The sequence below is a fragment of the Pseudomonas sp. ARP3 genome, assembly GCF_001029595.1.
Taxonomy (GTDB): Bacteria; Pseudomonadota; Gammaproteobacteria; order Pseudomonadales; family Pseudomonadaceae; genus Aquipseudomonas; species Aquipseudomonas rhodesiae.
This window is the reverse complement of record NZ_LEKF01000003.1, coordinates 56179-113536: the sequence shown is the minus strand read 5'-3', so window position 1 is coordinate 113536 and position 57358 is coordinate 56179. Positions and strand designations below refer to the sequence as shown.

Below are 57358 nucleotides of genomic sequence, written 5' to 3'. Positions count from 1 at the left end.
CCGTCGACCACAAAGCTGACCAGCGCAACCTGCGGCGAACCCAGCACGCGCACGCCGTTGCGGGCCTTCAAGCCGCGCAGCAGGTAATCATGCAGAGCGGCTTCGTGGGCGAGAACCGCCTGTGGGTCCAGTGAACTGAGATAGTCCAGGGTCGCGCCCAGGCCGATCACTCCCGCGATCGGCGGCGTTCCCGCTTCGAAACCCAGGGGCGCCGGGCGGAAACTGGCGCTGTGATAGTCCGCGTGCTGCACCATCTCGCCGCCCAATTGCCAGTGGCGCAAGTGGTGCAGGGCGTCGTTGCGACCAAACAACACGCCAACGCCGTCGGGGCCGTACAGTTTGTGGCTGGAGAATGCATAGAAATCACAGCCCAGGGCCTGCACATCATGCCGACCATGGACGATGCCTTGGGCTCCATCCACCACGGTCAGGGCGCCATGGGTCCGGGCCATCGCCAGCAAGGTTTCCAGCGGTTGCCAGGCCCCCAGTACATTGGATAACTGGCTCACCGCCAGCAGGCGCGTGCGGGGGCCGATCAGTCCGACTGCGGCTTCAACATCGATCACGCCGTCGGCATTGAGCGGCAATACCACCAACTCCAAGCCGCGACGTTTGGCCAGTTGCTGCCACGGCAGCAGATTGGCGTGGTGTTCCAAGGCGCTGATGACGATCTCATCGCCCGTTGTGAATAAGTGCTCAAGGCCATAGGCCAAGAGGTTCAGCGCAGAGGTCGCGCCATGGGTAAACACTATTTGCCCGCTATCACCTGCGTTCAACCACTGTGCAACCTTGCTGCGGCTGTCTTCGAAAGCCTGGGTCGCATGGGCGCCGGGCAAGTGTTGGGCGCGGTGCACATTGGCTGCGCCATTGGCGTAGTAATGGCTGATCGCATCCAGCAGCGCCTGGGGTTTTTGAGTGGTGGCGGCGTTGTCCAGATAGGTCTGGTCCTGCCGTTGCAGGGTGGCGATGGCCGGGAAATCGGCGCGCCAGGGGGAGGGCACAAGCATGATGATCAAGACTCGTATAAGCGGGCCGCACCGCGAAGGCGCGGCCCACTAGTGGCATCGAGTGGCTGCTTAGTTGTGAGCGTGCAGCGCTTCGTTCAGTTCGATGGCCGATTTGTGGGTTTTGCACTCCACGGCACCGGTCTCGGAGTTGCGACGGAACAGCAGGTCCGGTTGGCCGGCCAGCTCGCGTGCTTTGACCACTTTGACCAGTTGGTTCTGCTCATCGAGCAGCGCGACTTTGGTTCCGGCGGTCACGTACAGGCCCGACTCCACGGTGTTGCGGTCGCCCAATGGGATACCGATACCGGCGTTGGCGCCGATCAGGCAGCCTTCGCCGACCTTGATCACAATGTTGCCGCCGCCCGACAGGGTGCCCATGGTGGAGCAACCGCCGCCCAGGTCCGAGCCCTTGCCGACGAATACGCCGGCCGACACACGGCCTTCGATCATGCCCGGGCCTTCGGTGCCGGCGTTGAAGTTGACGAAACCTTCGTGCATCACGGTGGTGCCTTCGCCCACGTAGGCGCCCAGGCGCAGGCGCGCGGCGTCAGCGATACGCACACCGGCTGGCACCACGTAGTCGGTCATTTTCGGGAACTTGTCCACCGAGAACACTTCCAGCAGCTCGCCACGCAGGCGCGCTTCCAGTTGGCGCTCGGCCAACTCGCTGATGTCGATCGCGCCCTGGCTGGTCCAGGCCACGTTCGGCAGTTGCGGGAACACGCCGGCCAGGCTCAGGCCGTGGGGCTTGACCAGGCGATGGGACAACAGGTGCAACTTGAGGTAGGCCTCAGGCGTGGAGGTCAGTGCGGCGTCTTCGGCTAGCAGGGTGGCGACCAGCGGCGTATGGCTTTCGGCCAGACGGCTGAGCAGCGCGGCCTGGGTCGCGTCGACGCCCTTGAGTGCGTCCGCCAGTTGCAGGGCCTGGGTGACGGTGAAGGTGATGGCTTGGTTGCCTTCGCTGTAACCGAGGATCGGTGCGATGGCCGCGACGATTTCAGCCGACGGGTTGAGCAAGGGGTGTGCGTAGAACACTTCCAGCCAAGCGCCTTGGCGGTTCTGAGTGCCGACGCCGAAGCCCAGGCTGAACAGGGAATGGGACATGCTGTTACCTCTACAAAAATAAAAGGGCTGGCTTACTTGAGGGCCGCCGAATAAATGTCTGGCTTGAAGCCAATCAGGGTTCTGTCTCCGAGATCCAGCACCGGGCGCTTGATCATCGAGGGTTGCGCGAGCATCAATTCAATGGCTTTCGACTGATCGAGATCGGCTTTGCGTTCGTCTTCGAGTTTGCGAAAGGTGGTGCCCGCGCGGTTCAACACCACTTGCCAACCGTGCTCGTTGCACCATTGGGTCAAGTGTTCACGGTCGATACCGGCCGTTTTGTAGTCATGGAACTCATAATTCACGGCGTGCTCATCGAGCCAGGTACGTGCCTTTTTCATGGTGTCGCAGGCTTTGATACCGAAAAGGTGCAACGTTTTGCTTGAAGCGGTCAAGGAATTGCCCCCCTCTGATCCGATGGAGTGTGCTGATGAAAGTCAAAGGTCTGGGATTATGCCACGCCCAGCGCATTTGGGTGCCGCTCGTCAGCACCGTGCGACTTTTGTGCAAAAGCCATCGCGCAGCATAGGCGGCTAATATGGCACTTCAACGGCGAGTTGTTGCCTGATGTGTGTCGTTGCGAGTCGATTGTCCGGGAACCCCGCCTTATGCAAACCGCCTACACCGTTCTTATCCTGCTGATGCTGGTCAGTGCTTCGCGCCTGGTCGGGCGTGTTATCCCCCTACCGTTGCCCTTGGTGCAGATTGCCGCCGGCGCTTTGCTGGCCTGGCCCACGTTGGGGCTGCATGTAGCCCTGGACCCGGAGTTGTTTCTGTTTCTGTTCCTGCCGCCACTGCTGTTTTCCGATGGTTGGCGCATGCCCAAACGTGAATTGTGGCGCCTGCGCGGCCCGATCCTGACGCTGGCAGTGGGGCTGGTGCTGTTTACCGTGGTCGGCGCCGGTTACTTCATCCACTGGATATTGCCTACGATCCCGCTGCCGGTGGCCTTCGCCCTGGCGGCCGTGTTGTCGCCGACGGACGCCGTGGCGGTGTCGGCCATTTCCCAGAATCGGTTGCCGACCCCGCTGATGCACATGCTGCAGGGCGAGGCCTTGATGAATGACGCGTCGGGCCTGGTGACCTTCAAGTTCGCCCTGGCAGCGGCATTGACCGGGATTTTTTCCCTGGCGGATGCCAGCCTGACCTTCGTGCTGGTCGCCCTTGGTGGCTTGGCGGTGGGCGTCGCTTTGAGCTGGGTGGTCGGTCGGTTGCGGGCTTGGATGATCGCGCGGGGCTGGGACGATCCGGCGACCCATGTGGTGTTTATGTTGCTGTTGCCATTTGCCGCCTATGTGCTGGCCGAACGCCTGGGGGCGTCGGGGATTTTGTCTGCGGTAGCGGCAGGGATGATGCAAAGCTGGCTCGATTTGCTGCCGCGCCAGACCAGCACACGCCTGCTCAATCGCAGTGTGTGGTCGTTGCTGGAATTCGCCTTCAATGGCCTGATTTTCCTGCTGCTGGGCCTTCAGTTACCCGACATCGTCAAGGCTGTGGTGAGTCATGAGTCGACGCTGTGGCCTACCTTGCTGTATCGCTGCCTGGACGTGATCGCGATCTTTCTGGTGCTGGTGGTTTTGCGCTTTATCTGGGTGCAAAGCATCTGGCGCCTGTCGGGCCTGTTGCGGCGCTTGCGTGGGAAAAGTGAGCTGACATTGGTACCGACTGCCCGGTCCTGCTGGTTGTTGACCGTCGGCGGTGTCCGCGGTGCCGTGACCTTGGCCGGTGTGATGTCGGTGCCGCTGCTGCTGGCGCCGGGCAAGGATTTCCCCGAGCGCGACCTGCTGATCTTCATTGCCGCCGGCGTGATTCTGCTGTCGCTGATCGCTGCCTGTATTGCGTTGCCGCTTTTATTAAAGGGCATCGAAAAAAGCCCGGACGAAAAACGCCACAAGGAAGTGCGCGAAGCGTGGAAAAAGACGGCCGTGGCTGCGATCCACGCCCTTGAGGCCGAGGAGCCGCCCGAGAGCGAGAGCCAGGACGCTGCGCAAGCCGCATTGGCCACCGAGCTTAAAGCGCGCCTGATGTCGGAATATCGTCATCAGTTGGAGGTATTCAATGATTCGGCCGAAGCTCAAGCGCTGGCGCAGCAGATGGACCTGCTGGAGCGAAAATTACGCCTCAAGGCCCTTCGAGCCCAGCGTCTGGAGTTATACAGTTTGAGCCGTCATCACCAAATTGGTGATGACGTTTTGAGGGAAGTGTTGGCGGAACTGGACATGAGTGAAGCGAACCTGGGGCCCGTGAAGTAAGTGCTATCACTGCCCATTGGCTTGGAATACTGAGCATTGGGTGCCCGAAGGATTACCATCCCTCGGGCTCTCGATGCGTCTGGCTTAACGACGGCGCTGAATGAAATCGCGAATTCGCTCCGCAGCCTCCACGCACTCGGCCAGCGGCGCAACCAGCGCCAGGCGCACTCGACCGGCCCCAGGGTTGACCCCGTCCACTTCTCGCGACAGGTACGAGCCCGGCACCACCGTCACATGTTCTTCCACGAACAGGTCGCGGCAGAACGCAGCGTCGTCACCCTGCACATTCGGCCATAGGTAGAACCCGCCGTCCGGCGCCTGCACGTCCAGTACCGGCTGGAGAATGGCTAACACGGCTTCGAACTTTTCGCGGTACAGGTCACGGTTGGCCAGCACATGGGCCTCGTCCTGCCACGCAGCGATGCTGGCGAGCTGGGTTTGCACTGGCATTGCGCAGCCATGATAGGTGCGATACAGCAGGAAACCTTTGAGGATATCGGCGTCACCGGCCACGAAGCCGGAGCGCAGCCCCGGCAGGTTGGAGCGCTTGGACAGGCTGTGGAACACCACGCAACGCTTGAAGTCCTGGCGACCCAGTTCCACGCAGGCACTGAGCAGGCCCGGCGGCGGGGTTTGCTCGTCGAAATACAGCTCGCTGTAGCACTCGTCGGCGGCGATCACGAAATCATATTCGTCGGCCAGGGCGATGAGTTTTTTCAGGGTCTGGACTGGAATCAGCGCGCCGGTCGGGTTGCCCGGGGAGCACAGAAACAGGATCTGGCAGCGTTTCCAGATATCCGGCGAAACCGCGTCGAAGTCTGGGTTGAAGCCATTGCTGTCCAGGCACGGCAGGTAGTGCGGCTTGGCCCCGGCGAGGAACGCGGCGCCTTCATAGATCTGGTAGAACGGGTTCGGGCTCACCACCAGTGCGTCGTCACTGCGATTGACCACGGTTTGGGTGAAGGCAAACAAGGCTTCCCGCGTACCGTTGACCGGCAAAATAGTGCGTGCCGGATCGAGCCACCCCTTGGGTACATTGAAGCGCCGCTCGCACCAGGCGCCGATGGCCTCGCGCAAGGCGGGAATGCCTAGGGTGGTCGGGTACACCGCCATCTGGTCGAGGTTATTAGCCAGGGCGTCGGCCACGAACTGCGGGGATTTGTGCTTGGGCTCGCCAATGGACAGCGCAATCGGGCGCTTCGCCGGGTTCGGTGTCACGCTGCCCAGCAGGGCGCGCAACTTTTCGAACGGGTAGGGTTGGAGCTGGTTCAGGGCGTTGTTCATCGGTGGATCTCGTGCAAGGCGTTAAAAACGGCGAAGGGGGCGGTGGGCCGCCCCTGGTATCAAATCGTCAGGCGCGTCAGTTCAACGCCCGGCTCCTGGGGCACGCTCAACTGTTGGACGATGGCTTCCTGCAAGCGTCGGCACAGCTCGGGGTCGGATAACGGTTGGTTGTCGGCATCGGTAATGAAGAACACGTCCTCCACGCGCTCGCCCAGGGTCGCAATCTTGGCGTTCTGCAACGACAGGTCGAACTCCAGGAAAATCCCGCCGATGCGCGCCAGCAGGCCCGGACGGTCCGGCGCGCTCAGTTCCAGCACGGTGACTGGGCGCTGGGCATCGTTGGAGATGGTGACCTGGGGCGCGAAGGCGAAGTGCTTGAGCTGGCGCGGGACCCGACGCTGGATGATGGTGGGGTAATCGTCGGGGTTGCGCAGGGCTTCGGTAAGGCCTTCGCGGATTTTCTTCACCCGCGCCGGATTGTCGCCGATCGAGTCGCCATCGGTGTCGAGCACGATGTAGGTGTCGAGGGTGAACTGGCTGCTGGAAGTGATCACCCGCGCGTCGTGGATGTTCAGGTTGAGCTGGTCCATGGCGGCCACGGTCACGGCGAAGAAGTCGTGCTGGTCCGGTGCATAGATGAAAATCTGCGTGCCGCCCTCGAACTCGCGCTGGGTGGTTTCCTTGATCAACACCAGCGGGCCGCCATCGGCAGGCTGCTGCAAAATGGCGTCGGTGTGCCAGGCGACATCGCCGGCGGTGTGGCGCAGGAAGTAATCGTCCCCCAACTGCGACCACAGCTGTTCGACATCGTCCGGGTCGTTGCCGCCGCGTACGAGGATATCCAGCGCCGCACTTTGGGTGCGGCGGATCTGCTCTTCGCGGTCCACTGGGTTTTCCAGGCCACGGCGCAGGGCGCGCTTGGTCTCGGTGTACAGCTGACGCAGCAGGCTGGCGCGCCATGAATTCCACAGAGTGGGGTTGGTGGCGTTGATATCGGAGACGGTGAGCACGTACAGGTAGTCGAGGCGGGTTTCATCGCCGACCACCTGGGCGAAATCATGGATCACCTGCGGATCGGACAAGTCCTTGCGCTGGGCAGTGGTCGACATCACCAAGTGGTTCTGCACCAGCCAGACAATCAGGCGGCTGTCCCACAACGGCAATTGGTGACGCTGGCAAAAAGCCTCGGCATCGACGGCGCCGATTTCCGAGTGATCGCCGTGCCGGCCCTTGCCGATGTCGTGGTACAGCCCGGCCAGGTAGATCAGCTCAGGCTTGGGCAGTTTGGCCATCAACTTACTGGCCAGCGGGAATTTTTCCGATACCTGGGTGTACTGCAACTTACGCAGATGTTTGATCAGGTTCAGGGTGTGCGCATCGACGGTATAGATATGAAACAGGTCGTGCTGCATTTGCCCGACGATAAAACCGAACTCCGGTAAATAGCGCCCGAGGATGCCGTAACGGTTCATGCGGCGCAGGTTGCGGTGGATGCCGATCTTGCATTTGAACAGCTCGATGAACAGGCTGGTGTTGCGGATATCGTTGCGGAAGTCTTCGTCGATCAGGTAGCGGTTTTCCCGCAGCAGGCGAATGGTGTCGGCGCGCACGCCTTTGATTTCCGGCTGCTGGGCCATCAGCACGAAGATTTCCAGCATCGCGAACGGCGTGCGGCGGAACACGTTGTCGCTGCGTGCTTCGATATAACCGTCGTGCAACTGGAAACGCGCATTGATCGGTTGCGGCGGCGCTTCGTCTTCGGGGGCCAGGATCACCTCTTCGAAGTGCTGAATGATCAGGTCGCTCAGCTGCGCAATGCTCATGACCACGCGGTAGTACTGCTGCATGAAGCTTTCGATACTGGTCTTGGCGTCTTCGCCTTCAAACCCCAGCAGCGAGGCGATGGAGCGCTGATGGTCGAACAGCAAACGATCTTCGGCGCGCCCGGCAAGCATGTGCAGGGCGTAGCGCACTTTCCACAGGAACTCCTGGGAGGAGGCCAGCAGCGCATTCTCGCTTTCCACCAGGAAGCCTTCGCCGGCCAGGGCGCGCAGGTTCAGGGTGCCGTATTCGCGACGGGCCACCCACAGAATGGTCTGGATGTCCCGCAGCCCTCCCGGTGAGCCCTTGACGTTGGGTTCCAGGTTGTACTCGGTGTCGTTGTACTTGTGATGCCGGGCTTTCTGTTCGGCGCGCTTGGCCAGGAAGAAATCCTTGCTCGGCCACATGTGCGCCGTGCTGGTGACGTCGAGCATGCGCTGGCGCAGGCGCTCGGGGCCGGCGATGGTGCGGCTTTCCATGAGGTTGGTGATCACGGTGAGGTCGGCACGGGCCTCTTCGGCGCATTCGTCCACCGACCGTACGCTCTGGCCGACTTCCAGGCCGATATCCCACAAAAGTGTGAGAAAACGCTCGATGGAGTCGCGAAAGATCTCATGGTCGGCGCTGTCCAGCAGGATCAGCAGGTCGATGTCGGAGTAGGGGTGCAATTCGCCGCGACCGTAGCCGCCGACCGCCACCAGGGCGATGTCGGCGTCAGTGCTCCAGGTGAACTGTTCCCAGGCCTTTTGCAGGATGTTATCGACGAACCAGGCGCGATCCTCGATCAGCCGGCGGATATCCCGGCCCTTGCGAAAGCGCTCATCGAGCACCTCGCGGGCCTGGCGAATGGCTTTTTTGAACGCGGCGATAGGGCTCGACTTCAGTGCCAGCTCGGCCTGGAACTGGCCACGGTCGAAGAGTTCGGGATCCACCTGGGGCATCGATCGGCTTTCCTTTCTATCTATGAGTCAGTCACAACACCGTTTGGGAAAACCAACGCAGCCTTGAATTACGCCGACACGCGCGGGATGGTGTCGTCCGAGCGCAGGGTGAAGATCTCGTAGCCGGTTTCGGTGACCAGTAGTGTGTGTTCCCACTGGGCCGAAAGCTTGCGGTCTTTGGTAATAGCGGTCCAGCCGTCGCCCAGCACCTTGGTGTCGGCCTTGCCCTGGTTGATCATCGGCTCGATGGTGAAGGTCATGCCGGCTTTGAGTTCCATGCCGGTGCCAGCGCGGCCGTAGTGCAGGATCTGCGGTTCTTCGTGGAACACCTTGCCGATGCCGTGGCCACAGAACTCGCGAACCACCGAAAAGCCGTTCTTTTCAGCGTGCTTCTGGATCACTTCGCCGATGTCGCCCAGGCGGCAGCCAGGTTTGACGATCTCGATAGCCTTGTACATGCATTCCTGAGTGACCTGGGACAGGCGTTCGGCCCAGACCGGCACGGTGCCGACGTGGAACATGCGGCTGGTATCGCCGTGATAGCCACCCTTGATCACGGTGACGTCGATGTTCAGCGTGTCGCCGTCCTTGAGCGGCTTGTCGCCTGGGATGCCGTGGCAGACCACATGGTTGATCGATGTGCAGATCGACTTGGGAAAGCCTTTGTAGTTGAGCGGGGCAGGGATAGCCTTTTGCACATTGACGATGTAGTCATGGCAGATTCGGTCGAGTTCTTCGGTGGTGACGCCGGGCTTGACGTGTTCGGCAATCATTTCCAGCACATCGGCCGCCAGTTTGCCGGCAACGCGCATGCCGGCGATGTCTTCGGCGGTTTTCAAAGTAACGGTCATACAGGCTCTCTCTAGCGCGAGGCGCTGAAATCAAAACGGTTTACGGGTGTGCGACAAAAGGTTACAGAATTCACACAAGCCCTGAAAAACGCGATTCTAACAGACGATGCTCTCAAGTCATGAGGGTCTGACGATCGCTTCTCTCTATAGGGTGAGGGTATCCGGACTCAATTCAAAGGGTTGCGCGAGTGGCCTTCAAGGCAGTTGTGATTGCAGGTTTCGTTTTCGCCCTTCGTGTGGTATAAAATGCGCCGCTTTCCGGGGATACCCCGAAAAGCTTAAATCCACACACGTGTCGACACGATGACCTGGGTGCCGGAGGCCTTGATGCCGCTGGTTGGTCATTGGGATACGTGGAGGCCAAACCCGACTTATTAAGGAACTATCATGTCCCAAGTCAACATGCGCGATATGCTGAAGGCCGGTGTGCACTTCGGTCACCAGACCCGTTACTGGAACCCGAAAATGGGTAAATACATTTTCGGCGCGCGTAACAAGATCCACATCATCAACCTTGAAAAAACCCTGCCAATGTTCAACGAAGCGCTGACTTTCGTAGAGCGTCTGGCCCAGGGCAAAAACAAGATTCTGTTCGTCGGTACCAAGCGTTCCGCTGGCAAGATCGTTGCTGAAGAAGCAGCACGTTGCGGTTCGCCGTACGTCGACCACCGCTGGTTGGGCGGCATGCTGACCAACTTCAAAACCATCCGTGCTTCCATCAAGCGTCTGCGTGACCTTGAAGTACAAGCCGAAGACGGTACTTTCGCCAAGCTGACCAAGAAAGAAGCGCTGATGCGCTCCCGTGACCTGGAAAAGCTCGATCGTTCCCTGGGTGGTATCAAGGACATGGGCGGTCTGCCTGACGCACTGTTCGTTATCGACGTTGATCACGAGCGCATCGCGATCACCGAAGCCAACAAGCTGGGCATCCCTGTTATCGGCGTAGTCGATACCAACAGCAGCCCGGAAGGCGTTGACTACATCATCCCAGGCAACGATGACGCAATCCGCGCTATCCAGCTGTACATGGGTTCGATGGCTGACGCTGTAATCCGTGGTCGCAACCACGTTGCTGGTGGTACCGAGCAGTTCGTTGAAGAAGCTCCGGTAGCTGCCGCTGAGTAATTGACGCCCTGGCGTTGACTCAGTAAGCAAAAAGGGGGCTTGGCCCCCTTTTTGCCCCCTCGAAAACCATTTGTCGGCAGCGCAGCTACATCATCTGTAACGTGCAGCGGCCTACAAGGGGTGGTTCGAGAAGAATTGATCGCCCGTTTAATCGGGTGGAATGGTTGAAAACCTATCCAAGAGGATTTTGAAATGGCAGAGATTACTGCAGCGTTGGTTAAAGAACTGCGCGAGCGTACCGGCGAAGGCATGATGGATTGCAAAAAAGCCTTGACCAAGGCTGGCGGCGACATCGAAAAAGCCATTGATGACATGCGTGCTTCCGGCGCCATCAAGGCTGCCAAGAAAGCAGGCAACGTTGCCGCTGAAGGCGCCATCGCTCTGAAAGAAGACGGCAAATCCGCCGTTCTGCTGGAAGTGAACTCCCAGACCGACTTCCTGGCTCTGCAGGACGACTTCAAAGCATTCGTTGCCGATAGCGTTGAAAAAGCGTTCGCTGACAAGCTGACCACTGTCGAGCCTCTGATCGAAGCTCAAGAAGCTGCCCGTCTGGTACTGGTCGGCAAGGTTGGCGAAAACGTCAACATCCGTCGCCTGGTCCGCGTTGAGGGTGATGTAGTGGGTGGTTACCTGCACGGCAACAAGATCGGTGTTGCGGTTGTCCTGAAGGGCGGCAACGTTGAGCTGGCCAAAGACATCGCGATGCACGTCGCAGCCAGCAACCCTGAGTTCCTGCTGCCTTCGGAAGTATCCGCCGAAGCCATCGAGCGTGAAAAAGCTGTGTTCCTGCAGCTGAACGAAGAAAAAATCAAAGGCAAGCCAGAAAACATTGTTGAGAATATGGTTAAAGGCCGTATCAGCAAGTTCCTGGCCGAAGCGAGCCTCGTTGAGCAGGCGTTCGTCAAGAACCCTGAAATCAAGGTTGGCGAGCTGGCTAAAAAAGCCGGCGCTGAAATCGTTTCCTTCACTTACTTCAAAGTAGGCGAAGGCATCGAGAAGCCGGTCGACAACTTCGCTGAAGAAGTTGCTGCCCAGCTGGCTGCCGCCAAGCAATAAGACAGTTTTAACTGTCGCCCGAAAGAGGCTGCCCGCTCACGCGCGCAGCCTCTTTTCAAATGGGAAGGCCAATTTTATTTGGTTTCCTTTCGGAACTGGCTTACAAAGCCGTGTTCCGATGGCGCTGTGATAGCGTCCAGCTAGAGTGAACGCAAGCCGTAAACGGCTCGCCAAGAATTTTTGAAAAATACGCCGCAGGAGAGATTCGCAATGGCTCAGCAGGGCAGTGGTTATCAGGCTCGCTATAAACGCATTCTACTCAAGCTCAGCGGCGAGGCCCTGATGGGCTCGGAAGAGTTTGGGATTGATCCCAAGGTGCTCGACCGCATGGCGCTGGAAGTTGGCCAACTGGTCGGCATTGGCGTGCAAGTGGGCCTGGTGATTGGCGGTGGCAATCTTTTCCGTGGCGCGGCACTTAGTGCTGCCGGTATGGATCGGGTCACCGGTGACCACATGGGGATGCTGGCCACTGTGATGAACGCTCTGGCCATGCGCGACGCTCTGGAGCGCGCCAACATCTCAGCCATCGTGATGTCGGCGATCTCCATGGTGGGCGTGACCGATCACTATGATCGTCGTAAAGCCATGCGCCACCTGAACTCCAAAGAAGTGGTGATCTTCGCCGCCGGAACAGGTAACCCATTCTTTACCACGGATTCGGCGGCTTGCCTGCGTGCTATCGAAATCGATGCAGACGTGGTGCTCAAGGCCACCAAAGTGGATGGTGTGTACACCGCAGATCCATTCAAAGACCCGCATGCCGAGAAGTTCGATCATCTGACCTACGATGAAGTGCTGGATCGCAAGCTGGGTGTGATGGACCTGACGGCTATTTGCCTGTGCCGCGACCACAAGATGCCGCTGCGCGTATTTAACATGAACAAGCCCGGCGCCCTGCTGAATATCGTACATGGCGGTGCGGAAGGGGCTCTGATCGAGGAAGGCCAACAATGATCAATGAAATCAAGAAAGACGCCCAAGCGCGTATGCAGAAATCCCTGGAGTCTCTGAGCCACGCATTCGGCCAGATTCGTACCGGCAAGGCTCACCCGAGCATCCTGGGCAGTGTGATGGTGCCGTATTACGGCGCAGATACGCCGCTGAGCAGCGTAGCCAACGTCACCGTCAAAGATTCGCGGACCCTGCAGGTCGTGGCCTTCGAGCGCAACATGCTTGCGGCCGTCGACAAGGCGATCCAGAGTGCCGGTTTGAATCTCAACCCGACCAACCTGGGCGAGTTGTTGCTGATCTCCATGCCTGCCTTGACCGAAGAAACCCGTAAGGGCTTCACCAAGCAGGCGCGCAGCGCGGCAGAAGACGCGCGCGTTGCTGTGCGTAACATTCGTCGTGATGCCTTGGGCGAACTGAAGAAGTTGGTCAAGGACAAGGAAATCAGCGAAGACGAAGAGCGTCGTGCCGTCGCCGATATCGACAAGCTGACCAAGGAAGCCGAGGCGAAGATCACTCAGGCAACCGAAGAAAAAGAAAAGGACCTGATGGCCGTATAAAGGGTCAGGACGCCTTCATGGAAAAGACCAAGCAGACTGTGCCCTCCGTGGTGCCGCGCCATGTCGCGATCATCATGGATGGGAATAATCGCTGGGCGAAGAAACGCTTTATGCCGGGTGTTGCCGGGCATAAAGCGGGTGTCGATGCGGTGCGGGCGGTGATTGAGGTGTGTGCCGAGGCCAAGGTGGAGGTGCTCACGTTGTTCGCGTTCTCCAGTGAGAACTGGCAGCGCCCCGCCGAAGAAGTCAGCGCGTTGATGGATCTGTTCTTCAAGGCCCTTCGTCGAGAGGCCAAGCGTCTCAACGACAACAAAATCAGCCTGCGCATTATTGGTGATCGCTCGCGGTTCCACCCGGAGCTGCAAGCGGCCATGCGCGAAGCTGAGGCCATCACCGCCGGAGCCGACCGTTTTGTGTTGCAGATTGCAGCTAACTACGGCGGCCAATGGGACATCGCCCAGGCTGCGCAGCGGTTGGCTCGCGAAGTCCAGGCCGGTCATCTGCGACCGGACGACATCACGCCCGAATTGCTGCAAACCTGCCTGGTCACCGGCGACCTGCCGTTGCCGGACTTGTGCATCCGCACCGGTGGCGAGCACCGCATCAGTAATTTCCTGTTGTGGCAGCTGGCTTACACCGAGTTGTACTTCTCCGACCTGTTCTGGCCGGACTTCAAACACGATGCCATGCGCACTGCACTGGCCGATTTCGCTTCTCGTCAGCGTCGCTTCGGTAAAACGAGCGAGCAGATCGAAGCTGGAGCCCGGGTTTAAATGCTAAAACAACGAATCATCACTGCTCTGATCCTGTTACCGATCGCCTTGTGTGGGTTTTTCCTGCTCGATGGTTCCGGTTTTGCGCTGTTTATTGGCCTGGTCGTGACCTTGGGTGCCTGGGAATGGGCGCGTCTGGCCGGTTTCACCGCTCAGTTGCCCCGCGTGGCCTACGCCGCGGTCGTGGCGCTGCTGTTGTTCCTGATGCATACCCTGTCGAGCATCGTGGTGCCATGGGTGTTGGGCGCTGCGGTACTGTGGTGGGCGCTGGCGACCTTTCTGGTGCTGACTTATCCGCGCACCAGCAGCCAGTGGTCCAGTGTCGCCAGCAAGCTGGTGATTGGCCTGTTGATTCTGTTGCCAGCCTGGCAGGGGTTGGTGGAAATCAAGAACTCGCCAATGGGTAACTGGCTGATCATGGCGGTGATGGTGTTGGTCTGGGGGGCTGATATTGGTGCCTACTTCTCGGGTCGAGCCTTTGGCAAGCGTAAGCTGGCCCCGGCCGTCAGTCCTGGCAAGAGCTGGGAAGGTGTGTACGGCGGCCTGGCATTGACCCTGGCCATCGCGCTGGTGGTCGGCGTGGTGCGTGGTTGGTCGGGAAAGGAAATTGTCCTAGCCTTGCTGGGCACCGCAATCGTGGTCTTCATCTCGGTGGTCGGAGACCTTACTGAAAGCATGTTCAAGCGCCAAGCCGGTATCAAGGACAGCAGTAATCTGCTGCCAGGGCATGGCGGCGTGCTTGATCGTATTGACAGTCTTACCGCCGCCATCCCGATCTTTGCCGTGTTGCTGTGGATGACCGCTTCGTGAGCCGCTTGCAGCAGGTCACCGTGCTGGGGGCGACCGGCTCGGTGGGATTGAGCACCTTGGATGTCATCGCGCGCCACCCGGATCGTTACCAGGTCTTCGCGCTTACAGGTTTTACGCGCCTCAGCGAGTTGCTGACGTTATGCGTACGCCATGCACCGCGCTATGCCGTGGTGCCTGAGCCCATCGCGGCGCGTGGTTTGCAGGCTGATCTGCGCGCGGCCGGGCTCGCCACTCAAGTGTTGGTGGGGGAGGAGGGGCTGTGCCAGGTTTCGGCGGATGCCGAGGTCGACACAGTGGTTGCGGCTATCGTCGGTGCGGCGGGCCTGCGACCGACTCTTGCGGCAGTGGATGCGGGCAAGAAAATCCTGCTGGCCAATAAAGAAGCGCTGGTAATGTCCGGTGCGCTTTTTATGCAGGCCGTGCGCAAAAGCGGTGCGGTGCTGCTGCCGCTCGACAGTGAGCACAACGCTATTTTCCAGTGTATGCCGGGTGATTTTGCGCGAGGTTTGAGTCAGGTCGGCGTGCGGCGGATTCTACTCACTGCCTCGGGCGGTCCGTTCCGGCAAACACCGCTGGTCGAATTGGAGCATGTGTCTCCCGACCAAGCCTGCGCCCATCCTAACTGGTCGATGGGGCGTAAGATTTCCGTAGATTCGGCCAGCATGATGAACAAAGGCCTGGAGCTGATCGAGGCATGCTGGCTGTTCGATGCGCGCCCTGATCAGGTCGAGGTGGTGATTCATCCGCAAAGTGTGATTCATTCTCTCGTCGATTATGTGGACGGTTCGGTATTGGCCCAATTGGGCAATCCCGATATGCGCACGCCGATTGCCAATGCCTTGGCGTGGCCGGAACGCATCGATTCCGGTGTGGCCCCACTGGACCTGTTTGCAGTGGCTCGCCTGGATTTCGAAGCGCCGGACGAGCAGCGCTTTCCTTGTCTGCGCCTGGCGCGGCAAGCGGCCGAGGCAGGTAACAGTGCGCCGGCGATGCTCAATGCGGCCAACGAAGTGGCCGTAGCAGCGTTTCTCGAACGGCGCATCCGCTTCCCGCAGATCGCGAGTATCATCGAGGACGTGCTGAGTCTGGAGCCTGTCGTGGCGGTCGGCGATCTGGGTGCGGTGTTCGAGGCGGATACCAAGGCTCGCGTCCTTGCGCAACACTGGCTGAGCCGCAACGCGAAATAGTCTGTCGGCGCGTTGAGCCTTCTGGCACTGGATTGGAATGCGGAGAAATTAGATGAGTGCGCTTTATATGATTGTCGGCACCCTGGTTGCTCTGGGTGTGCTGGTTACCTTCCACGAATTCGGCCACTTCTGGGTGGCGCGTCGTTGCGGCGTCAAGGTACTGCGCTTTTCCGTCGGTTTTGGCATGCCGCTGGTGCGCTGGCATGATCGCCATGGCACTGAGTTCGTGGTCGCAGCCATTCCGTTGGGTGGCTACGTCAAGATGCTCGATGAGCGTGAAGGCGAAGTGCCGGCCGACCAGTTGGACCAATCCTTCAATCGCAAAACCGTTCGTCAGCGTATCGCCATTGTGGCGGCCGGTCCGATCGCCAACTTCCTGTTGGCCATGCTGTTTTTCTGGGTGTTGGCCATGCTGGGTAGCCAACAGATCCGTCCGGTGATCGGTGCGGTCGAGCCGGATAGCATTGCAGCTAAAGCGGGTTTGGTCGCCGGGCAGGAAATTGTTTCCATTGATGGCGAACCCACAACAGGCTGGGGCGCGGTCAATCTCCAACTGGTGCGTCGCCTGGGTGAAAGCGGCACCGTCAGCGTCATCGTGCGTGAGCAGGATTCAACTGCCGAAACCGCCCGTTCACTGGCATTGGATCACTGGCTAAAAGGGGCTGATGAGCCCGATCCGATCAAATCCCTGGGGATTCGCCCATGGCGGCCGGTGTTGCCGCCAGTGCTCGCGGAGCTGGACCCTAAAGGCCCGGCCCAGGCCGCAGGTCTGAAAACCGGCGACCGCCTATTGGCGCTCGATGGACAGGCGCTTAATGACTGGCAGCAGGTGGTCGATCTGGTGCGTGTTCGCCCTGATACCAAAATTGTGCTGAAAGTTGAGCGCGATAATGCTCAAATCGACGTCCCTGTAACGTTGGCGGCACGCGGGGAAGCCAAGGCGGCCGGCGGTTATCTGGGTGCTGGGGTCAAGAGTCCCGAGTGGCCGCCTTCGATGATGAGGGAGGTCAGCTACGGGCCGTTGGCGGCAATCGGCGAGGGTGCCAAACGCACTTGGACCATGAGTGTGCTGACGCTCGAATCCCTCAAGAAAATGTTGTTCGGCGAGCTCTCGGTAAAAAACTTGAGTGGGCCGATAACCATTGCTAAAGTGGCGGGCGCTTCTGCCCAGTCGGGTGTCGCGGATTTCCTGAATTTCCTGGCTTATCTGAGTATCAGCCTGGGTGTTCTGAATTTGCTGCCCATTCCAGTATTGGATGGGGGGCATCTGCTGTTTTATCTGGTCGAGTGGGTGCGTGGTCGCCCCTTGTCGGATCGTGTGCAGGGTTGGGGGATACAGATTGGTATCAGTTTGGTGGTTGGGGTGATGTTGTTAGCCCTGGTCAACGATCTGGGTCGTCTGTAACGCTTCGCTGAATTGCGAATCTGCCGCATTTTGCGGCAGTTTGTTTATTGCCAGTTGGAATAAGAAAGGACTTCATGAAACGTCTGCTGCTAACTGCGGTTCTCACCGTATTGATGATCGCCGAAGTTCACGCCGAGTCCTTCACCATCTCCGATATTCGCGTCAACGGCCTCCAGCGGGTTTCCGCGGGTAGCGTCTTTGGTGCCTTGCCGTTGAACGTCGGGGAACAGGCTGATGATCGTCGCCTGGTGGAATCCACTCGTGCGCTGTTCAAAACCGGGTTCTTTCAAGACATCCAACTGGGTCGAGAAGGCAACGTCCTGGTCATCAACGTCGTTGAGCGACCTTCCGTCGCCAGTATCGAGATCGAGGGCAATAAAGCGATCTCCACTGAAGACCTGATGAAGGGCCTTAAGCAATCTGGCTTGGCCGAAGGCGAAATCTTCCAGCGTGCCACCCTCGAAGGTGTACGTAACGAGCTACAACGCCAGTACGTAGCCCAGGGCCGCTACTCGGCGACCGTGGAAACGGAAGTGATTCCGCAGCCGCGTAACCGTGTAGGCCTCAAGGTCAACATCAACGAAGGCACCGTGGCGGCCATTCAGCACATCAACGTGGTGGGCAACACCAAGTTTGCTGATGAAGACCTGGTTGACCTGTTCGAACTCAAGACCACCAACTGGTTGTCGTTCTTCAAGAACGATGACAAGTACGCTCGCGAAAAGCTCTCCGGTGACCTGGAGCGTCTGCGCTCCTACTATCTGGACCGCGGCTATATCAACATGGATATCGCTTCGACCCAGGTGTCCATCACGCCGGACAAGAAACACGTCTATATCACTGTCAACGTCAACGAAGGCGAGAAGTACAAGGTTCGTGACGTGAAACTCAGTGGTGACTTGAAAGTGCCTGAAGACCAGGTCAAGTCCCTGTTGTTGGTGCAGAAAGACCAAGTGTTCTCGCGCAAGCTGATGACCACCACTTCCGAACTGATCACGCGTCGTCTCGGTAACGAAGGCTATACCTTCGCCAACGTCAATGGCGTTCCGACACCTCATGACGAAGATCACACCGTCGACATCACCTTCGTGGTGGATCCAGGCAAGCGTGCTTACGTCAACCGCATCAACTTCCGCGGCAACACCAAGTCTGCCGACGAAGTGCTGCGTCGTGAAATGCGGCAGATGGAAGGTGGCTGGGCGTCGACTTACCTCATCGACCAATCCAAGACCCGTCTTGAGCGTCTGGGCTTCTTCAAGGAAGTAAACGTCGAAACACCAGCCGTGCCAGGTGTGGATGACCAGGTTGACGTGAACTACGCCGTTGAAGAGCAAGCATCGGGATCGATCACCGCTAGCGTCGGTTTCGCGCAGAGTGCCGGTCTGATTCTTGGTGGCTCGATCACCCAGAACAACTTCCTCGGTACCGGTAACAAGGTTTCCATCGGCCTGACCCGTAGCGAATACCAGAGCCGCTATAACTTCGGTTATGTCGACCCCTACTGGACCGCCGACGGTGTGAGCCTGGGCTACAACGCCTTCTACCGCACCACCGACTACAAAGATCTCGACGTAGACGTAGCTAGCTATGCGATCGACAGCCTGGGTGCTGGCGTGAACATCGGCTATCCGATCAGCGAAACCTCGCGCCTGACCTTCGGCCTGACTGCGCAGCAGGATGAGATCAAGACCGGTATCTATACCGTGGACGAGATTTTCGATTTCACCCGCCGTGAAGGCGACAAGTTTCTGAACTTCAAGGCGTCCGCCGGCTGGTCCGAGTCGACCCTGAACAAAGGCGTGCTGGCTACCCGTGGCCATTCCCAGAGCCTGACGGCGGAAGTCACCACGCCGGGCAGCGACCTGTCGTTCTTCAAACTCGACTACCGCGGTCAGTTGTTCCAGCCGTTGAGCGACAACTACACTATGCGCCTGCACACCGAGCTGGGCTATGGCGATGGTTACGGTTCGACCAATGGCTTGCCGTTCTATGAAAACTACTATGCAGGTGGTTTCAACTCGGTACGTGGCTTCAAGGACAGCACTCTCGGCCCTCGCGGTACCCCGAGCCGCGGTGTTGATAAAACCGGTAACATCGGCACTCAACCTGACAGTGACAATGATCCGCTGCCTTTCGGTGGTAACGTGTTGATCCAGGGTGGTGCTGAAATTCTGTTCCCACTGCCGTTCGTGAAAGATCAGCGTTCCCTGCGTACATCCGTATTCTGGGACGTGGGTAACGTGTTCGATTCCAAGTGCGAGCAGATCAAAAACCCAAGCGGTTTGAAGTCCAACACCCAGTGCAACGACGTGAGCCTCAGCAACATGGCGAGCTCCGTGGGTGTGGGTGTGACGTGGGTGACTGCGCTGGGCCCATTGAGCTTTGCGCTGGCCATGCCAATCAAGAAACCGGATAACGCTGAAACCCAGATTTTCCAATTCTCCCTCGGCCAGACGTTCTAATCGTCTGACCTAAGATAACGACAACGGATTCTGTAGGAGTGCATCGTGCGTAAGTTGACTCAATTGGTTCTGCTGGCAACCGTGCTGGTAGCCACCCCGGCCTTCGCCGAAATGAAAATCGCCGTTCTGAACTATCAGATGGCGCTGCTGGAATCCGATGCGGCCAAAAAATACGCCGTGGATGCCGAGAAGAAATTCGGTCCGCAACTGACCAAGCTCAAGACCCTGGAAAGCAGCGCGAAGGGTATCCAGGATCGTCTGGTGGCCGGTGGCGACAAGATGCAGCAAGGCGAGCGCGAGCGTCTGGAGTTGGAATTCAAGCAAAAAGCCCGTGACTACCAGTTCCAGTCCAAGGAGCTGAACGAAGCCAAAGCTGTCGCCGACCGCGAAATGCTCAAGCAGCTCAAGCCTAAGCTCGACAGCGCCGTGGAAGAAGTCATCAAGAAGGGTGCCTTTGACCTGGTGTTCGAGCGTGGCGCTGTGATCGACGTTAAACCTCAGTACGACATCACCCGTCAGGTGATCGAGCGCATGAATCAGCTGAAGTAAGCCATGACCGCGACTATCAAACTCGGCGAGTTGGCCGAGTTCCTGGGGGCCACCTTGCGTGGCTCCCCGGAGAAGGAAATCACTGGGCTAGCCACCTTACAGGAGGCTGGCCCAGCTCAGTTGAGCTTCCTCGCAAACCCTCAGTACCGTAAATACCTTGTCGACAGTCGTGCCGCAGCCGTGTTGCTCAAAGCTGCCGACGCTGAAGGGTTCGCGGGGGAGGCGTTGGTGGTAGCCGACCCGTACCTGGCGTATGCCAAGGTGTCGCACCTGTTCGATCCAAAACCCAAGGCGGCAGGCGGTATTCATCCTTCAGCTGTGATTGCCGATGACGCTCAGGTTGACCCAGCGGCCAGCATTGGTGCCTTTGCGGTGATCGAGAGTGGTGCGCGCATCGCCGCAGGCGTCACGGTCGGGGCTCATTGCTTTATCGGTGCGCGATGCGAGATCGGCGCCGATGGCTGGCTCGCGCCGCGGGTGACCCTGTACCACGATGTGCGGATCGGCCAGCGTGTGGTCATCCAGTCGGGTGCCGTGATCGGTGGCGAAGGCTTCGGCTTTGCCAACGCCAAAGGCGTCTGGAACAAAATTGCCCAGGTCGGTGGCGTTCTGATCGGCGACGATGTGGAAATTGGCGTGAACACGGCGGTGGATCGTGGGGCCTTGGCCGATACCGTGATCGGTAATGGCGTGAAGCTCGACAATCAGATCCAGATCGCCCACAACGTGCAGATTGGCGATCACACCGCTATGGCCGCATGCGTGGGGATTTCCGGCAGTACCCGAATTGGCAAGCATTGCATGCTCGCCGGGGGGGTCGGGCTGGTTGGGCATATCGATATCTGCGACAACGTCTTCATCACCGGTATGACCATGGTGACCCATTCGATTACCGAGCCGGGCGCCTATTCCTCCGGTACCGCCATGCAGCCGGCGGCCGAATGGCGCAAGAGTGCGGCGCGTTTGCGGCAGCTTGATGATATGGCTCGACGTCTCAAACAGCTGGAAAAGCGTGTTGGAGAAGTGACCCCTGGCAGTAATGCTTCATCAGAAGGCTGATACCATTTTCATATCAAGTGTGTACAGCCGCTAGGCTGCCTCCTTGATTTGCTAGCGGGGCGTGCTTTTAGTCCGCCCGCCCCCAATCTTTATTACAGGCTTCCCCCCGAAATGATGGACATCAACGAGATTCGCGAATACCTGCCTCACCGTTACCCGTTCCTGCTGGTGGATCGCGTAGTGGACCTCAATGTTGAGGAAAAGCGCATTCGCGCCTACAAGAATGTCAGCATCAACGAACCGTTCTTCAATGGTCACTTTCCCGCACACCCCATCATGCCGGGCGTGTTGATCATCGAAGCGATGGCCCAGGCTGCCGGTATCCTTGGTTTCAAAATGCTCGACCTCAAGCCCGCCGATGGCACGCTTTACTATTTTGTGGGCTCGGACAAGCTGCGTTTCCGCAACCCGGTCACTCCAGGTGACCAGTTGATCCTGGAAGCTAAGTTCATCAGCTGCAAGCGCCAAATCTGGAAATTCGAGTGCCAGGCCTCGGTGGATGGCAAGCCGGTGTGCTCCGCCGAGATCATCTGCGCGGAACGCAAACTATGAGTTTGATTGACCCTCGCGCAATCATCGATCCGTCGGCCGTACTGGCCGCCGACGTTGAGGTCGGCCCCTGGTCGATCATCGGCGCAGGTGTGGAAATCGGCGAGGGGACTGTCATCGGGCCGCATGTGATCCTCAAAGGTCCGACCCGCATTGGCAAACACAATCGCATCTACCAGTTCTCCTCGGTGGGCGAAGACACGCCGGACATGAAGTACAAGGGTGAAGAAACGCGCTTGGTCATCGGTGATCACAATATCATCCGAGAAGGCGTGACCATTCATCGCGGTACCGTGCAGGATCGCGCCGAAACCACCCTGGGTGATCACAACCTGGTTATGGCGTACGCCCATATCGGTCATGACAGCGTCATCGGCAACCACTGCATCCTGGTCAACAACACCGCGTTGGCTGGGCATGTTCATGTTGATGACTGGGCGATTCTGTCCGGTTTTACCCTGGTGCATCAGTATTGCCATATCGGCGCCCATAGCTTCTCGGGCATGGGGACCGCCATCGGTAAGGACGTTCCGGCGTATGTCACGGTATTCGGCAACCCGGCCGAAGCGCGTAGCATGAACTTCGAAGGCATGCGCCGTCGCGGGTTCAGCGATGATGCCATCCATGCTCTGCGCCGCGCCTATAAGGTGGTTTATCGCCAGGGGCTGACCGTAGAGCAGGCATTGACCCAACTGACCGAACCGGCTGCGTTGTTCCCGGAAGTTGCGGTGTTCCGTGACTCGATCCAGGCGTCGACGCGCGGCATCACCCGCTGACCATGGCCAATCTGCGTATAGCGCTGGTGGCCGGAGAAGCTTCCGGCGATATTTTGGGCGCAGGTCTTATGCGAGCCCTCAAGGCTCAGCATCCGGCGGTGGAGTTTATCGGTGTTGGCGGCCCGCTGATGCAGGCTGAAGGCCTGGCGTCCTACTTTCCCATGGAGCGCTTGTCGGTCATGGGGCTGGTGGAAGTATTGGGTCGTCTGCGCGAGTTGCTGGCGCGGCGCAAACTGCTGATCCAGACCTTGATCGAAGAAAAGCCTGACGTCTTTATCGGCATCGACGCACCGGATTTCACCCTCAATATCGAACTCAAGCTGCGTCAGGCCGGGATCAAGACCGTGCATTATGTCAGCCCGTCCGTGTGGGCCTGGCGGCAGAAGCGCGTGCTGAAGATTCGCGAGGGTTGCGACCTGATGCTGACCCTGTTGCCGTTCGAGGCCAAATTCTATGAAGAGAAGGGCGTGCCGGTGCGGTTTGTCGGGCACACCCTTGCCGACGCCATTCCCCTGCACGCCGACCGAGCCGCGGCCCGCGCCGAGTTGGGCTTGCCCGACGGCCCGCTGGTGGCGCTGATGCCGGGCAGCCGAGGCGGTGAAGTCGGACGTCTGGCCAGCGTCTTCTTCGATGCGGCCGAGCGCCTGATGGTCCTGAAGCCCGGCGTGCGGTTTGTATTGCCTTGTGCCAGCCCGCAACGTCGTGCGCAGATCGAAGCGCTGCTGCCAGGCCGCGACCTGCCGTTGACCTTGCTGGATGGCCAGTCCCATCTGGCTTTGGCGGCCTGCGATGCGGTCATGATCGCTTCGGGTACTGCCACGCTGGAGGCCTTGCTGTACAAGCGCCCTATGGTCGTGGCCTATCGTTTGGCGCCGCTGACCTTCTGGATTCTCAAGCGCATGGTCAAGAGCCCTTACATCTCCCTGCCCAACCTGTTGGCCCAACGCCTGTTGGTGCCGGAGTTGTTGCAGGACGATGCTACGCCGGACGCCCTGGCGCAAACCCTACTACCCTTGATCGACGGCGGCGAAGAACAGACCCGTGGGTTCGACGCCATTCACCGCACGTTGCGCCGTGATGCCTCGAATCAGGCGGCCGACGCCGTGCTTAACTTGATCGGCAAACAACAGGAAGCTTTATGAGTACGCAAATGGGCCTGGATTTCAGCCTGGTTGCCCAAGCCCATGAGCTGGTGGCCGGCGTCGATGAAGTAGGACGTGGCCCACTGTGCGGTGCGGTGGTCACGGCGGCGGTCATTCTGGATCCGAATCGACCGATCCTGGGACTGAACGATTCGAAAAAACTCACCGAAGCGCGCCGTGAAAAGCTGTATGACGAAATCTGTGAAAAAGCCTTGAGTTGGCATATCGCCCGGGCCGAAGTCGAAGAAATCGACACGCTCAATATTCTCCACGCCACAATGCTGGCGATGCAGCGTGCGGTCGAAGGCCTGCACATCACGCCGAAGATGGCGATGATCGACGGCAACCGTTGCCCGAAACTGAGCATGCCTTCGGAAGCGGTGGTCAAGGGTGATAGCAAGGTGCCGGCGATTGCCGCGGCCTCGATTCTGGCCAAAGTCAGTCGTGATCGGGAAATGGCTGCATTTGAACTCATCTACCCAGGTTATGGCATCGGCGGGCATAAAGGCTACCCGACGCCCGTTCATCTGGAAGCTCTCGCACGCCTCGGCCCGACGCCGATTCATCGCCGCTCCTTCGCCCCGGTGCGCCAGGCCTACGAGCTGCGCGAGAGCTTCAGCGAGGTTTAGTCGCGAGGCTGATGTTTTTGCCAAGGCCCGGTACAATCCGGGCCTTGTTGTCTCCATGTATTAGAACAGGATCACTATGCCGGCTTCATTCGTTCACCTGCGCCTGCACACTGAATACTCCCTGGTCGACGGCCTGGTACGGATCAAACCCCTGGTCAAAACCCTGGTGGGCATGAACATGCCTGCGGTGGCGGTGACTGATCAGAACAACATGTGTTCCCTGGTCAAGTTCTATAAAAATGCCATGGCCGCCGGCATCAAGCCGATCTGCGGCGCCGACCTGTGGCTGTCCAACAAAGACCCCGACAACCCCTTGAGCCGCATCAGCCTGTTGGCGATGAATGGCGTCGGCTATCGCAACCTCACCGAACTGATTTCCCGCGGTTTTATCGACGGTCAGCGCAATGGCTCGATCATCATCGAGCGCGAGTGGGTGGCCGAAGCCAGCGAAGGGCTGATCATGCTGTCCGCCGCTAAAGAGGGCGAGATCGGTATCGCGCTGCTGGGCGGCAATCCCCAGGAAGCCGAAGTGCTGGCCCGCGAGTGGATGCAGGTTTTTCCCGACCGTTTCTATTTGGAAGTGCAGCGCACCAATCGGCCCAACGATGAAGAGCACCTGCACGCCGCCGTAGCATTGGCCGACAAACTCGGTGCGCCGCTGGTGGCGACCAATGATGTGCGCTTTATCAAGAAGGAAGATTTCGAGGCCCACGAAACCCGAGTGTGCATCGGCGAAGGCCGAGCCCTGGATGACCCGCGCCGTTCGAAGAATTACAGCGAAGAGCAGTACCTTAAAAGCGCCGAAGAAATGGCCGAGCTGTTCAGCGACCTGCCTGAGGCCCTGGAAAACTCTGTCGAGATCGCCAAGCGCTGCAATATCGAAGTGAAGCTGGGCAAGCACTTCCTGCCTAACTTCCCGATTCCAGATGGCATGACCATCGATGAATATTTCCGCAAGGTCTCGTTCGATGGCCTTGAGGAGCGGCTGGCGGTCCTGCTGCCCAAGGAAACCACCGAAGACTATGAAGCCAAGCGCCAGGTCTATGTCGACCGGTTGAATTTCGAGCTGGATATCATTATCCAGATGGGGTTCCCCGGTTACTTCCTGATCGTGATGGACTTTATTCAGTGGGCCAAGAACAACGGCGTGCCGGTGGGCCCGGGCCGGGGGTCAGGTGCTGGCTCGCTGGTGGCCTATGTGCAGAAGATCACCGACCTTGACCCGCTGGAATACGACCTGCTGTTCGAGCGATTCCTGAACCCGGAGCGGGTTTCCATGCCCGACTTCGACGTCGACTTCTGCATGGACGGTCGCGACCGCGTGATCGAATACGTGGCCGAAAAATATGGCCGCAACGCCGTGAGCCAGATCATTACCTTCGGTTCCATGGCGGCCAAGGCGGTGATCCGCGACGTGGCGCGGGTGCAGGGCAAGTCCTACGGCCTGGCTGATCGTCTGTCGAAGATGATCCCGTTCGAAGTCGGCATGACCCTGGAGAAGGCTTACGAGCAGGAAGAGATCCTGCGCGATTTCATCAAAGTCGACGAAGAAGCCGCCGAAATCTGGGAGATGGCCCGCAAACTTGAGGGCGTAGTGCGTAACGTCGGTAAGCACGCCGGTGGCGTGGTGATCGCGCCTACCAAACTCACCGATTTTTCGCCGATCTATTGCGACGAAGAAGGCGACGGCCTGGTAACCCAGTTCGACAAGGATGACGTGGAGGCGGCCGGCCTGGTGAAGTTCGACTTCCTCGGCCTGCGTACCCTGACCATCATCGACTGGGCCCTCAAAACCATCAACCGCGACCGCGCCAAGGTGGGCGAGGAACCGCTGGATATCGCCTTTATTCCGCTGGACGACAAGCCGACCTACACCCTGCTGCAAAAAGCCGAAACCACGGCGGTGTTCCAGCTTGAATCCCGCGGTATGAAAGAGCTGATCAAAAAGCTCAAGCCCGACTGCCTGGAAGACTTGATCGCACTGGTGGCCCTGTTCCGTCCGGGCCCGCTGCAATCAGGCATGGTGGATGACTTCATCAACCGTAAGCACGGGCGTGCCGAGCTGGCGTACCCGCATTCCGATTACCAATATGAAGGCCTAAAGCCAGTATTGGCGCCGACCTACGGCATCATCCTGTATCAGGAACAGGTGATGCAGATTGCTCAGGTGATGGCGGGCTATACCCTGGGCGGCGCCGACATGCTGCGTCGTGCGATGGGTAAGAAGAAGCCTGAGGAAATGGCCAAGCAGCGTGGTGGTTTCATTGAGGGTTGCGCCACTAACAATATCGACGCCGATCTGGCGGGTAACATCTTCGACCTGGTGGAGAAATTCGCCGGTTACGGCTTCAACAAGTCCCACTCTGCCGCCTATGGCTTGGTGTCGTACCAGACCGCCTGGTTGAAAGCGCACTATCCTGCGCCATTCATGGCAGCGGTGCTGTCGGCGGATATGCACAACACCGACAAGGTCGTGACCTTGATCGAGGAAGTGCGCACCATGAAGCTGCGCCTCGACGCGCCGGACGTGAACGCCTCGGAGTTCAAGTTCACGGTCAACGACGAAGGCCGCATTATCTATGGCCTGGGTGCGATCAAGGGCGTGGGCGAGGGCCCGGTGGAAGCCATCACCGAAGCGCGTCAGGACGGGCCTTTCAAAGATCTGTTCGACTTCTGCGCGCGGGTCGATCTCAAACGTATCAACAAGCGAACCCTGGATGGCTTGATCCGCAGTGGCGCACTCGACCGTCTCGGCCCTTATTTCCATGATGAGCCCAAGGCTTATCAGGCCAATATCGACCGCAACCGCGCGGTGCTGCTGGCCGCTATGGAAGAAGCGATCAAGGCCGCCGAACAGACCGCCCGCACCCACGACAGTGGGCATGCCGACCTGTTCGGCGGTTTGTTCGTCGAAGAAGACGCGGACGTGTACGCCAATCACCGCAAGGCCAAGGAGTTAACCCTCAAGGAGCGGCTCAAGGGCGAAAAAGACACCTTGGGCCTCTATCTCACCGGCCACCCGATCGACGAGTACGAAGGGGAAATCCGCCGTTTCGCCCGTCAGCGCATCATCGACCTGAAACCGGCGCGGGATACCCAGACCGTGGCCGGCATGATCATTGCGCTGCGGGTGATGAAAAATAAAAAGGGCGACAAGATGGGGTTCATCACCCTTGACGACCGTTCGGGCCGGATCGAAGCCTCATTGTTCGCCGATGCGTTCCACTCTGCTCAGTCGCTTTTGCAGACCGACGCCATGGTGGTGGTGGAAGGGGAGGTCAGCAACGACGACTTCTCCGGCGGCCTGCGCCTGCGGATCAAGCGTGTAATGAGCATGGAAGATGCCCGCACCAACCTGGCCGAAAGCCTGCGCCTGAAAGTTAAAACCGAGGCGCTCAAGGGCGATCAGCTACGCTGGTTGGGTGAGTTGCTCAAGCGGCATCGGGGCGCGTGCCCGGTGACCATGGAGTACACCGGTAACGATGCCAAGGCCATGCTCCAGTTTGGCGAGACCTGGCGAATTGATCCCGCCGACGGCTTGATTCAAGCTTTGCGTGACCAGTTCGGGCGAGACAACGTCTTCCTCCAATACCGTTGATGGCTGGCCCGGTAGTGGCATTCAGCGTGATCGACAAAACATTTAATCTCGACCTAAACGCGCCTCTCCCTTAAGGTAGGGCGCGAATAGACAACCGGCTGGCCAGGCACTCCCTGGCCGTCGACCCAAGACGGACGCTTATGAACCCGAATTTTCTTGATTTCGAACAGCCGATCGCTGACCTGCAAGCCAAGATCGAAGAGCTGCGCCTGGTCGGCAATGACAATTCGCTGAATATCGGCGATGAGATCGCCCGCCTGCAAGACAAGAGCAGCACGCTCACCGAAGACATCTTCGGCAAACTGACCAGCTGGCAGATCGCGCGCCTGGCCCGCCACCCGCGCCGGCCTTACACCCTGGATTACATCCAGCACATTTTTACCGAGTTCGACGAACTGCACGGTGATCGTCACTTCTCCGACGACGCGGCTATCGTGGGCGGTATTGCGCGTCTGGACGACCAGCCAGTGATGGTGATCGGTCACCAGAAAGGCCGTGAAGTTCGCGAGAAGGTGCGCCGCAACTTCGGTATGCCGCGTCCGGAAGGCTACCGCAAGGCGTGCCGTCTGATGGAAATGGCCGAGCGTTTCAAGATGCCGATCCTGACCTTTATCGATACCCCGGGCGCTTACCCAGGCATCGACGCCGAAGAGCGCAACCAGAGCGAAGCGATCGCCTGGAACCTGCGCGTGATGGCTCGTCTGAAAACGCCGATCATCGCCACCGTGATTGGTGAGGGTGGTTCCGGCGGTGCATTGGCGATTGGCGTCTGCGACCAGTTGAACATGCTGCAATATTCGACCTACGCGGTGATCTCGCCGGAAGGTTGCGCCTCGATCCTGTGGAAAACCGCCGAAAAAGCGCCGGACGCCGCCGAAGCCATGGGCATCACCGCCGATCGCCTCAAAGGGCTGGGTATCGTCGACAAAGTGATCGCCGAGCCACTGGGCGGCGCCCATCGGGACCCGGCTGCCGCTGCCGCGACCATCCGCGCAGAGTTGGGCTCGCAGCTGGCGATGCTCAAGAAGCTGGATAACGAAGCGCTGTTGGCTCGTCGTTATGAGCGCCTGATGAGCTACGGTCTCTAAAGTCGCAGCAGTACTAATGTGGGAGGGGGCTTGCCCCCGATAGCGGTGGATCAGTCAGCAAATACAGGGACTGACACTCAGCAATCGGGGCGCAATCCCTCTCCCACATTTGCTTTGTGTATGCTTGGTCAACGTATTCCAGATTTGCGGCGGTAGCGTTTGATGAAACCAACTTTGCCCGCCAAACTCCTGCAAGCCCTGGCCCCCTGGCGCGAAGCCCCGGCTTGGCATATCGCTTTCTCTGGCGGTCTCGATTCCACTGTGCTGCTGCATCTCCTGGCCACCGCCAAACCCCTTGTGCCTCTAAACGCCGTCCATATCCACCATGGCTTGCAAGCCGCTGCCGACGCTTGGCCAAGCCATTGCCAGTCGGTGTGCGACTACCTGGGAGTCCCCTTGCGTGTCATGCGCGTGCAAGTGCGGTCCGGTGCCAGTCTCGAGCGTGGGGCGCGAGATGCGCGTTATCAGGCGTTTGCGCAAGTTATCGGAGCAGGGGAGGTGATGCTCACCGCCCAGCATCGCGAAGACCAGGCCGAAACCCTGCTGTTTCGTCTGTTGCGCGGCGCAGGCGTACGGGGGTTGGCAGCCATGCCCGTGCACCGTCCGTTGGCGGGCGGGCACTTGGTCCGCCCGTTGTTGGGCGTCTCTCGGGCAGAGCTGGAAGCCTATGCCGTGGAGCATCAGCTTCAATGGATCGCAGACCCTTCCAACGCAGACACTCGCTTCTCCCGCAATTACCTGCGCCACCGCGTATTCCCGATACTGACCGAGCGCTGGCCGCAAGCCGTCCCCGGGCTGGCCCGCAGTGCCGAGCACTTGAGTGAAGCCCAGGGCCTGCTCGATGAGTTGGCCAGGATGGATCTGCAAGCCGCCGAACAACCTTCAGCGTTTCCCTGGTTGGGCTTGCCATCCCTGGCGCTTGCTCCGCTGCGAGAGCTTTCCGATGCCCGTCAGCGCAATGCTTTGCGCCATTGGCTGAATCCGCTGACACGCCTGCCCGACAGCGATCACTGGGTCGGCTGGCAATCCTTACGTGATGCCAAGCACGACGCACAACCGTTATGGTCTCTGGCTGCTGGGCAAATACACCGTTGCGGTGAGCGCATCTGGTGGTTGCCTTCCTCCTGGTCGGAATTTTCCGATGTGCCGGTGAGCTGGTCTGATGCGCAACGCCCGCTACAGTTACCCGATAATGGTGAGCTGAGATTTTGCGGCAAGGCGCCCGCAGGTCCGTTGGAGGTCCGTTACCGCCAGGGCGGTGAAATCGTCGATGTGCCAGGCCGCGGTCGACGGGATCTGAAGCGCTTGCTCAACGAAAGCGGTTTGCCGGGCTTCGTCCGTGGCAGATTGCCGCTGTTGTATCGAGGGGAGTTTTTAGTGGCCGTGCCCAACCTTGCGGGATTGTGGGCGCCACCCAGTCAGGACTGGCAATTGCATTGGATACCACAGACCTGCGATCAAGGTTTGAGCTGATAGAGCCTTTCCGGTAGACTACGCTCCCTTCTTGATACAACTTCTGTGGATTCGCCTGAATCGCAGCAGTTGCCGATTACCAAGCAGTCTTTGCTGGGCGATTCCAAAAAATGTGTAGCGATCAACGTACCGGTGTTTCATTGCTGGTCTGTCACAACGCGGCGGTTTTTTTGAAAGGTGCACTGTGATTAATGCAGGTGATCGGGGGCTTCGGCCTCTCTTCGCTTTCCCCGGCGGCTCGGACCGCTTTAACGCAGACTTCTAGGGTTTTTCATGACGCGCTACATATTCGTCACGGGCGGTGTTGTTTCTTCATTGGGGAAAGGCATTGCCTCCGCTTCATTGGCGGCCATCCTGGAGGCGCGGGGGCTTAAAGTCACCATGCTCAAGCTGGACCCGTACATCAACGTCGACCCGGGCACCATGAGCCCGTTCCAGCACGGTGAAGTGTTCGTCACCCACGACGGCGCCGAGACTGACCTGGACCTGGGCCACTACGAGCGGTTCATCCGCACGACCATGACCCAGAACAACAACTTCACCACCGGCCGTGTCTACGAACACGTGCTGCGCAAAGAGCGCCGTGGTGACTACCTGGGTGCGACCATCCAGGTTATTCCGCACATCACTGACGAAATCAAGCGCCGCATCATCAAGGGTGCGGGCGATGCTGACGTGGCGATGGTCGAGATCGGTGGCACCGTGGGTGACATCGAATCCCAACCGTTCCTCGAAGCCATCCGCCAGTTGCGTTTCGAAGTCGGCGCCAAGCGCGCGATGCTGATGCACCTGACTTTGGTGCCATACATCGCCACCGCCGGCGAAACCAAAACCAAGCCTACCCAGCACTCGGTCAAGGAACTGCGTTCCATCGGCCTGCAGCCGGACGTGCTGGTCTGCCGTTCCGATCATCCGATCGACATTTCCTCGCGTCGCAAGATCGCGCAGTTCACCAACGTTGAAGAACGTGCGGTAATTGCCCTGGAAGACGCCGACACCATCTACAAGATCCCGGGCATCCTGCATTCGCAAGGTCTGGATGATTTTGTGGTCGAACGTTTCGGCCTGCAGTGTGGCGGCGCGGACTTGTCCGAGTGGGATGCAGTGGTCGACGCCAAGCTCAACCCTGAGCACGAAGTCACCATCGCCATGGTCGGCAAGTACATGGAGCTGCTGGACGCGTACAAGTCGCTGATCGAAGCGATGAGTCACGCCGGTATCAGCAACCGCACCAAGGTCAACCTGCGCTACATCGATTCCGAAGACATCGAGAACCAAGGCACTGCGCTGCTCGAAGGCGTGGATGCGATCCTCGTACCTGGCGGCTTCGGCTTGCGCGGCGTGGAAGGCAAGATCACGGCCGTTCAGTACGCCCGTGAGAACAAGGTTCCGTACCTGGGGATCTGCCTGGGCATGCAAGTGGCCGTCATCGAATTCGCCCGGAACGTGTTGGGCTGGAAAGACGCCAACTCCACCGAGTTCGACAGCAAGAGCGGTCACCCGGTCGTGGGCCTGATCACCGAGTGGGAAGACGCCACCGGTGCGGTCGAAGTACGTACCGAGGCCTCCGACCTGGGCGGCACCATGCGCCTGGGCGCGCAGGATTGCCTGCTGGAGCCGGGCTCGCTGGTTCACGACTGCTACGGCAAGGACGTGATCGTCGAGCGTCACCGTCACCGCTACGAAGTGAACAACAACCTGCTGCCGCAGATCAAAGAGGCCGGCCTGAAAATCTCCGGTCGCTCGGGCGATGGCGCGTTGGTTGAAGTGGTCGAGGCGCCGGATCATCCGTGGTTCGTGGCTTGCCAGTTCCACCCCGAGTTCACCTCGACACCGCGCGACGGTCACCCACTGTTCAGCGGTTTCGTCAAAGCTGCACTGACGCAACATCAGAAGAAGGCGTAAACCGATGGCCCAGAAGATCATTCGCGTAGGCGATATCGAGATTGCCAACGACAAGCCCATGGTGCTGTTCGGCGGCATGAACGTACTGGAAAGTCGCGACATGGCGATGCAGGTCTGTGAAGAATATGTGCGGGTCACCCAGAAGCTGGGCATCCCTTATGTATTCAAGGCCAGCTTCGACAAGGCCAACCGTTCGTCTGTGACGTCCTATCGCGGCCCAGGCCTTGAAGAAGGCATGCGGATCTTCCAGGACATCAAGCAAGCCTTCGGCGTGCCGGTCATCACTGACGTCCACGAGCCTGCGCAGGCGGCCGTGGTCGCCGAAGTGTGTGACATCATTCAGTTGCCGGCCTTTCTGTCGCGCCAGACCGACCTCGTGGTCGCCATGGCCAAGACCGGTGCAGTGATCAATATCAAGAAAGCCCAGTTCCTTGCGCCTCAGGAAATGAAACACATCCTGAGCAAGTGCGTGGAAGCGGGTAACGACCAGTTGATCCTCTGCGAGCGCGGTTCCAGCTTCGGCTACAACAACCTCGTGGTGGACATGCTCGGTTTCGGCATCATGAAACAGTTCGAATACCCGGTGTTCTTCGACGTGACCCACGCGCTGCAAATGCCCGGTGGTCGCTCGGACTCCGCAGGCGGGCGTCGCGCCCAGGTCACCGACCTGGCCAAGGCCGGCATGAGCCAATCCCTGGCCGGCCTGTTCCTGGAAGCCCACCCGGACCCGGATAACGCCAAGTGCGACGGCCCTTGTGCCCTGCGCCTGGATAAACTTGAACCGTTCCTGGCCCAGCTCAAGCAGTTGGACGAACTGGTCAAGAGTTTTCCGACGGTAGAGACCGCGTAAGCCGGGTTTCTCCGGTAGAGTATCCCACGCTAAACGCTCAGGCCTGCGGGCCTGAGTCTTGTCGCCTGCAAGCCTGCCCCGTTGTTCCACCCTTGCGGTCGGTCAAAAGTTTTCCTTCAGCTGCGTCGTTTTCGTCAACTTTGGAGTGTTTACAACAATGGCAAAAATCGTCGACATCAAAGGTCGTGAAGTTCTCGACTCCCGTGGCAACCCCACCGTCGAAGCCGACGTGCTTCTCGATAACGGCATCATCGGCAGCGCTTGTGCGCCGTCCGGTGCTTCCACCGGTTCGCGCGAAGCGCTGGAACTGCGTGATGGCGACAAGAGCCGTTACCTGGGTAAGGGTGTCCTCAAGGCTGTCGCCAACATCAATGGTCCGATCCGTGACCTGCTGCTGGGTAAAGACCCGCTGGATCAGAAAGCCCTGGACCACGCGATGATCAAGCTCGACGGCACTGACAACAAAGGCAGCCTGGGCGCCAACGCCATCCTCGCCGTATCCCTGGCCGCCGCCAAGGCCGCTGCCCAGGACCAGGACCTGCCGTTGTACGCGCACATCGCCAACCTGAACGGCACCCCAGGCGTCTACTCGATGCCCGTACCGATGATGAACATCATCAACGGTGGCGAGCATGCCGATAACAACGTCGACATCCAGGAATTCATGGTGCAGCCGGTTGGCGCCAAGACCTTCTCCGAAGGCCTGCGCATGGGCACCGAGATTTTCCATCACCTCAAAGCCGTACTCAAAGCCCGTGGCTTGAGCACTGCGGTCGGCGACGAAGGCGGTTTCGCACCGAACCTGGCGTCCAACGAAGATGCGCTGAAAGTTATCTCCGAAGCCGTGGCCAACGCTGGCTACACCCTGGGCACCGACGTGACCCTGGCCCTGGACTGCGCGGCCAGCGAGTTCTACGAAGACGGTAAATACAACCTGTCCGGCGAAGGCCAGGTGTTCAACTCCGAAGGTTTTGCCGAGTACCTGAAGGGCCTGACCCAGCGCTACCCGATCATCTCGATCGAAGACGGCCTGGACGAGTCCGACTGGGATGGCTGGAAGATTCTCACCGACAAGATCGGCGAGAAGATCCAACTGGTGGGCGACGACCTGTTCGTGACCAACACCAAGATCCTGAAAGAAGGCATCGATAAAAAGATCGCCAACTCGATCCTGATCAAGTTCAACCAGATCGGTACCCTGACCGAGACCCTGGAAGCCATCCAGATGGCCAAGGCCGCAGGTTATACCGCTGTGATCTCGCACCGCTCCGGCGAAACCGAAGACTCGACCATTGCCGACCTGGCCGTGGGCACCTCGGCTGGCCAGATCAAGACCGGCTCGCTGTGCCGTTCCGACCGTGTTTCCAAGTACAACCAATTGCTGCGTATCGAAGAGCAACTGGCTGGCAAAGCCAAGTACAACGGTCGCGGTGAGTTTCGCGGCTGAGGGTTAAATGGTAAAAAGTCGGCGGATTGCGTCGGAAAACTCACGACAGGGTGAATTTCGGCGTTAATCTGGTGACTATCTAGCACAAGCCTGGTTCTTCCAGGCTTCGTGCTATCAGTTGCTTCAAAAGTTTTGCATGGCTGTCTTTTTCCACTGGATACCCGATATTCGATGCGCAGTCCCAATTGGTTGTTTCTTGTCTTGCTCTTGCTGCTGGCTGGCCTGCAGTACCGCCTATGGGTAGGTAATGGCAGCTTTGCGCAGGTAAAAGACCTGACCCAACAAATTGCCGATCAGCGTGCCGAGAACGAACGCTTGCTGGAGCGCAACCGCGTGCTCGATGCCGAGGTCCTTGAGTTGAAAAAGGGCACGGAGACCGTCGAAGAGCGGGCTCGCCATGAGTTGGGCATGGTCAAGGAGGGTGAAACCCTCTACCAGTTGGCCCAATGAGTCAGCGTTTGCCGGCCTTCTGGGCCGTGATTCCTGCCGCGGGCGTTGGTGCCCGTATGGCCGCGGACCGTCCCAAGCAATACCTGCAACTGGGCGGACGCACGATTCTCGAACACAGCCTCGGCTGTTTCCTCGACCACCCCTTGCTCAAGGGGCTGGTGGTCAGCCTCGCTTCTGATGATCCTTATTGGCCCGCCCTGGCGTGTGCTGCCGACCCGCGTATCCAACGCGCGGATGGTGGTGCGGAGCGTTCGGGCTCGGTACTCAACGCGCTGCTGCAGCTCAATGCCCTGGGCGCCTGCGATGACGATTGGGTCTTGGTGCATGATGCGGCGCGGCCTAACCTGAGCCGTGATGATCTCGATAAATTGCTGGCTGAGTTGGCGGACGATCCGGTCGGTGGCCTGCTGGCCGTGCCGGCTCGCGATACCCTCAAGCGCATCGACAAGCAGGGGCGGGTGGTGGAAACCGTCGACCGCAGTTTGATCTGGCAAGCCTATACGCCGCAGATGTTCCGCCTCGGGGCCTTGCACCGCGCATTGGCCGACAGCCTGGTGGCCGATGCGCTGATCACTGATGAAGCCTCGGCGATGGAATGGTCCGGGCAGGCGCCGCGCTTGATCGAAGGGCGCTCGGATAATATCAAGGTGACCCGTCCGGAAGATCTGGAGTGGTTACGACTGCGTTGGGCCAATCGTCGATAGTCAGTTGCACCGGGTCGACTTCATCGCAGGCAAGCCACATTCAATCACCTTCTCCCCATGCCGCTCAGTCAACTGTGTGAGCCGGGCTTGCCCGCGATGAGCCCCATCTAGACATCCAATACTCAACCGCTGTACTCCGGCCGCTCGGCCAAGCCCTCCTTCAAGAAATCCACCAACTTCCTGACCTTTGGCGATAAATGTCGTTGCTGCGGATACAGCGCCCACACCGCCGTATTCGGTGGTTGATGGGCCTCCAACAGCGACACCAGTGCGCCCGTGTGCAGGTGCTCCAGCACGTAATAGTCCGGCAGCTGGCACAAACCCACACCTTGCAGCGCCGCATCCAACACGGCTTGCCCACTGTTGCAGCGCCAGTTTCCCTGCACGCGCTGAGCAAATTCGCGTCCGTCCTGGGCCAATTGCCAAATGTCCGAACTGCCGATCAGACAATTGTGCCGAGTCAATTCCGACAAGCTATGTGGCCGACCATACCGTGCCAGGTAGGACGGTGAAGCGCACAGGTACATGCGTCGCGGCGCGAGGCGGCTGGCGACCATACGCGAGTCTTGCAGGCGGCCCAGGCGAATCGCCAGGTCGAGGCCTTCGTGCACCAGGTCCAGCTGACGGTTGCTCAGTTCGATATCCACTCGCAGCTGTGGATACAGGCGCATAAATCGGGTCACCAGCGGCACGATAAAGCGCTCGCCGTAAGCCACGGCACAGGTCATGCGCAACATGCCCTTGGGTTCGCTGGTCAGGTCGCCCACGGCACGCAAGGCTTCTTCGCGGCCATCCTGCAGGCGTTGGCAATGCTGCAAAAAGGTCTGGCCGGCCTCGGTCAAGGTGACCTTGCGGGTACTGCGATAAAGCAGCCGTGTTTGCAGTCGGTCTTCCAGGCGCGCGACTTGCCGGCTGATATGGGATGACGAAACCCCAAGACGCTCAGCGGCGGCGGTGAACTGGCTGCACTCGGCGACTGCGACGAACTCGTCGATGCCTTCCCAGCGGTTTTCCTGCATAGTGATTATCCCTGTGCAGCAATAAAGTTTTGCTTTTGACTGGATTATTAATCATTCGGCCATGTTTTACACTCTCAGCCTCAGTTGTTAACCCATGGAGAAACCCGGATGATCAAGTCTCGCGCCGCCGTAGCCTTCGAAGCCAAGAAGCCCCTCGAAATCGTAGAAGTGGATGTCGCCATGCCCAAGGCCGGCGAAGTGCTGTTGCGGGTGGTTGCCTCCGGCGTGTGCCATACCGACGCCTACACCCTCTCGGGCGCCGATCCGGAAGGCATCTTCCCGTCGATTCTCGGCCACGAAGGCGGCGCAGTGGTCGAAGCCATCGGTGAGGGCGTGACTTCCGTTGCGGTCGGCGACCATGTGATCCCGCTGTACACCCCGGAATGTGGCCAGTGCAAATTCTGCCGCTCGGGTAAAACCAACCTGTGTCAGGCCATTCGCTCCACCCAGGGCAAAGGCTTGATGCCCGATGGCACAACGCGCTTTTCCTACAAAGGTCAGCCAATTTTCCATTACATGGGTACCTCGACGTTCTCCGAGTACACCGTGCTGCCGGAAATTTCCGTGGCCAAGATTCCCAAAGAAGCACCGTTGGAGAAGGTTTGCCTGCTCGGTTGCGGCGTGACCACCGGTATCGGTGCGGTGATCAACACCGCCAAGGTCAAGCCGGGTGACACTGTCGCCATCTTCGGCCTGGGCGGTATTGGTCTGTCGGCGGTGATCGGTGCGGTCAAGGCCAAGGCCGGACGTATCATCGCCATCGACATCAACCCGGCCAAGTTCGAAATCGCCAAGCAACTGGGCGCCACCGACTGCATCAACCCGAAAGACTACGATCGCCCGATTCAAGACGTGATCGTCGACCTGACCGATGGCGGCGTGGACTTTTCCTTCGAGTGCATCGGCAACGTGCAGCTGATGCGCGCGGCCCTTGAGTGCTGCCACAAAGGCTGGGGCGAGTCGGTGATCATCGGCGTTGCCGGTGCCGGCCAGGAAATTTCCACCCGTCCGTTCCAACTGGTCACCGGTCGCGTCTGGCGCGGTTCGGCGTTCGGCGGCGTACGCGGTCGCAGCGAATTGCCAAGCTACGTGGAGATGGCCCAGACCGGCGAAATCCCGCTGGATACGTTCATCACCCACACCATGGGCCTGGAAGACATCAACAAGGCGTTTGACCTGATGCATGAAGGCAAGAGCATTCGTACCGTCATTCACTTTTGAGGTCGGCCATGAGTCTGGAGAACCTGTCGTGCCAGAAAAGCTTCGGCGGCTGGCATAAACGCTATAAACATCATTCCGATGTGCTCGGTTGCGACATGACCTTCGCAGTCTACCTGCCGCCGCAAGCCGAGCAGGGCGGCAAGCTGCCGGTGCTGTACTGGCTGTCCGGCCTGACCTGCACCGATGAGAATTTCATGCAAAAGGCCGGCGCCCAGCGCATGGCCGCCGAACTTGGTTTGATCATCGTGGCCCCGGACACCAGCCCTCGCGGGCCCGGTGTGCCGGGTGACCCGGACAACGCCTGGGACTTCGGCCTTGGCGCCGGGTTCTACCTGAACGCCACCCAAGAACCTTGGGCCAAGCATTATCGGATGCATGACTATGTTGTGCAGGAATTGCCGGCATTGGTGGAGGCGCATTTCCCTGCGTCCGATAAGCGCGGCATCAGCGGCCACTCCATGGGCGGGCATGGCGCTTTGGTGTGTGCGTTGCGCAACCCGGGGCGTTACCTGTCGGTGTCGGCATTTTCGCCGATCAGCAACCCCATGGACTGCCCATGGGGCCAGAAAGCGTTCTCCCGTTACCTGGGTGAAGAACGTTCAAAGTGGCGCGAGTGGGATGCCTGCGTACTGATCAGTGAAGCCTCGCACAAGCTCCCGCTGCTGGTGGATCAGGGCGATCGCGACGATTTCCTTGCCGTGCAGCTCAAGCCCGAAGCCCTGCAGCAGGCAGCGAAAGCGGCCAACCATCCGCTGGAACTGCGGCTGCAACCTGGCTACGACCATAGCTACTTCTTTATCGCCAGCTTCATCGAAGATCATTTGCGACACCATGGTCGTGCTTTGCTCGGTTAATGTGAGGCAAAAGTAGGTAGAATCACGCCCTGAATTAAATCGGGGCGTTTTTTTATGCGTATTGGCCACGGCTACGATGTGCACCGTTTCGCTGAGGGCGATTTCATCACCTTGGGCGGCGTGCGCATTGCACACCACCATGGGTTGCTGGCTCATTCCGACGGCGACGTTGTGCTGCATGCTTTGAGCGATGCGTTGCTCGGCGCGGCGGCATTGGGTGATATCGGCAAGCATTTTCCAGACACCGACCCCACCTTCAAAGGTGCCGACAGCCGGGTGCTGCTGCGCCATGTGGTCGGCCTGATCCATGCAAAAGGCTGGAAGGTCGGTAATGTCGACAACACTATCGTGGCCCAGGCACCGAAAATGGCACCCCATATCGAATCCATGCGCGCGCTGATTGCCGCGGACCTGCAAATTGAATTGGATCAAGTCAACGTGAAAGCCACCACCACCGAAAAGCTCGGGTTTACCGGTCGTGAAGAGGGCATTGCGGTGCACTCCGTCGCCTTGTTGCTGCGCGCATGAGTGATCTGCAACTGCTGGGCCCGCGGGCCTATGGCGAGGCATTGGGCAGTGCTGTACTGAAAGCCACGGCCGAAGATTTCCAAGTGGACGAAGTGCTCGATATCCCGCTGACCGGCGAGGGTGAGCATCTGTGGCTGTGGGTGGAAAAGCGCGGCTTGAACACCGAAGAGGCAGCGCGGCGTATCGCCAAGGCCGCTAGCGTACCGTTGCGCACCGTCAGTTATGCCGGGCTCAAGGATCGCCAGGCACTGACCCGTCAGTGGTTTAGCGTGCAATTGCCCGGCAAGGCCGACCCGGACATGAGCGCCGCTGAAAACGACAGCCTCACTATCCTCAAAACCGCTCGGCATAAACGCAAGTTGCAGCGCGGCGCACATTCGGCCAACGGTTTCACCTTGCGCCTGACCCAATTGGTGGCCGATACCGCCGCGATCGACGCGCGCTTGCAACTGATTGCCCAGCATGGCATTCCCAATTATTTCGGCGCCCAGCGCTTTGGGCATAACGGTGGCAACGTCGTTGACGCGCGCGACTGGGCAGCGCGCAAAGCCTTGCCCGAGCAACGCAATGTGCGCTCGCGGCTGCTGTCCACCGCGCGCAGTTTTCTATTCAACAAAGTCCTGGCGGCGCGCGTGGCCGATGGCTCCTGGCAGCGCGCCCAGGTGGGCGACTTGCTGGCGTTTACCGACAGCCGCAGTTTTTTCCCGGCGGGCGAGGCCGAGTGCAACGACCCGCGCCTGGCGATCCTGGACTTGCACCCCACAGGGCCGCAATGGGGCGAAGGCAATTCGCCTGCCGCCGGCGCCACCTTCGAGCTGGAACAGGCGGTTGCCGCCAGCGAAGCCGACCTGCGTGATTGGCTGGTGAAGGCGGGCATGAGCCAGGAACGTCGTATTCTTCGACTGCCCATTGGCGGGTTGACGTGGCATTATCCCGGGCCTGACATTCTGCAATTGGAATTCGTCCTGCCGGCCGGATGCTTCGCCACTGTCTTGGTGCGCGAGCTTGTTGATCTGGTGCCGGTGGGGCAGACGGACAGCCCATGCGTATTCTGATATCAAACGATGACGGTGCCACCGCACCCGGCCTTGCCGCGCTCCATGCCGCGCTGCAGGATTATGCCGAGTGCATAGTGGTTGCCCCCGACCAGGACAAGAGCGGCGCCAGCAGTTCGCTGACGCTTGACCGTCCGCTGCATCCGCACGTTCTGCCCAATGGCTTTATCAGTGTGAACGGCACCCCCACCGACTGTGTACACCTGGCGATCAACAGCCTGTTGGAGCAGGAGCCGGACCTGGTGGTGTCGGGTATCAACCTCGGCGCCAACCTGGGCGATGATGTGTTGTATTCGGGCACCGTGGCCGCCGCCCTTGAAGGGCGCTTCCTGGGGCGCACCTCGTTAGCCTTCTCTTTTGCCTCGCGCCAGCTCGACAACCTGCCGACCGCTGCCCATTTCGCACGTTTGCTGGTCGAGGCCCACGGTTCCCTGGACCTGCCGCCGCGTACGGTACTGAACGTCAATGTCCCCAACTTGCCCCTCGACCATATTCGCGGTATCCAGCTCACGCGTCTGGGCCATCGCGCCCGCGCGGCGGCGCCGATGAAGGTGGTCGACCCGCGTGGCAAGGAGGGTTACTGGATCGCGGCCGCCGGTGACGCTGAAGATGGCGGCCCCGGCACCGACTTTCACGCGGTGATGCAAGGTTATGTGTCGATTACTCCGTTGCAACTCGATCGCACCTTCAGTGATGCCTTCGGTAGTCTCGATGGCTGGCTGGAGGGGCTGCGCTGATGGCTCGTGAACAAGACGATCTGCTGCGTCGCGGCATTGGGATGACCTCCCAGCGTACTCGCGAGCGCTTGATCCAGCGCCTGTACGAAGAGGGGCTTTCCAACGCCCAGGTGTTGGAAGTGATCCGGCGCACGCCGCGGCATCTGTTTGTCGATGAGGCCCTGGCCCATCGCGCCTATGAAGACACCGCGCTGCCCATCGGGCATAACCAGACGATTTCCCAGCCGTACATGGTTGCGCGTATGAGCGAGTTGCTGCTGGCGGCGGGGCCGCTGGACAAGGTGCTGGAGATCGGTACCGGTTCCGGCTACCAGACAGCCGTGCTGTCGCAGCTGGTGGAGCGGGTGTTTTCGGTGGAGCGTATCAAAGTGTTGCAGGACCGCGCCAAGGAACGCCTGGTGGAGTTAAACCTGCGCAACGTGGTGTTCCGCTGGGGAGATGGTTGGGAAGGCTGGCCGGCGCTGGCACCCTATAACGGCATTATCGTTACCGCAGTGGCCACCGATGTACCGCAGGCGTTGCTCGACCAACTGGCACCGGGCGGGCGCCTGGTCATTCCGGTCGGTTCCGGTGAAGTGCAGCAGCTGATGCTGATTGTTCGTGAGGACGAAGGCTTTTCACGACATGTACTGGGTGCCGTGCGCTTTGTGCCCCTGCTCAATGGCCCGCTGGCCTGATCAATTTGCGCGGCCAGTGAATTCTGTTGATGCGGATGTGTCTTACGGCGGGGTCTATCAAGTCAACATGCTGGGCGGCTACATTCCACGCGCTTGCACATCGGTTTCGCGCGGGTGCCAGTAAAACTTCAGTGCCCAGTTATACTTGCGTCATCTTTCAAGCCTGCTATGGGCGTTCATATTCAGTCACCACAAAGGGAGCGGCGGGTGAGTCTCACAGGTCTTGCGCAGCGTATGAGTAAAACAAGTTTTCAGCGACTGGTGCTTGGCCTTGTGTTCAGTTCCGTGTTGGTCGGCTGTTCAAGCTCGCCAAGCAGTGGCGCACGGGTCGTTGATCGTAATAATTCCGCCCCGCAGAAGCCCACGGTCACCACCGGGCAGTATGTGGTGCGTAAGGGCGACACGTTATTCTCGATCGCCTTCCGTTATGGCTGGGATTACAAGGCTCTCGCAGCTCGAAACAATATTCCTGTGCCCTATACGATCCATCCGGGTCAAACGATTCGCTTCGATGGACGCACCGGCTCGGCCCCTACGGCGGTTGTGACAAGCACCGCATCCTCACCTTCGTCCTCCAGTAAAACCACCGTCATTACGCGGCCTGCCGGTACTGCGGCCTCGACCTCCGCCAGCAAACCAGCACCGGCGCCGCAACCTCCTGCAGGTCCTGCACCTACCGGGTGGGGATGGCCCTCAAATGGAGTGCTGATTGGAAAATTCTCTTCAAACGGTAGTTTGAATAAAGGCATTGATATCGCCGGGGATTTGGGACAGCCTGTTTTAGCTGCGTCTGATGGGACAGTGGTGTACGCCGGGAGTGGTCTAAGGGGTTACGGCGAACTGGTCATCATCAAACACAGCGATACCTACGTCAGTGCTTACGGTCATAACCGCAGGCTGTTGGTTCGGGAGGGGCAGCAGGTCAAAGTCGGACAGACAATTGCCGAAATGGGGTCAACTGGTACGGACCGGGTGAAACTGCACTTTGAGATTCGCCGTCAAGGGAAGCCTGTAGATCCACTGCAATTCCTACCCCGTCGTTGATGTGTTGCCAGCCTGTTCCTCGCGTAGAAGGAACAGGCTCCAGCGTTGCCAAGGATAAAGGCGTCGCTTGAGCTTGAGGTCGAACTCACCAAAGGACTATAACAATGGCTCTCAGTAAAGAAGCGCCGGAGTTTGACATCGACGATGAGGTTCTCCTTATGGAGAGCGGCATCGCTATGGAATCGATGTCGAATGAGGGACCTGCTACACCTTCAGTTCGAACCAAATCCAAGAACTCCTCCGCGTTAAAGCAACACAAATACATTGATTACACGCGGGCGCTCGACGCGACCCAGCTGTATCTTAATGAGATCGGTTTTTCCCCTTTGCTGACCCCCGAGGAAGAAGTCCACTTTGCGCGCTTGTCGCAAAAGGGCGATCCGGCTGGGCGCAAGCGCATGATTGAAAGCAACCTGCGCCTGGTGGTGAAAATCGCCCGACGCTATGTCAATCGTGGGTTGTCGCTGCTGGACCTGATTGAGGAGGGCAATCTGGGCCTGATCAGGGCAGTTGAGAAATTCGATCCCGAGCGGGGCTTTCGTTTTTCTACCTATGCCACTTGGTGGATTCGCCAGACCATCGAGCGGGCGATCATGAATCAGACCCGGACGATTCGCTTGCCGATCCATGTGGTCAAGGAACTCAATGTCTACCTGCGGGCCGCCCGTGAGCTGACGCAGAAGCTCGATCACGAACCGTCACCTGAAGAGATCGCCAACCTGCTGGAGAAGCCGGTAGGGGAGGTCAAGCGCATGCTTGGTCTCAATGAGCGGGTGTCTTCGGTCGATGTGTCGCTGGGGCCGGATTCGGATAAAACCCTGCTGGACACTTTGACGGATGATCGCCCGACGGATCCTTGTGAGCTGTTGCAGGATGATGATTTGTCTCAAAGCATCGACCAGTGGCTGTCTGAACTCACGGACAAGCAGCGTGAGGTGGTGATTCGCCGCTTCGGCCTGCGCGGTCATGAGAGCAGCACCCTGGAGGATGTGGGCCTGGAGATTGGGCTGACCCGTGAGCGGGTGCGTCAGATCCAGGTGGAAGGGCTCAAGCGCTTGCGTGAGATCCTGGAGAAGAATGGCCTGTCGAGCGAGTCGTTGTTTCAATAGCGGCGCAGTTTGAATGCCTGAATGGGGGAGGGGGCTTGCCCCCGATAGCGGTGTATCAGTCAAAGCAAGTGCCGACTGCTAAGCCGTCATCGGGGGCAAGCCCCCTCCCACATTTTTTATCAGGCACCAGTGGCTGCGAATACCAAATCCCGGGCATAAAAAAACCCCGCTTTTAAGGGCGGGGTTTTTTCGACTAAGTCAGTACAAGTTAGATAACTTGAACTTCTTCAGCTTGCATGCCTTTCTGACCGCGGGTAGCGATGAAAGAAACCTGTTGGCCTTCTTTCAGGCTTTTGAAGCCGTCGGATTGGATAGCTTTGAAGTGAACGAACAGGTCGTCACCGGATTGTGGAGTGATGAAGCCGAAGCCTTTTTCATCGTTGAACCACTTAACGGTACCAGTTTGGCGATTAGACATGGTGTATCTCCTTGGACAAAGTTAACTGCGACTCAGGAAAAGCCCTGGCCGAGACTGAGTGCAAAGAGCAGGAAAAATTCTTGGAGATGGTTGGATCGAAATTCAACATATCGTGTAGAGATTCTCAGTGACACAAGCAGCACAGTGGCGCCACCTTAACCCTTTTTCCGGAACGTGCCAATGATATTTCCGAAGGTTTCTCCAATTTCGTGACTGGCGGTGATATTTCCAGTCACCCGACCCAGTAGCGTGGGGCCCAGCCCCGCTGGCTGGAGCGTATGAAGAGGCCCGCTTTCGTCAAGAAAACCCCCACGCCCTTTGAACCCCAACGCCGGCACCGGTAAGATGCCCCACAGAATTTTTCCACCTCGCTATTCAGGACACCCGCCATGAGCATCAAATCGGACAAGTGGATTCGCCGCATGGCGCAAGAGCACGGCATGATCGAACCCTTCGTCGAGCGCCAGATGCGTGGCGAAGGCGCCGAACGCCTGATCTCCTATGGTGTTTCCAGCTATGGCTACGACGTGCGTTGCGCCGATGAATTCAAGGTGTTCACCAACATCAATTCGGCAACCGTCGATCCGAAAAACTTCGATGAAAAGAGCTTCGTCGATATCAAGAGCGACGTGTGCATCATTCCGCCGAACTCTTTCGCCCTGGCGCGCACCGTGGAGTTTTTCCGTATCCCTCGCGACGTGCTGACCATCTGCCTTGGTAAAAGTACCTACGCGCGCTGCGGCATCATCGTCAACGTGACCCCGCTTGAGCCTGAGTGGGAAGGCCACGTGACCCTGGAGTTCTCCAACACCACCACATTGCCGGCAAAAATCTACGCCAACGAAGGCGTGGCACAGATGCTGTTCCTGCAATCCGACGAGGCCTGTGAAGTGTCCTACAAGGACCGTGGCGGCAAGTATCAGGGTCAGCTTGGCGTCACCTTGCCGCGCGCTTGATCGAAAGCTCCTACACGTAAAGGGAATTAGTCTGAAGAAAGTGACTCTATTGGGTGTACTGCCCCGACACGTGTGAAGTGTGTCGGGCCACGCTTGAGGAGTACTTTATGAAGATCGACCCCCGAATCAGCGCAGAACTCGCACGGCTGGAACCCAATCAAATTGGCGTTCTGGCCTGGTCCCTGATGGCAGATCCTGCCTATGCGGGCGGCATCCCCGGCCAACCTGAACCGGATTACCAACAGCCCACCGAGCCCGGTGAGCCTACACTTCCGGACGAGCCACCACCCGCGCCCGTTGCCTGAGGCCTTAAGGGTTGGCCTGCATCATCTGACAGACCATACCTCCTGATCGCCAATCACCAGAATCCGGTAGTTGGCGTCCGGTTCCACCCCGTAGCCTCCTGTAAACGCCCCGAACGCGGGTAGCAGGCTGACCCGCGGCCCGAGCTGAAAGCAGGGCAAGCGCAGACTCTGGCGCCCCCTGCCGCGCAAGCGATATACCGGATGCACATGACCTGCCAGTACGTGGTGGCTGGGATGAGCGTCCGGTTCGTGTTGCAAGGCAAACGGTCCCATCAGCAACGGTTCTGCTACCACCTCGATGCCGAGGTCGGCCGGCGGATCACCCGCACGCTTATCGTGATTGCCGCGAATCAACGTCATGGGCAGCTCGCGATGCTGGGCGCGCCATGCTCGCAGGGCGCTCAGCGTGCCGCTGGCATGGGAGCCGGGGCCGTGCAGGAAGTCGCCGAGGAAGATCACCTGCGCGCAGTCGAATGCTTGTAGCAGTCGGTCCAGTCGCGCCAGGTTGTCGGTGGTGGTGCCTTGGGGCACCGGTTGCCCCAGGCTGCGATAGGCCGACGCTTTGCCAAAATGCGCGTCGGCGATCAGCAGGCAATTGCGCGCTGGCCAGTAGATAGCTTTCTCCGCCAGCAGCCATAACGTTTCGCCTTCAAGCTGCACTTCGCAATACATCAAGTTTTCCCGTTATCCGCGACTTTTTCCAAATCCTTGACCATCCGCGCGATGCGCTCCGAGAGTTTTTCCGAACTCATGCTTTCGCGCATCCGCTCCACCAGTAGCGGAAAAGCCAGGGGCGTGGGCCGTTCGATTACGTGCAGGTCCAGTGTCAGGGTGGAAAGATGTCTCAACGCCGCTTCCAGGCGGCGGATGTCCAACTCGTCTCGCAATACTTCTTCGCCAGCCTGGGCCAGCAATAGGTTGTGCGGGTCATACTGCTTGAACACTTCAAAGAACAAGCCGCTGGAAGCCTGCACCTGCCGGGTGCTTTTCGGCGCGCCGGGGTAGCCGGCGAACACCAGCCCGGCGATACGGGCGATCTCGCGGAAGCGGCGCAGGGCCAGTTCACCGGCGTTCAAGCTGGCCGCCACATCCTCCAGCAGGTTATCCGGGCTCAGCAGCTCAGAATTCAACAGTGCCGGCCAATCCACGGGTGTAGCGCTGAGCAGTTCCAAGCCATAGTCGTTGACCGCAATGGAGAAGGTGACGGGTTGCCCCTGGCTGACGCGCCAAGCCAGCAAACTGGCCAGGCCGAGATGCACTTGGCGCCCCGCGAACGGGTAGAGGAACAGGTGCCAACCCTCCCGTGACTTCAGCGCTTCGGCCAACAAATGCTCGCGTGTCGGCAGGCCCGACCAGCGCAACTGGGTCTGTAGCAACGGCTGCACGGCGCGCATTTCCGGGCCGTCGAAGTGGCCATGGGCGGCAGCATCGAAACGTTCCACCACGGCCTGGGCCAGTTCGTTGGAAAGCGGCATGCGCCCGCCATTCCAGCGCGGTACGGCGGCTTTTTTGGCGTTGCTGCGGCGTACATAGGCAGTCATGTTTTCCACCCGCACCAGCTCTAGCAAACGCCCGGCAAACAAGAAGCCATCCCCAGGTTTGAGCCGGGCGATAAAGCCTTCCTCGACGCTGCCCAGGTTCTTGCCGCCGCCGCCCTTGCTCCAGAATTTCAGCTGAATGCTTGCATCGCTGACGATGGTGCCCACGCTCATGCGATGGCGCCTGGCCAAGCGTGCATCCGGTACACGCCAGATGCCGTGTTCGTCGGGCTCCACGCGGCGGTAGTCCGGATAGGCCGTCAGCGATAAGCCGCCGTGGCGCACAAAACCCAGGGCCCAGGCCCAGTCGGCGTCAGTAAGGTCGCGATAGGCCCAGGCGCCGCGCACTTCCTCCAGCAACGACGCGGGCATAAAGCCACCGCCCAAAGCCATGCTTACCAGATGCTGTACGAGTACATCCAAGGGTCTGTAGGGCGATTCGCGGGCTTCGATGCGGCGCTCGGCGATCGCGTCCTGAGCCGCCGCCGCTTCAATCAGTTCAAGGCTGTGAGTTGGCACCAGCGTCACTCGGGACGGCCGCCCCGGGGCGTGGCCGGACCGCCCGGCACGCTGCATCAGGCGCGCCACGCCTTTGGCCGAGCCGATCTGCAACACCCTCTCGACCGGCAGAAAATCCACCCCCAGGTCCAGGCTGGAGGTGCACACCACCGCCTTGAGCTGCCCGTCTTTGAGCGCCCGTTCGACCCAATCACGGGTCTCGCGGGACAGCGAACCGTGGTGCAAAGCAATCAGCCCGGCCCAATCCGGCCGCGCATCGAGCAGGGCCTGGTACCAGATTTCCGACTGTGCACGGGTGTTGGTGAACACCAGGCAACTGCTGCTGGCGTCCACCTCGGCCACCACCTGCGGCAGCATTTTCAATCCGATATGCCCGGCCCAGGGAAAGCGTTCGGACACCGGCGGCAGCAACGTGTCGACGTGCAGCGCCTTGGCCGTTTGCCCCCGCACATTGATCCCGCCGCCTTGTGGCACCAGTACTTCCAAGGCGTGGGATTGATTACCCAGCGTCGCGGAAATCCCCCACACCATTAAGTCAGGATGCCAACGGCGCAAGCGTGCCAAGGCCAGTTGCAACTGCACCCCGCGTTTGTTACCGATCAGTTCGTGCCATTCATCCACTACCACCATGCGCACATGGGCCAGGCTGGCTTCGCTGTCGGCGCGGGCCAGCATCAGGGTCAGGCTTTCCGGGGTGGTGACCAGTGTGGTCGGCTGGCGACGGGTTTGTCGGGCGCGCTCAGCGCTACTGGTGTCGCCGGTGCGCAGGCCGACACTCCACGGGATTTGCAACGCTGCCAGCGGCGCTTCCAAGGCGCGCGCGGTGTCGGCGGCGAGGGCGCGCATCGGCGTAATCCACAACACCGTCAGCGGCTCGGCCGGTGGCTTACGTTTGCCGGTGGCCGGCGGGCGCGTAATGGCGAAGCGATTGAGCGCGGCAAACCACAGTGCGTAAGTCTTGCCGGCGCCGGTGCTGGCATGCAGCAAGCCGGAATTTCCCTCCTTGACCGCCGTCCACACGGCTTTTTGGAAGGCGAATGGCTTCCAGCCTTTGGCGGCGAACCATTGCCTGGCGAAGTCGTGGGGTTTTGCCATGCGGTGGCTGACGCTCTGGAGGGCTTATTCCACAGACCCTCCAGGCGTCACAAAGGTTTACTTCAAATTACCGCTCAAGAACTGTTGCAGACGCTCGCTCTTGGGGGTGCCCAGCACGTCTTCCGGCGCGCCTTGCTCCTCCACCAAGCCTTTGTGCAGAAACAGCACCTGGCTGGACACTTTGCGCGCGAAGCTCATTTCATGGGTGACCATGATCATGGTGCGGCCTTCCTCGGCCAGGCCCTGGATCACCTTCAGCACTTCGCCCACCAGTTCCGGGTCGAGGGCCGAGGTGGGTTCGTCGAACAGCATCACCTCCGGTTCCATCGCCAATGCGCGGGCGATGGCGACACGTTGTTGTTGACCGCCGGAAAGAAACGCCGGGTATTGATCGGCTACGCGGGCCGGCAGGCCGACTTTGTCCAGGTAGCGGCGGGCGCGGTCTTCGGCGTCTTTTTTGCTGCAACCCAGCACCCGGCGCGGGGCCATGGTGATGTTCTCCAGCACGCTCATGTGGCTCCACAGGTTGAAGTGCTGGAACACCATCGCCAGCCGGGTGCGCAAGCGTTGCAGTTCGGCGTCGTCGGCCACGCGCATGCCGTGGCGGTCGCTGACCATGCGGATCGGCTGGCCGTCGAGGGTCATGGCGCCGTCGTTGGGGGTTTCCAGAAAGTTGATGCAGCGCAGGAAGGTGCTCTTGCCCGAGCCGCTGGCGCCGATCAGGCTGATCACGTCACCGGTCTTGGCCTTGAGCGAGACACCTTTGAGCACCTCATTGTCGCCATAGCTTTTATGCAGGCCTTCAACGGTCAATTTGTACATGGGGCGTGCATCCTCAAGGCGAAAGTAGATAGCCGCTGCGGTAGGCCTCGGTGCCTGCGACATGGCCGATGACCATCCCGGCAGTGGCCATGCGGCGCAGCGAACGGGCGTAAAGCAGGCCAGCTTTGCGGCAGTGCACGGGCGTTACGCGGTCGGTAATGGGGTCGATGATTTCGGCCAGCAATTGCCCGGCTTCCAGATATTCGCCGGGCAGGGCGGCGAACACCAGCAAGCCGCCCACTGGCGTGGCTACCGGTTCTACGCCTGCCAGTGGCGTGGCCGGGTAAGGCAGGTCGGGCAACGGCGAGGCCTGGCCGTTGATGGCACCGAAGCGGATCAGGTAATCGATGATCGCCTGGGCGTCGAGGCTGGCCAGGCCGTGGTTGACGTCGCCCTGGCCGCGCAGTTCGACGGTCACCGCGATGCTGCCCATGGGGATCGGAAACCGCGCGCCGAAGCGCTGCTGCAACTGCCACCACACGAGGGTGAAGCATTCGTCGAACGACTGTCCGCCCGAATCCGTAGCCAGCAGGTTGGCTTCCGAGCCGAGGTAACGTGCCAACGCCTCCACCTGCGGCCAGGCTTGCGGCGTGGTGTACAGGTGCGCCACGGCTTCGAAGTCGCAGTGCAGGTCCAGCACCAGGTCGGCATCGCACGCCAGGCGTTGCAACACCAGGCGCTGGGATTGCAACTGGGTCGCGGCGCCCTGGCCGGCCAGGGCGGAGAGCAGCGCGGCACGGATCACTTGCACGTTGTGCTGCGGATCGTCGCCAAGCAAGGCTTCGACCTGATTGCCCACCTCATCACCGAGGTCGACAAACAGCCGATTGAAGTTCTGCCCGCTCTCCAGCTCGTAGCGGCCCAGCGGGGTGTCCATCAGCACCTGTTCCAGGCCCGCCGGGTTAGCGACCGGCACCAACACGATTTCGCTGCGCAGGCGCCCGGCGGCGGCCAGCTCGGCCAGGCGCGCCTTTAAATGCCAGGCCACCAGCATGCCCGGCAACTCGTCGGCATGCAGCGACGCTTGGACGTAGACTTTGCCTTCGGCGTGTTCCGGGCCGAAGTGAAAACTGTGAATCTGCCGCGCCGTGCCGGGCACCGGCGCGATCAGTTCGTGAATCCGATGACGCATGAAGGCTCCTTAGTGGCTGGGGCCGAGAAAGGCCAGCCAGCGCCGCTCCGCCAGGCGAAACAGACCGACCAGGGCAAAGGTCACGGTCAGGTAGATCAGCGCGGCGATGCCGAATGATTGAAACGTCATAAAGGTCGCCGAGTTGGCGTCCCGGGCCACTTTGAGGATGTCGGGAATCGTCGCAGTGAAAGCCACGGTGGTCGAGTGCAGCATCAGGATCACTTCGTTGCTGTAGTACGGCAGCGAACGACGCAGCGCCGACGGCATGATCACGTACGCGTAGAGCTTCCAACCGCTGAGCCCATAGGCCTTGGCCGCTTCGACCTCGCCGTGGGCCATGCTGCGGATCGCCCCAGCGAAAATCTCCGTGGTGTAGGCGCAAGTGTTGAGGGCGAAGGCCAGGATGGTGCAGTTCATCGCATCGCGGAAAAACGCATCCAACACTGGCTGCGCGCGGACTGCGGCAATGCTGTAGATGCCGGTGTAGCAGATCAGCAACTGGATATAAAGCGGCGTACCGCGAAACAGGTAGGTGTAGAACTGCACCGGCCAACGTACCAGCGGGTTGCGCGAGACGCGGGCGATGGACAGCGGGATCGACACCAGAAACCCAATCACCAGTGAAGCGCTGAGCAGCCACATGGTCATCGCCAGGCCGGTGATGTGCTGGCCGTCGCTGTACAGAAACGGGCGCCAGTATTCCTGCAAGAGTTCGATCATCGCACGGCCTCCCGGGCGCCAGCGGAGTAGCGGCGTTCAAGACGGCGCAGGACAAAGTTGGAGGCACTGGTGATCAGCAGGTAGATCAACGCGGCCAGTACCAGGAAGTAGAACAGTTGGTAGGTGCTCTTGCCGGCATCCTGTGCGGCCTTGACCAGGTCCGCCAGGCCGATGATCGACACCAGCGCGGTGGCCTTGAGCATCACCATCCAGTTATTGCCGATGCCCGGCAGGGCAAAGCGCATCATCTGCGGGAAGGTCACGTAGCGAAACCGCTGGCCGCGCTTGAGCCCGTAAGCGGTGGCGGCTTCCAGTTGGCCGCGGGGCACGGCGAGGATCGCGCCGCGGAAAGTCTCGGTGAAGTAAGCACCGTAGATAAAGCCCAGGGTAATCACCCCGGCGCTGAATGGGTCGATCTCGATGTATTCCCATTCCATAAAGTCGGTCAGGCCGGTGAGCCAGGTTTGCAGGCTATAGAAAATCAGCAGCATCAGCACCAGGTCGGGGACGCCGCGAATCAGGGTGGTATAGAGCTGCGCGGGGATGCGCAAAAAGGGCAGGCTGGACAGTTTGGCGCTGGCGCCGAGCAAACCCAGCAACACGCTGACGGCCAGGGACAGTACCGACAACTTGATGGTCATCCAGGTGCCTTGCAGCAACAGCGGGCAGAAACCCTTCAGGCTGAGTGCGCTCAGCCCGAGGGTTTGCAACAGTTCTTCGAACATAAATCGGGACCTATGGCGATAAAAAAGCGCCCCTGCAAACCCAGGGGCGCCCCAGGCATTATTTGCCGCTGTACAGGTTCAGATCGCCAAAGTGTTTCTTCTGGATGGTGGCGTAGGTGCCATCATCGTGTAACGCTTTGATACCTTTATCCAAAAGGGCCTTCAGCTCAGTGTTACCTTTTTTGATACCGATGGCGGTTTTGGACGGCAGCAGAGGGTCGTCGATAGCCGCGCTGACTTCATAGCCGGCGCCTGCTGGCGACTTCAAAAAGCCCAGTTCGGCTTGCAGCATGTCTTGCACCGAAGCGTCGAGGCGGCCGGAAGTCAGGTCGGCATACACTTGGTCCTGGTTAGCGTAGGCCTTGGTGGTCACACCGGCTTTATCCAGTACCGCCTTGGCGTAGGCTTCCTGAATGGTGCCTTGCTCATAGCCTACCGATTTGCCCTTGAGGGATTCCGGCGTCGAGTAGCCTGCGCCTTTCTTGAATACCAGTGAGGTCGGGCCGGAGAACAGTTCGCTGGAGAAGTCGATGGCTTTCTCACGCACCGGGGTCACGGTCATGGACGAAATCACGCCGTCGAACTTATTGGCTTTCAGACCCGGAATCATGCCGTCGAAATCACTTTCGACCCATTTGCACTTGACCTTCAGCTCGGCACAGATGGCATTGCCCAGGTCGATATCGAAGCCCACCAGGTTGCCGTCGGCTGCCTTGGATTCGAACGGTGCGTAGGACGGGTCGACACCAAAACGCAATTCCTTGTATTCCTTGGCCAACGCGGTACCGGCGGCCATGCACAGAGCCAGTGCAGAAAGGGTCAGCAATGCTTTTTTCATTATGTAATCCCTTGAAACCAAGATAAGCGCTTGTGGCGCGATTAGGACTGTTACTGAACGGTGTCAGACGGATCCCAAGTAGCAATTTCTGCACCATAGTTCCGAATGAGCGTTTTAAAAGGCAAGAAGGTGGCGATGTGAGTGTAGGAGATGCCCAAAAATGGGCATCGATTTTTCAATGCACCATTTTGGGTGATGGGGCTCAGTTCAGCAGGTCTTGCAAGGTGCCGAGGTTATCGGCGTCTTCCACGTGTTTATCCTGGCGCCAACGCAGCATCCGCGGAAACCGCACCGCAATTCCGCTTTTGTGGCGTTTGGACAGGGCGATGCCCTCGAAGCCCAGCTCGAACACCATGCTCGGCGTCACGCTGCTGACCGGGCCAAATTTTTCCACGGTGGTCTTGCGCACAATGGCGTCGACTTTGCGCATTTCTTCATCGGTCAGCCCGGAATAGGCTTTGGCAAATGGCACCAGGGTGCGCTCGCTGCCCGGCGGCCCATCCCACACCGCAAAGGTGTAGTCGCTGTAGAGGCTGGCGCGTCGGCCGTGGCCGCGCTGGGCGTAGATCAATACCGCGTCGACGCTGAACGGATCGACCTTCCACTTCCACCACACGCCCATGTCTTTGGTGCGGCCCACGCCGTAGAGGCCGTCGCGCGCCTTGAGCATCATGCCCTCCACCCCCAGTTTGCGGGAGTCTTCACGTTGCCGGGCCAAGTCCTGCCAAGTACTGCCCGTCAACAGCGGCGAGGGCAGTAGCACCGGTTGGTTGCACTGTGCGATTACCTGCTCCAACTGCGCGCGGCGTTCGGCTTGGGAATGGTTGCGCCAATCGTCGCCCTGGTGCTCCAGCAGGTCATAGACGAGCACTGCCACTGGCGCGTCCTCCAGGACTTTTTTGCTCAAGGTCTTGCGACCGATCCGCTGTTGCAGCAGGGCGAAGGGTTGCACCGCGTCCTTCCACACCACGATCTCACCGTCGATCACCGTACCATCCGGCAGACCGCTGACCAGCGCATGCAGCTCCGGAAAACGTTCGGTCACCAGTTCCTCACCACGGGACCAGACCCACAGGCGCCCCTCGCGCTTGACCACTTGCGCGCGAATGCCGTCCCACTTCCATTCCACCTGCCAGTCGGCGGGGGAGCCGAGCAGGGCGTCGAACTGCTCCACCGGTTGCGCCAGGCCATGGGCCAGAAAAAACGGATACGGTTGCCCGCCACGCTGCGCGTGTTCGTCGGACGATTCGGCGGCGATCAGCTTCAGATAACCCTCGGCTGTAGGACGGTTGGACAAGTCGGTGTAACCCACCAACCGCTGCGCCACCCGTTTGCTGTCCAACTCGGCCATCGCGGCCAGGGCGCGGGTGACCAGCAGTTTCGAAACGCCCACGCGGAAACTGCCGGTGATCAGTTTGATACACAGCATCAAACTCGGTTGATCTAGTTGCGCCCACAGCGCCGGCAAGCGTTCGGCCAGTTCCGTCGGCGGCAGGCCGCGCAAGGGCAGCAGTTTTTCTTCCAGCCACACCGCCAGGCCGTCCTCGGAGGTGTAGGTCGATTCTGGCAACAGCAGGGAAATTGTCTCGGCCAGGTCGCCTACCGACTGGTAACTTTCTTCGAACAGCCAGGGTTCGATGCCCGAAGCCTCGGTGGCCATGTCGCGCAGCAGCCGCGTCGGCACCAACTGCCGTGGGCGCCCACCGGAAAGGAAATACACCGCCCACGCGGCGTCGGCTGGCGGCGCCTGGCGGAAATAGCTCTGCAAGGCGGCGAGCTTGGCGTTGCTAGAGGTGGTGGCGTCGAGGTTGGCGTACAACTCGGCGAAGGCCTTCATGCCGTGACCTCTTCTTCATCGTCCCCGTATTCGGTGGTGAACCCTTGGGCATCCAGGCCTTTTTCGCGCAGGTGACGTACCAATACGCCGACGGAACCGTGGGTGACCATCACCCGTTCGGCCCCGGTTTGCTCGATGGCCCACAACAAGCCGGGCCAGTCGGCATGGTCCGACAGCACAAAACCTCGGTCCACCCCACGCCGCCTACGGGTGCCGCGCAGGCGCATCCAACCGCTGGCGAAGGCATCGCTGTAGTCGCCGAAGCGGCGTATCCAGGTGCTACCGCCGGTGGAGGGCGGCGCGATGATCAGCGCCTGGCGCAGCAACGGGTCGTTTTTCTTGAAATCGCCAGCGTATAGCGTCTCCGGGATATAGATGCCGGCGTCGCGATACACCCGGTTCAATGGCTCGACCGCGCCGTGGCTGAGGATCGGGCCGATGCTGGCGTCGATGCCATGCAGGATGCGCTGAGCTTTGCCGAAGGAGTAACAAAACAGCACGCTGGCCTTGCCGTTGGCGATATTCCCACGCCACCACTCATTGATTCCCGCAAAGATCTGCGCCTGGGGCTGCCAGCGGTAGATCGGCAGGCCGAAGGTGGATTCGGTGATAAACGTGTGGCATCGCACCGGTTCGAACGGCGCGCAAGTGCCGTCGGGTTCGACTTTATAGTCACCAGAGGCTACCCAGACTTCACCCTGGTATTCGAGGCGTACCTGGGCAGAACCGAGCACATGTCCGGCGGGATGGAAGCTCAGGGTCACGCCGTGGTGCACCAGGCGTTCGCCGTAGGGCAGGGTCTGCAGGTTGATGTCCTGGCCCAGGCGCGAGCGCAGGATGCCTTCGCCGGGCGCGGCCGCAAGGTAATGGGTGTTGCCGGTGCGGGCGTGATCGCCGTGGGCGTGGGTGATAACCGACCGCTCCACCGGGCGCCAGGGGTCGATGTAGAAATCTCCGGCGGGGCAATAGAGGCCTTCCGGGCGGGCGATGACAAGGTCCATGGGGTGACCGGGGAGGTGGGCTTGTTACTTATGAGGCAGGGGCGAACGCAGAAGTTCTATCTAAGTGCATGTGGATCCTGGTGGTTCTAGCAGGCTACCGATGATCAACAGCGAAACCGGCTGATCGTACTTCAATAGACATTCGACACTGAACAGGCTTGCTGGGGTGAGCAGCCTCACCACAACAAGCCCCTTTTGCATTTTGCAGCGTTTACTTGCCTGGGGTGAGGGTCAGGCGGGTCTTGCCATACACCTTGTCAAAGTTCTGTGGCTGCATCGGGAAACTCAGGTATTGCGCCTTGAGCGCCGCGTCAATGCCATTGGCGTAGTGCGGGCTGACCGGGTTGCCGGATTGGCCGATGCCGCCTTGGCCCATCATCGGTTCCGCCTGGCCGAAGTCGACGATCATGCGCAGCGCCGGTACCTGGGTGGTGTTGAAATCCTGGCCCCAGCTGTAGGGCGCCGGGTTCAAGGTGTTGTGATCGCCGCCACTGGCCAGCGGCCCACGGATCACTTGGCCTTGCACGTTTTTCCAGGTGGTGCTGTGCAATTTGCCCCACTGCCAGGCCTTGTGGTCCGCACCCAGTTGGCTGTCGCCGGCGGTGATGGCGGCCGCCAGGCTGCGTGCGAGGATCGCCGGTTTGTCTTCTTTCTGCGCGGTGCGCACGTCGTCCCAGAATGGGCTGTCTTCACGGCCCAGCAGGTGGTCGGCCTGGGCGGCGTAGGACAAGCGCGCGTTGCTCACAAAGGCTTTCCAGCTGGCGCTGGTTTCCGGGCCGAGTTCGTCGAGGAAGATCTGCCGCGTACTTTCCTGTAGGAACAGTTCATAGAGCGCAGCATCGGCGGAGGTCGACACCAGGCGACCATCGAAGGCCATCAGGCGGGTCAGGGCTTCGCGGGCCTTGGCCTGCTCGGCAGCGGGTAACGCCTCGATCGCCTGCTTGAGCGGCTGAGCCATGCCTGGGGCCTGGAACATGCTCTTGAGTTTGGCGGCGAAGGGGGTGGTTTGGTCGTACTGCATAGCGATCAGGCTGCGACTGTCATGCTTGCCGGCATTGGCCAATTGCGCCAGGCGTTCGCTGCGCTCAGGGGCATCCCAGGTGTTGGACAATTGCATGCCATAGCCGCGCGGTGCAGTGCGCTGGTTGGCGGTGCCGATCCAGCCTTGGGGCGGGTCCTGGTCATAGGGGTGCAGCATGGCATCGGCGTAACCGTCCCAGTCGAAGCGCCCGTCCCACCCCGGCGACGGCAATAGCCCTTCACCTTCGCGGCGATTGGGGAAGCGACCGGTGACCTGCCAGCCGATATTGCTGGCGTCGGCGAAGATCATGTTCAAGGCGATTGCGCGGATTTCCCGGGTGGCGTCCGAGGCTTTGCCGGCATTCTGCGCGCGCGACAGGTCG

52 protein-coding genes (2 of these 52 running past the window's edge) are annotated in these 57358 nt (G+C 59.8%); 34 read left to right on the top strand and 18 right to left on the bottom strand.

Annotated features, from left to right (window positions below; all coding sequences use genetic code 11):
* The 3 genes from ABX75_RS04825 to ABX75_RS04815 form a co-directional block, all read right to left on the bottom strand.
* A protein-coding gene (locus ABX75_RS04825) for an aminotransferase class V-fold PLP-dependent enzyme (RefSeq protein ID WP_034112161.1) crosses the window boundary here: on the bottom strand, positions 1–1007 show its 5' portion. The gene continues 199 nt to the left of window position 1, outside the view; only the first 1007 of its 1206 coding nucleotides appear in the window; it begins with the start codon at positions 1005–1007; the stop codon falls past the left edge of the window.
* 69 nt (positions 1008–1076) lie between these two features.
* Positions 1077–2111, bottom strand: coding sequence for a 2,3,4,5-tetrahydropyridine-2,6-dicarboxylate N-succinyltransferase (dapD, locus tag ABX75_RS04820; RefSeq protein ID WP_034096233.1), 1035 nt, complete (start codon positions 2109–2111; stop codon positions 1077–1079).
* Positions 2112–2143: 32 nt separating this feature from the next.
* The gene (locus ABX75_RS04815) at positions 2144–2452 is read right to left on the bottom strand and encodes an arsenate reductase (RefSeq protein WP_231980866.1); all 309 of its coding nucleotides are present in this window, start codon (positions 2450–2452) and stop codon (positions 2144–2146) included.
* A gap of 267 nt (positions 2453–2719) precedes the next feature.
* Here ABX75_RS04815 and ABX75_RS04810 point away from each other — a divergent pair, with 267 nt between their 5' ends.
* A complete protein-coding gene (locus ABX75_RS04810) occupies positions 2720–4363 on the top strand; it encodes a Na+/H+ antiporter (protein WP_034096235.1) in 1644 nt (547 codons plus the stop codon).
* An 84-nt stretch (positions 4364–4447) separates the two neighbouring features.
* On the opposite strand, the gene dapC is transcribed toward ABX75_RS04810, so the two are convergent.
* From dapC to map, 3 genes are all read right to left on the bottom strand, one after another.
* Positions 4448–5647: a succinyldiaminopimelate transaminase gene (gene dapC, locus ABX75_RS04805; protein ID WP_034096236.1), complete on the bottom strand. Its 1200-nt coding sequence runs from the start codon at positions 5645–5647 to the stop codon at positions 4448–4450.
* Between the two features lie 59 nt (positions 5648–5706).
* On the bottom strand, positions 5707–8409 hold the full coding sequence (locus ABX75_RS04800) for a [protein-PII] uridylyltransferase (RefSeq protein WP_034096237.1): 2703 nt from the start codon (positions 8407–8409) through the stop codon (positions 5707–5709).
* A 68-nt stretch (positions 8410–8477) separates the two neighbouring features.
* The gene (map, locus tag ABX75_RS04795; RefSeq protein WP_047881546.1) at positions 8478–9260 is read right to left on the bottom strand and encodes a type I methionyl aminopeptidase; all 783 of its coding nucleotides are present in this window, start codon (positions 9258–9260) and stop codon (positions 8478–8480) included.
* A gap of 387 nt (positions 9261–9647) precedes the next feature.
* Between map and rpsB the strand changes: the two genes are divergently transcribed.
* From rpsB to ispD, 23 genes are all read left to right on the top strand, one after another.
* Positions 9648–10385: a 30S ribosomal protein S2 gene (gene rpsB / locus ABX75_RS04790; protein ID WP_003189158.1), complete on the top strand. Its 738-nt coding sequence runs from the start codon at positions 9648–9650 to the stop codon at positions 10383–10385.
* 192 nt (positions 10386–10577) lie between these two features.
* Positions 10578–11441: a translation elongation factor Ts gene (gene tsf, locus ABX75_RS04785; protein WP_034096239.1), complete on the top strand. Its 864-nt coding sequence runs from the start codon at positions 10578–10580 to the stop codon at positions 11439–11441.
* 210 nt (positions 11442–11651) lie between these two features.
* Positions 11652–12395 carry a UMP kinase gene (pyrH, locus tag ABX75_RS04780; RefSeq protein WP_047881545.1) on the top strand — a complete coding sequence of 248 codons (744 nt, stop codon included), beginning with the start codon at positions 11652–11654 and terminating at the stop codon, positions 12393–12395.
* Positions 12392–12949 (top strand): ribosome recycling factor, encoded by a 558-nt coding sequence (gene frr, locus ABX75_RS04775; RefSeq protein ID WP_034096240.1) that lies wholly within the window; start codon positions 12392–12394, stop codon positions 12947–12949. Before pyrH ends, frr begins: the two co-directional genes overlap by 4 nt.
* A 17-nt stretch (positions 12950–12966) precedes the next feature.
* Positions 12967–13722, top strand: coding sequence for a polyprenyl diphosphate synthase (gene uppS / locus ABX75_RS04770; RefSeq protein WP_047881544.1), 756 nt, complete (start codon positions 12967–12969; stop codon positions 13720–13722).
* The gene (locus tag ABX75_RS04765; protein ID WP_034096242.1) at positions 13723–14532 is read left to right on the top strand and encodes a phosphatidate cytidylyltransferase; all 810 of its coding nucleotides are present in this window, start codon (positions 13723–13725) and stop codon (positions 14530–14532) included. It begins immediately after the preceding gene.
* The gene (gene ispC / locus ABX75_RS04760; RefSeq protein WP_040267481.1) at positions 14529–15719 is read left to right on the top strand and encodes a 1-deoxy-D-xylulose-5-phosphate reductoisomerase; all 1191 of its coding nucleotides are present in this window, start codon (positions 14529–14531) and stop codon (positions 15717–15719) included. Before ABX75_RS04765 ends, ispC begins: the two co-directional genes overlap by 4 nt.
* Positions 15720–15771: 52 nt before the next feature.
* Entirely contained in the window at positions 15772–17124 is a 1353-nt protein-coding gene (gene rseP, locus ABX75_RS04755; RefSeq protein WP_034096244.1) for a sigma E protease regulator RseP, read from the top strand.
* Positions 17125–17198: 74 nt separating this feature from the next.
* On the top strand, positions 17199–19586 hold the full coding sequence (bamA, locus tag ABX75_RS04750) for an outer membrane protein assembly factor BamA (protein WP_040267484.1): 2388 nt from the start codon (positions 17199–17201) through the stop codon (positions 19584–19586).
* A gap of 45 nt (positions 19587–19631) precedes the next feature.
* A complete protein-coding gene (locus ABX75_RS04745; RefSeq protein ID WP_003219314.1) occupies positions 19632–20135 on the top strand; it encodes an OmpH family outer membrane protein in 504 nt (167 codons plus the stop codon).
* Positions 20136–20138: 3 nt separating this feature from the next.
* Positions 20139–21194: a UDP-3-O-(3-hydroxymyristoyl)glucosamine N-acyltransferase gene (gene lpxD, locus ABX75_RS04740; protein WP_034096246.1), complete on the top strand. Its 1056-nt coding sequence runs from the start codon at positions 20139–20141 to the stop codon at positions 21192–21194.
* A 111-nt stretch (positions 21195–21305) separates the two neighbouring features.
* On the top strand, positions 21306–21746 hold the full coding sequence (fabZ, locus tag ABX75_RS04735) for a 3-hydroxyacyl-ACP dehydratase FabZ (RefSeq protein ID WP_003172281.1): 441 nt from the start codon (positions 21306–21308) through the stop codon (positions 21744–21746).
* Positions 21743–22519 carry an acyl-ACP--UDP-N-acetylglucosamine O-acyltransferase gene (gene lpxA, locus ABX75_RS04730; protein WP_034096247.1) on the top strand — a complete coding sequence of 259 codons (777 nt, stop codon included), beginning with the start codon at positions 21743–21745 and terminating at the stop codon, positions 22517–22519. Before fabZ ends, lpxA begins: the two co-directional genes overlap by 4 nt.
* Before the next feature lie 2 nt (positions 22520–22521).
* Entirely contained in the window at positions 22522–23661 is a 1140-nt protein-coding gene (lpxB, locus tag ABX75_RS04725) for a lipid-A-disaccharide synthase (protein ID WP_040267486.1), read from the top strand.
* Entirely contained in the window at positions 23658–24290 is a 633-nt protein-coding gene (gene rnhB / locus ABX75_RS04720) for a ribonuclease HII (RefSeq protein ID WP_034096249.1), read from the top strand. Before lpxB ends, rnhB begins: the two co-directional genes overlap by 4 nt.
* A 76-nt stretch (positions 24291–24366) precedes the next feature.
* Positions 24367–27888, top strand: coding sequence for a DNA polymerase III subunit alpha (gene dnaE, locus ABX75_RS04715; protein ID WP_034096250.1), 3522 nt, complete (start codon positions 24367–24369; stop codon positions 27886–27888).
* A 140-nt stretch (positions 27889–28028) separates the two neighbouring features.
* Positions 28029–28976: an acetyl-CoA carboxylase carboxyltransferase subunit alpha gene (locus ABX75_RS04710; RefSeq protein WP_016976871.1), complete on the top strand. Its 948-nt coding sequence runs from the start codon at positions 28029–28031 to the stop codon at positions 28974–28976.
* Between the two features lie 162 nt (positions 28977–29138).
* On the top strand, positions 29139–30449 hold the full coding sequence (gene tilS, locus ABX75_RS04705; protein ID WP_047881543.1) for a tRNA lysidine(34) synthetase TilS: 1311 nt from the start codon (positions 29139–29141) through the stop codon (positions 30447–30449).
* Positions 30450–30722: 273 nt separating this feature from the next.
* Entirely contained in the window at positions 30723–32354 is a 1632-nt protein-coding gene (locus ABX75_RS04700) for a CTP synthase (protein WP_034096253.1), read from the top strand.
* A 4-nt stretch (positions 32355–32358) separates the two neighbouring features.
* Positions 32359–33204: a 3-deoxy-8-phosphooctulonate synthase gene (gene kdsA, locus ABX75_RS04695; RefSeq protein ID WP_034096254.1), complete on the top strand. Its 846-nt coding sequence runs from the start codon at positions 32359–32361 to the stop codon at positions 33202–33204.
* Between the two features lie 157 nt (positions 33205–33361).
* The gene (gene eno / locus ABX75_RS04690; RefSeq protein ID WP_034096255.1) at positions 33362–34651 is read left to right on the top strand and encodes a phosphopyruvate hydratase; all 1290 of its coding nucleotides are present in this window, start codon (positions 33362–33364) and stop codon (positions 34649–34651) included.
* A gap of 171 nt (positions 34652–34822) precedes the next feature.
* A complete protein-coding gene (gene ftsB / locus ABX75_RS04685) occupies positions 34823–35101 on the top strand; it encodes a cell division protein FtsB (protein ID WP_034096256.1) in 279 nt (92 codons plus the stop codon).
* Positions 35098–35805 carry a 2-C-methyl-D-erythritol 4-phosphate cytidylyltransferase gene (ispD, locus tag ABX75_RS04680; protein ID WP_047881542.1) on the top strand — a complete coding sequence of 236 codons (708 nt, stop codon included), beginning with the start codon at positions 35098–35100 and terminating at the stop codon, positions 35803–35805. Before ftsB ends, ispD begins: the two co-directional genes overlap by 4 nt.
* 122 nt (positions 35806–35927) lie before the next feature.
* Here ispD and ABX75_RS04675 read toward each other — a convergent pair whose 3' ends face one another.
* Positions 35928–36824, bottom strand: coding sequence for a LysR substrate-binding domain-containing protein (locus ABX75_RS04675; protein WP_047881541.1), 897 nt, complete (start codon positions 36822–36824; stop codon positions 35928–35930).
* A 108-nt stretch (positions 36825–36932) separates the two neighbouring features.
* Here ABX75_RS04675 and ABX75_RS04670 point away from each other — a divergent pair, with 108 nt between their 5' ends.
* The 8 genes from ABX75_RS04670 to rpoS all read left to right on the top strand — a co-directional run bounded on the left by ABX75_RS04670 (position 36933) and on the right by rpoS (position 44049).
* Positions 36933–38045: an S-(hydroxymethyl)glutathione dehydrogenase/class III alcohol dehydrogenase gene (locus ABX75_RS04670; RefSeq protein ID WP_034112177.1), complete on the top strand. Its 1113-nt coding sequence runs from the start codon at positions 36933–36935 to the stop codon at positions 38043–38045.
* Positions 38046–38053: 8 nt separating this feature from the next.
* The gene (gene fghA / locus ABX75_RS04665; RefSeq protein ID WP_034096260.1) at positions 38054–38899 is read left to right on the top strand and encodes an S-formylglutathione hydrolase; all 846 of its coding nucleotides are present in this window, start codon (positions 38054–38056) and stop codon (positions 38897–38899) included.
* A 54-nt stretch (positions 38900–38953) separates the two neighbouring features.
* Positions 38954–39427: a 2-C-methyl-D-erythritol 2,4-cyclodiphosphate synthase gene (gene ispF, locus ABX75_RS04660; protein WP_012722614.1), complete on the top strand. Its 474-nt coding sequence runs from the start codon at positions 38954–38956 to the stop codon at positions 39425–39427.
* Positions 39424–40482 (top strand): tRNA pseudouridine(13) synthase TruD, encoded by a 1059-nt coding sequence (gene truD / locus ABX75_RS04655; RefSeq protein ID WP_040267493.1) that lies wholly within the window; start codon positions 39424–39426, stop codon positions 40480–40482. Before ispF ends, truD begins: the two co-directional genes overlap by 4 nt.
* The gene (gene surE / locus ABX75_RS04650; RefSeq protein ID WP_047881540.1) at positions 40470–41219 is read left to right on the top strand and encodes a 5'/3'-nucleotidase SurE; all 750 of its coding nucleotides are present in this window, start codon (positions 40470–40472) and stop codon (positions 41217–41219) included. The genes truD and surE overlap by 13 nt, the downstream gene beginning before the upstream one ends.
* A 41-nt stretch (positions 41220–41260) precedes the next feature.
* On the top strand, positions 41261–41896 hold the full coding sequence (locus tag ABX75_RS04645; RefSeq protein WP_169867554.1) for a protein-L-isoaspartate(D-aspartate) O-methyltransferase: 636 nt from the start codon (positions 41261–41263) through the stop codon (positions 41894–41896).
* A gap of 207 nt (positions 41897–42103) precedes the next feature.
* Positions 42104–42940, top strand: coding sequence for a peptidoglycan DD-metalloendopeptidase family protein (locus tag ABX75_RS04640; protein WP_040267494.1), 837 nt, complete (start codon positions 42104–42106; stop codon positions 42938–42940).
* 104 nt (positions 42941–43044) lie between these two features.
* On the top strand, positions 43045–44049 hold the full coding sequence (rpoS, locus tag ABX75_RS04635; RefSeq protein WP_034096265.1) for an RNA polymerase sigma factor RpoS: 1005 nt from the start codon (positions 43045–43047) through the stop codon (positions 44047–44049).
* A 208-nt stretch (positions 44050–44257) separates the two neighbouring features.
* Here rpoS and ABX75_RS04630 read toward each other — a convergent pair whose 3' ends face one another.
* Complete coding sequence (locus tag ABX75_RS04630) at positions 44258–44467, bottom strand: cold-shock protein (RefSeq protein ID WP_002554837.1); 210 nt, start codon at positions 44465–44467, stop codon at positions 44258–44260.
* A 389-nt stretch (positions 44468–44856) separates the two neighbouring features.
* Here ABX75_RS04630 and dcd point away from each other — a divergent pair, with 389 nt between their 5' ends.
* Positions 44857–45423 (top strand): dCTP deaminase, encoded by a 567-nt coding sequence (dcd, locus tag ABX75_RS04625; protein WP_034096266.1) that lies wholly within the window; start codon positions 44857–44859, stop codon positions 45421–45423.
* 107 nt (positions 45424–45530) lie between these two features.
* Entirely contained in the window at positions 45531–45728 is a 198-nt protein-coding gene (locus ABX75_RS04620) for a hypothetical protein (RefSeq protein WP_034096267.1), read from the top strand.
* Positions 45729–45749: 21 nt separating this feature from the next.
* Here ABX75_RS04620 and pdeM read toward each other — a convergent pair whose 3' ends face one another.
* The 10 genes from pdeM to ABX75_RS04570 all read right to left on the bottom strand — a co-directional run.
* On the bottom strand, positions 45750–46400 hold the full coding sequence (pdeM, locus tag ABX75_RS04615; protein ID WP_047881539.1) for a ligase-associated DNA damage response endonuclease PdeM: 651 nt from the start codon (positions 46398–46400) through the stop codon (positions 45750–45752).
* The gene (locus tag ABX75_RS04610; protein WP_047881538.1) at positions 46400–48880 is read right to left on the bottom strand and encodes a ligase-associated DNA damage response DEXH box helicase; all 2481 of its coding nucleotides are present in this window, start codon (positions 48878–48880) and stop codon (positions 46400–46402) included. The genes pdeM and ABX75_RS04610 overlap by 1 nt, the downstream gene beginning before the upstream one ends.
* A gap of 57 nt (positions 48881–48937) precedes the next feature.
* Positions 48938–49702, bottom strand: a complete 765-nt coding sequence (locus ABX75_RS04605; protein ID WP_047881537.1) for an ABC transporter ATP-binding protein — start codon at positions 49700–49702, stop codon at positions 48938–48940.
* Positions 49703–49715: 13 nt separating this feature from the next.
* Positions 49716–50834, bottom strand: a complete 1119-nt coding sequence (locus tag ABX75_RS04600; protein WP_034096270.1) for a succinylglutamate desuccinylase/aspartoacylase family protein — start codon at positions 50832–50834, stop codon at positions 49716–49718.
* Between the two features lie 9 nt (positions 50835–50843).
* Positions 50844–51554 carry an ABC transporter permease gene (locus ABX75_RS04595; RefSeq protein ID WP_034096271.1) on the bottom strand — a complete coding sequence of 237 codons (711 nt, stop codon included), beginning with the start codon at positions 51552–51554 and terminating at the stop codon, positions 50844–50846.
* Positions 51551–52279 carry an ABC transporter permease gene (locus tag ABX75_RS04590; protein WP_047881536.1) on the bottom strand — a complete coding sequence of 243 codons (729 nt, stop codon included), beginning with the start codon at positions 52277–52279 and terminating at the stop codon, positions 51551–51553. Before ABX75_RS04590 ends, ABX75_RS04595 begins: the two co-directional genes overlap by 4 nt.
* A gap of 58 nt (positions 52280–52337) precedes the next feature.
* A complete protein-coding gene (locus tag ABX75_RS04585; protein WP_047881535.1) occupies positions 52338–53117 on the bottom strand; it encodes a transporter substrate-binding domain-containing protein in 780 nt (259 codons plus the stop codon).
* 202 nt (positions 53118–53319) lie between these two features.
* Entirely contained in the window at positions 53320–54954 is a 1635-nt protein-coding gene (locus tag ABX75_RS04580) for an ATP-dependent DNA ligase (RefSeq protein WP_047881534.1), read from the bottom strand.
* On the bottom strand, positions 54951–55955 hold the full coding sequence (locus tag ABX75_RS04575) for a ligase-associated DNA damage response exonuclease (RefSeq protein ID WP_047881533.1): 1005 nt from the start codon (positions 55953–55955) through the stop codon (positions 54951–54953). Before ABX75_RS04575 ends, ABX75_RS04580 begins: the two co-directional genes overlap by 4 nt.
* 211 nt (positions 55956–56166) lie before the next feature.
* A protein-coding gene (locus ABX75_RS04570; RefSeq protein ID WP_047881532.1) for a penicillin acylase family protein crosses the window boundary here: on the bottom strand, positions 56167–57358 show its end. It continues 1250 nt past the right edge of the window; the window shows 1192 of its 2442 coding nt (coding positions 1251–2442); the start codon falls outside the window, past its right edge; its stop codon occupies positions 56167–56169.

Coding starts and splice junctions, on each gene's coding strand:
- dapD (WP_034096233.1), bottom strand. CDS start 2,111: ATGTCCCATTCCCTGTTCAGCCTGGGCTTCGGCGTCGGCACTCAGAAC.
- ABX75_RS04815 (WP_231980866.1), bottom strand. CDS start 2,452: ATGAAAAAGGCACGTACCTGGCTCGATGAGCACGCCGTGAATTATGAG.
- ABX75_RS04810 (WP_034096235.1), top strand. CDS start 2,720: ATGCAAACCGCCTACACCGTTCTTATCCTGCTGATGCTGGTCAGTGCT.
- dapC (WP_034096236.1), bottom strand. CDS start 5,647: ATGAACAACGCCCTGAACCAGCTCCAACCCTACCCGTTCGAAAAGTTG.
- ABX75_RS04800 (WP_034096237.1), bottom strand. CDS start 8,409: ATGCCCCAGGTGGATCCCGAACTCTTCGACCGTGGCCAGTTCCAGGCC.
- map (WP_047881546.1), bottom strand. CDS start 9,260: ATGACCGTTACTTTGAAAACCGCCGAAGACATCGCCGGCATGCGCGTT.
- rpsB (WP_003189158.1), top strand. CDS start 9,648: ATGTCCCAAGTCAACATGCGCGATATGCTGAAGGCCGGTGTGCACTTC.
- tsf (WP_034096239.1), top strand. CDS start 10,578: ATGGCAGAGATTACTGCAGCGTTGGTTAAAGAACTGCGCGAGCGTACC.
- pyrH (WP_047881545.1), top strand. CDS start 11,652: ATGGCTCAGCAGGGCAGTGGTTATCAGGCTCGCTATAAACGCATTCTA.
- frr (WP_034096240.1), top strand. CDS start 12,392: ATGATCAATGAAATCAAGAAAGACGCCCAAGCGCGTATGCAGAAATCC.
- uppS (WP_047881544.1), top strand. CDS start 12,967: ATGGAAAAGACCAAGCAGACTGTGCCCTCCGTGGTGCCGCGCCATGTC.
- ABX75_RS04765 (WP_034096242.1), top strand. CDS start 13,723: ATGCTAAAACAACGAATCATCACTGCTCTGATCCTGTTACCGATCGCC.
- rseP (WP_034096244.1), top strand. CDS start 15,772: ATGAGTGCGCTTTATATGATTGTCGGCACCCTGGTTGCTCTGGGTGTG.
- bamA (WP_040267484.1), top strand. CDS start 17,199: ATGAAACGTCTGCTGCTAACTGCGGTTCTCACCGTATTGATGATCGCC.
- lpxD (WP_034096246.1), top strand. CDS start 20,139: ATGACCGCGACTATCAAACTCGGCGAGTTGGCCGAGTTCCTGGGGGCC.
- fabZ (WP_003172281.1), top strand. CDS start 21,306: ATGATGGACATCAACGAGATTCGCGAATACCTGCCTCACCGTTACCCG.
- lpxA (WP_034096247.1), top strand. CDS start 21,743: ATGAGTTTGATTGACCCTCGCGCAATCATCGATCCGTCGGCCGTACTG.
- lpxB (WP_040267486.1), top strand. CDS start 22,522: ATGGCCAATCTGCGTATAGCGCTGGTGGCCGGAGAAGCTTCCGGCGAT.
- rnhB (WP_034096249.1), top strand. CDS start 23,658: ATGAGTACGCAAATGGGCCTGGATTTCAGCCTGGTTGCCCAAGCCCAT.
- dnaE (WP_034096250.1), top strand. CDS start 24,367: ATGCCGGCTTCATTCGTTCACCTGCGCCTGCACACTGAATACTCCCTG.
- ABX75_RS04710 (WP_016976871.1), top strand. CDS start 28,029: ATGAACCCGAATTTTCTTGATTTCGAACAGCCGATCGCTGACCTGCAA.
- tilS (WP_047881543.1), top strand. CDS start 29,139: ATGAAACCAACTTTGCCCGCCAAACTCCTGCAAGCCCTGGCCCCCTGG.
- ABX75_RS04700 (WP_034096253.1), top strand. CDS start 30,723: ATGACGCGCTACATATTCGTCACGGGCGGTGTTGTTTCTTCATTGGGG.
- kdsA (WP_034096254.1), top strand. CDS start 32,359: ATGGCCCAGAAGATCATTCGCGTAGGCGATATCGAGATTGCCAACGAC.
- eno (WP_034096255.1), top strand. CDS start 33,362: ATGGCAAAAATCGTCGACATCAAAGGTCGTGAAGTTCTCGACTCCCGT.
- ftsB (WP_034096256.1), top strand. CDS start 34,823: ATGCGCAGTCCCAATTGGTTGTTTCTTGTCTTGCTCTTGCTGCTGGCT.
- ispD (WP_047881542.1), top strand. CDS start 35,098: ATGAGTCAGCGTTTGCCGGCCTTCTGGGCCGTGATTCCTGCCGCGGGC.
- ABX75_RS04675 (WP_047881541.1), bottom strand. CDS start 36,824: ATGCAGGAAAACCGCTGGGAAGGCATCGACGAGTTCGTCGCAGTCGCC.
- ABX75_RS04670 (WP_034112177.1), top strand. CDS start 36,933: ATGATCAAGTCTCGCGCCGCCGTAGCCTTCGAAGCCAAGAAGCCCCTC.
- fghA (WP_034096260.1), top strand. CDS start 38,054: ATGAGTCTGGAGAACCTGTCGTGCCAGAAAAGCTTCGGCGGCTGGCAT.
- ispF (WP_012722614.1), top strand. CDS start 38,954: ATGCGTATTGGCCACGGCTACGATGTGCACCGTTTCGCTGAGGGCGAT.
- truD (WP_040267493.1), top strand. CDS start 39,424: ATGAGTGATCTGCAACTGCTGGGCCCGCGGGCCTATGGCGAGGCATTG.
- surE (WP_047881540.1), top strand. CDS start 40,470: ATGCGTATTCTGATATCAAACGATGACGGTGCCACCGCACCCGGCCTT.
- ABX75_RS04645 (WP_169867554.1), top strand. CDS start 41,261: ATGACCTCCCAGCGTACTCGCGAGCGCTTGATCCAGCGCCTGTACGAA.
- rpoS (WP_034096265.1), top strand. CDS start 43,045: ATGGCTCTCAGTAAAGAAGCGCCGGAGTTTGACATCGACGATGAGGTT.
- ABX75_RS04630 (WP_002554837.1), bottom strand. CDS start 44,467: ATGTCTAATCGCCAAACTGGTACCGTTAAGTGGTTCAACGATGAAAAA.
- dcd (WP_034096266.1), top strand. CDS start 44,857: ATGAGCATCAAATCGGACAAGTGGATTCGCCGCATGGCGCAAGAGCAC.
- ABX75_RS04620 (WP_034096267.1), top strand. CDS start 45,531: ATGAAGATCGACCCCCGAATCAGCGCAGAACTCGCACGGCTGGAACCC.
- pdeM (WP_047881539.1), bottom strand. CDS start 46,400: ATGTATTGCGAAGTGCAGCTTGAAGGCGAAACGTTATGGCTGCTGGCG.
- ABX75_RS04610 (WP_047881538.1), bottom strand. CDS start 48,880: ATGGCAAAACCCCACGACTTCGCCAGGCAATGGTTCGCCGCCAAAGGC.
- ABX75_RS04605 (WP_047881537.1), bottom strand. CDS start 49,702: ATGTACAAATTGACCGTTGAAGGCCTGCATAAAAGCTATGGCGACAAT.
- ABX75_RS04600 (WP_034096270.1), bottom strand. CDS start 50,834: ATGCGTCATCGGATTCACGAACTGATCGCGCCGGTGCCCGGCACGGCG.
- ABX75_RS04595 (WP_034096271.1), bottom strand. CDS start 51,554: ATGATCGAACTCTTGCAGGAATACTGGCGCCCGTTTCTGTACAGCGAC.
- ABX75_RS04590 (WP_047881536.1), bottom strand. CDS start 52,279: ATGTTCGAAGAACTGTTGCAAACCCTCGGGCTGAGCGCACTCAGCCTG.
- ABX75_RS04585 (WP_047881535.1), bottom strand. CDS start 53,117: ATGAAAAAAGCATTGCTGACCCTTTCTGCACTGGCTCTGTGCATGGCC.
- ABX75_RS04580 (WP_047881534.1), bottom strand. CDS start 54,954: ATGAAGGCCTTCGCCGAGTTGTACGCCAACCTCGACGCCACCACCTCT.
- ABX75_RS04575 (WP_047881533.1), bottom strand. CDS start 55,955: ATGGACCTTGTCATCGCCCGCCCGGAAGGCCTCTATTGCCCCGCCGGA.